This window comes from Variovorax humicola, from assembly GCF_037889915.1.
Lineage (GTDB): Bacteria > Pseudomonadota > Gammaproteobacteria > Burkholderiales > Burkholderiaceae_C > Variovorax > Variovorax humicola.
The window spans coordinates 1-56,572 of record NZ_JBBKZV010000025.1 but is presented as its reverse complement, the minus strand read 5'-3'; the positions used below and the strand labels follow the sequence as shown (position 1 = coordinate 56,572).

50 protein-coding genes and 2 pseudogenes (1 of these 52 cut by a window edge) are annotated in these 56,572 nt (G+C 67.1%); 24 read left to right on the top strand and 28 right to left on the bottom strand.

Annotated features, from left to right (window positions below; all coding sequences use genetic code 11):
• The 3 genes from WKW80_RS27585 to WKW80_RS27575 form a co-directional block, all read left to right on the top strand.
• Positions 1-133: the 3' portion of a DUF5938 domain-containing protein gene (locus tag WKW80_RS27585; RefSeq protein ID WP_340366781.1), read on the top strand. Its footprint begins 1,001 nt before the window's first position; 133 of the gene's 1,134 nt are visible here — the last part of the coding sequence; its start codon lies off the left edge, out of view; the stop codon is at positions 131-133.
• 14 nt (positions 134-147) lie between these two features.
• Positions 148-2,034, top strand: coding sequence for an acyl-CoA synthetase (locus tag WKW80_RS27580; protein ID WP_340366780.1), 1,887 nt, complete (start codon positions 148-150; stop codon positions 2,032-2,034).
• A gap of 75 nt (positions 2,035-2,109) precedes the next feature.
• Positions 2,110-4,881 (top strand): winged helix-turn-helix domain-containing protein, encoded by a 2,772-nt coding sequence (locus tag WKW80_RS27575; protein WP_340366779.1) that lies wholly within the window; start codon positions 2,110-2,112, stop codon positions 4,879-4,881.
• Between the two features lie 12 nt (positions 4,882-4,893).
• On the opposite strand, the gene WKW80_RS27570 is transcribed toward WKW80_RS27575, so the two are convergent.
• From WKW80_RS27570 to WKW80_RS27560, 3 genes are all read right to left on the bottom strand, one after another.
• Positions 4,894-7,176: a xanthine dehydrogenase family protein molybdopterin-binding subunit gene (locus WKW80_RS27570; RefSeq protein WP_340366778.1), complete on the bottom strand. Its 2,283-nt coding sequence runs from the start codon at positions 7,174-7,176 to the stop codon at positions 4,894-4,896.
• Positions 7,177-7,178: 2 nt separating this feature from the next.
• Positions 7,179-7,649 (bottom strand): (2Fe-2S)-binding protein, encoded by a 471-nt coding sequence (locus WKW80_RS27565; protein ID WP_340366777.1) that lies wholly within the window; start codon positions 7,647-7,649, stop codon positions 7,179-7,181.
• A gap of 87 nt (positions 7,650-7,736) precedes the next feature.
• Positions 7,737-8,237, bottom strand: a complete 501-nt coding sequence (locus WKW80_RS27560; protein WP_340366776.1) for a DUF2306 domain-containing protein — start codon at positions 8,235-8,237, stop codon at positions 7,737-7,739.
• A gap of 151 nt (positions 8,238-8,388) precedes the next feature.
• Between WKW80_RS27560 and WKW80_RS27555 the strand changes: the two genes are divergently transcribed.
• Together WKW80_RS27555 and WKW80_RS27550 are read left to right on the top strand one after the other, a co-directional pair.
• Positions 8,389-8,721 (top strand): GrlR family regulatory protein, encoded by a 333-nt coding sequence (locus WKW80_RS27555; RefSeq protein WP_340366775.1) that lies wholly within the window; start codon positions 8,389-8,391, stop codon positions 8,719-8,721.
• Positions 8,722-8,742: 21 nt separating this feature from the next.
• Positions 8,743-9,573, top strand: a complete 831-nt coding sequence (locus WKW80_RS27550) for an urease accessory protein UreD (RefSeq protein WP_340366774.1) — start codon at positions 8,743-8,745, stop codon at positions 9,571-9,573.
• Positions 9,574-9,594: 21 nt separating this feature from the next.
• Here the strand turns inward: WKW80_RS27550 and WKW80_RS27545 are convergent, their stop codons facing one another.
• The 5 genes from WKW80_RS27545 to WKW80_RS27525 form a co-directional block, all read right to left on the bottom strand.
• The gene (locus WKW80_RS27545) at positions 9,595-10,116 is read right to left on the bottom strand and encodes a DUF4124 domain-containing protein (RefSeq protein WP_340366773.1); all 522 of its coding nucleotides are present in this window, start codon (positions 10,114-10,116) and stop codon (positions 9,595-9,597) included.
• A 187-nt stretch (positions 10,117-10,303) separates the two neighbouring features.
• Complete coding sequence (locus WKW80_RS27540) at positions 10,304-11,179, bottom strand: ParB N-terminal domain-containing protein (RefSeq protein WP_340366772.1); 876 nt, start codon at positions 11,177-11,179, stop codon at positions 10,304-10,306.
• A 127-nt stretch (positions 11,180-11,306) separates the two neighbouring features.
• Positions 11,307-12,470 (bottom strand): MFS transporter, encoded by a 1,164-nt coding sequence (locus tag WKW80_RS27535; protein WP_422822977.1) that lies wholly within the window; start codon positions 12,468-12,470, stop codon positions 11,307-11,309.
• A 285-nt stretch (positions 12,471-12,755) separates the two neighbouring features.
• Positions 12,756-13,880 (bottom strand): zinc-binding dehydrogenase, encoded by a 1,125-nt coding sequence (locus WKW80_RS27530; protein WP_340366820.1) that lies wholly within the window; start codon positions 13,878-13,880, stop codon positions 12,756-12,758.
• 42 nt (positions 13,881-13,922) lie between these two features.
• Entirely contained in the window at positions 13,923-14,933 is a 1,011-nt protein-coding gene (locus tag WKW80_RS27525) for an aldo/keto reductase (RefSeq protein WP_340366770.1), read from the bottom strand.
• Between the two features lie 191 nt (positions 14,934-15,124).
• On the opposite strand from WKW80_RS27525, the gene WKW80_RS27520 reads away from it, so the two are divergent.
• A complete protein-coding gene (locus WKW80_RS27520; protein WP_340366769.1) occupies positions 15,125-15,961 on the top strand; it encodes an amidohydrolase family protein in 837 nt (278 codons plus the stop codon).
• A gap of 78 nt (positions 15,962-16,039) precedes the next feature.
• On the opposite strand, the gene WKW80_RS27515 is transcribed toward WKW80_RS27520, so the two are convergent.
• Both WKW80_RS27515 and WKW80_RS27510 read right to left on the bottom strand, forming a co-directional pair.
• Positions 16,040-16,384 carry a hypothetical protein gene (locus tag WKW80_RS27515; RefSeq protein ID WP_340366768.1) on the bottom strand — a complete coding sequence of 115 codons (345 nt, stop codon included), beginning with the start codon at positions 16,382-16,384 and terminating at the stop codon, positions 16,040-16,042.
• 175 nt (positions 16,385-16,559) lie between these two features.
• Positions 16,560-16,766, bottom strand: a complete 207-nt coding sequence (locus WKW80_RS27510) for a hypothetical protein (RefSeq protein ID WP_340366767.1) — start codon at positions 16,764-16,766, stop codon at positions 16,560-16,562.
• Between the two features lie 503 nt (positions 16,767-17,269).
• Between WKW80_RS27510 and WKW80_RS27505 the strand changes: the two genes are divergently transcribed.
• Positions 17,270-17,959 carry a hypothetical protein gene (locus WKW80_RS27505; RefSeq protein ID WP_340366766.1) on the top strand — a complete coding sequence of 230 codons (690 nt, stop codon included), beginning with the start codon at positions 17,270-17,272 and terminating at the stop codon, positions 17,957-17,959.
• 23 nt (positions 17,960-17,982) lie between these two features.
• On the opposite strand, the gene WKW80_RS27500 is transcribed toward WKW80_RS27505, so the two are convergent.
• Together WKW80_RS27500 and WKW80_RS27495 are read right to left on the bottom strand one after the other, a co-directional pair.
• Positions 17,983-18,180 (bottom strand): hypothetical protein, encoded by a 198-nt coding sequence (locus WKW80_RS27500; RefSeq protein ID WP_340366765.1) that lies wholly within the window; start codon positions 18,178-18,180, stop codon positions 17,983-17,985.
• A gap of 31 nt (positions 18,181-18,211) precedes the next feature.
• On the bottom strand, positions 18,212-18,706 hold the full coding sequence (locus tag WKW80_RS27495) for a low molecular weight phosphatase family protein (protein ID WP_340366819.1): 495 nt from the start codon (positions 18,704-18,706) through the stop codon (positions 18,212-18,214).
• A 548-nt stretch (positions 18,707-19,254) separates the two neighbouring features.
• Here WKW80_RS27495 and WKW80_RS27490 point away from each other — a divergent pair.
• The 3 genes from WKW80_RS27490 to WKW80_RS27480 all read left to right on the top strand — a co-directional run bounded on the left by WKW80_RS27490 (position 19,255) and on the right by WKW80_RS27480 (position 23,055).
• The gene (locus WKW80_RS27490) at positions 19,255-21,252 is read left to right on the top strand and encodes a YncE family protein (protein ID WP_340366764.1); all 1,998 of its coding nucleotides are present in this window, start codon (positions 19,255-19,257) and stop codon (positions 21,250-21,252) included.
• A 97-nt stretch (positions 21,253-21,349) separates the two neighbouring features.
• Positions 21,350-22,327 carry an ABC transporter substrate-binding protein gene (locus tag WKW80_RS27485; protein ID WP_340366763.1) on the top strand — a complete coding sequence of 326 codons (978 nt, stop codon included), beginning with the start codon at positions 21,350-21,352 and terminating at the stop codon, positions 22,325-22,327.
• Between the two features lie 212 nt (positions 22,328-22,539).
• Positions 22,540-23,055, top strand: a complete 516-nt coding sequence (locus tag WKW80_RS27480; protein WP_340366762.1) for a hypothetical protein — start codon at positions 22,540-22,542, stop codon at positions 23,053-23,055.
• 54 nt (positions 23,056-23,109) lie between these two features.
• On the opposite strand, the gene WKW80_RS27475 is transcribed toward WKW80_RS27480, so the two are convergent.
• A complete protein-coding gene (locus WKW80_RS27475) occupies positions 23,110-24,081 on the bottom strand; it encodes a LysR family transcriptional regulator (RefSeq protein ID WP_340366761.1) in 972 nt (323 codons plus the stop codon).
• A 74-nt stretch (positions 24,082-24,155) separates the two neighbouring features.
• On the opposite strand from WKW80_RS27475, the gene WKW80_RS27470 reads away from it, so the two are divergent.
• The 7 genes from WKW80_RS27470 to WKW80_RS27440 are packed head-to-tail and all read left to right on the top strand — an operon-like array spanning position 24,156 to position 30,386.
• A complete protein-coding gene (locus tag WKW80_RS27470; RefSeq protein WP_340366760.1) occupies positions 24,156-24,725 on the top strand; it encodes a GAF domain-containing protein in 570 nt (189 codons plus the stop codon).
• Positions 24,726-24,727: 2 nt separating this feature from the next.
• Positions 24,728-26,329 (top strand): FAD-dependent monooxygenase, encoded by a 1,602-nt coding sequence (locus WKW80_RS27465; protein WP_340366759.1) that lies wholly within the window; start codon positions 24,728-24,730, stop codon positions 26,327-26,329.
• A 4-nt stretch (positions 26,330-26,333) separates the two neighbouring features.
• Entirely contained in the window at positions 26,334-26,741 is a 408-nt protein-coding gene (locus tag WKW80_RS27460; protein ID WP_340366758.1) for a VOC family protein, read from the top strand.
• On the top strand, positions 26,738-27,529 hold the full coding sequence (locus WKW80_RS27455; RefSeq protein WP_340366757.1) for an alpha/beta fold hydrolase: 792 nt from the start codon (positions 26,738-26,740) through the stop codon (positions 27,527-27,529). The genes WKW80_RS27460 and WKW80_RS27455 overlap by 4 nt, the downstream gene beginning before the upstream one ends.
• Positions 27,526-28,344, top strand: coding sequence for an ABC transporter ATP-binding protein (locus WKW80_RS27450; protein ID WP_340366756.1), 819 nt, complete (start codon positions 27,526-27,528; stop codon positions 28,342-28,344). Before WKW80_RS27455 ends, WKW80_RS27450 begins: the two co-directional genes overlap by 4 nt.
• 15 nt (positions 28,345-28,359) lie before the next feature.
• Positions 28,360-29,241, top strand: a complete 882-nt coding sequence (locus WKW80_RS27445; RefSeq protein WP_340366755.1) for an ABC transporter permease — start codon at positions 28,360-28,362, stop codon at positions 29,239-29,241.
• Positions 29,242-29,288: 47 nt separating this feature from the next.
• Positions 29,289-30,386, top strand: coding sequence for an ABC transporter substrate-binding protein (locus tag WKW80_RS27440; protein ID WP_340366754.1), 1,098 nt, complete (start codon positions 29,289-29,291; stop codon positions 30,384-30,386).
• A 24-nt stretch (positions 30,387-30,410) separates the two neighbouring features.
• Here the strand turns inward: WKW80_RS27440 and WKW80_RS27435 are convergent, their stop codons facing one another.
• The 3 genes from WKW80_RS27435 to WKW80_RS27425 form a co-directional block, all read right to left on the bottom strand.
• The gene (locus tag WKW80_RS27435) at positions 30,411-32,201 is read right to left on the bottom strand and encodes an amidohydrolase family protein (protein ID WP_340366753.1); all 1,791 of its coding nucleotides are present in this window, start codon (positions 32,199-32,201) and stop codon (positions 30,411-30,413) included.
• A complete protein-coding gene (locus WKW80_RS27430; protein WP_340366752.1) occupies positions 32,198-33,013 on the bottom strand; it encodes a uracil-DNA glycosylase family protein in 816 nt (271 codons plus the stop codon). Before WKW80_RS27430 ends, WKW80_RS27435 begins: the two co-directional genes overlap by 4 nt.
• A gap of 177 nt (positions 33,014-33,190) precedes the next feature.
• Positions 33,191-34,168, bottom strand: coding sequence for an ABC transporter substrate-binding protein (locus tag WKW80_RS27425; RefSeq protein ID WP_340366751.1), 978 nt, complete (start codon positions 34,166-34,168; stop codon positions 33,191-33,193).
• Positions 34,169-34,371: 203 nt separating this feature from the next.
• Here WKW80_RS27425 and WKW80_RS27420 point away from each other — a divergent pair, with 203 nt between their 5' ends.
• On the top strand, positions 34,372-35,793 hold the full coding sequence (locus WKW80_RS27420) for an MFS transporter (RefSeq protein ID WP_340366750.1): 1,422 nt from the start codon (positions 34,372-34,374) through the stop codon (positions 35,791-35,793).
• 4 nt (positions 35,794-35,797) lie between these two features.
• Here the strand turns inward: WKW80_RS27420 and WKW80_RS27415 are convergent, their stop codons facing one another.
• Positions 35,798-38,920 carry an adenylate/guanylate cyclase domain-containing protein gene (locus WKW80_RS27415; protein WP_340366749.1) on the bottom strand — a complete coding sequence of 1,041 codons (3,123 nt, stop codon included), beginning with the start codon at positions 38,918-38,920 and terminating at the stop codon, positions 35,798-35,800.
• Between the two features lie 57 nt (positions 38,921-38,977).
• Positions 38,978-39,103 (bottom strand): annotated as a pseudogene (locus tag WKW80_RS37440) (double zinc ribbon domain-containing protein); the annotation flags it as partial.
• Between the two features lie 132 nt (positions 39,104-39,235).
• On the opposite strand from WKW80_RS37440, the gene WKW80_RS27410 reads away from it, so the two are divergent.
• Positions 39,236-39,595: an SPW repeat protein gene (locus tag WKW80_RS27410; RefSeq protein ID WP_340366748.1), complete on the top strand. Its 360-nt coding sequence runs from the start codon at positions 39,236-39,238 to the stop codon at positions 39,593-39,595.
• Between the two features lie 24 nt (positions 39,596-39,619).
• Here WKW80_RS27410 and WKW80_RS27405 read toward each other — a convergent pair whose 3' ends face one another.
• The 5 genes from WKW80_RS27405 to WKW80_RS27385 form a co-directional block, all read right to left on the bottom strand.
• Positions 39,620-42,529: a TIR domain-containing protein gene (locus WKW80_RS27405; protein WP_340366747.1), complete on the bottom strand. Its 2,910-nt coding sequence runs from the start codon at positions 42,527-42,529 to the stop codon at positions 39,620-39,622.
• A 115-nt stretch (positions 42,530-42,644) separates the two neighbouring features.
• Positions 42,645-43,970, bottom strand: a complete 1,326-nt coding sequence (locus WKW80_RS27400; protein WP_340366746.1) for an adenylate/guanylate cyclase domain-containing protein — start codon at positions 43,968-43,970, stop codon at positions 42,645-42,647.
• A 99-nt stretch (positions 43,971-44,069) separates the two neighbouring features.
• Entirely contained in the window at positions 44,070-44,702 is a 633-nt protein-coding gene (locus tag WKW80_RS27395; protein WP_340366745.1) for a glutathione S-transferase family protein, read from the bottom strand.
• Between the two features lie 29 nt (positions 44,703-44,731).
• Positions 44,732-45,604: a glutathione-dependent disulfide-bond oxidoreductase gene (gene yghU, locus WKW80_RS27390; RefSeq protein WP_340366744.1), complete on the bottom strand. Its 873-nt coding sequence runs from the start codon at positions 45,602-45,604 to the stop codon at positions 44,732-44,734.
• Positions 45,601-45,876, bottom strand: coding sequence for a DUF1272 domain-containing protein (locus tag WKW80_RS27385; protein WP_340366743.1), 276 nt, complete (start codon positions 45,874-45,876; stop codon positions 45,601-45,603). The genes yghU and WKW80_RS27385 overlap by 4 nt, the downstream gene beginning before the upstream one ends.
• A 136-nt stretch (positions 45,877-46,012) precedes the next feature.
• Between WKW80_RS27385 and WKW80_RS27380 the strand changes: the two genes are divergently transcribed.
• The gene (locus WKW80_RS27380) at positions 46,013-47,578 is read left to right on the top strand and encodes a Na+/H+ antiporter (RefSeq protein WP_340366742.1); all 1,566 of its coding nucleotides are present in this window, start codon (positions 46,013-46,015) and stop codon (positions 47,576-47,578) included.
• Positions 47,579-47,631: 53 nt separating this feature from the next.
• Here WKW80_RS27380 and WKW80_RS27375 read toward each other — a convergent pair whose 3' ends face one another.
• The 3 genes from WKW80_RS27375 to WKW80_RS27365 all read right to left on the bottom strand — a co-directional run bounded on the left by WKW80_RS27375 (position 47,632) and on the right by WKW80_RS27365 (position 50,302).
• A complete protein-coding gene (locus tag WKW80_RS27375; protein WP_340366740.1) occupies positions 47,632-48,882 on the bottom strand; it encodes an MFS transporter in 1,251 nt (416 codons plus the stop codon).
• 218 nt (positions 48,883-49,100) lie between these two features.
• A complete protein-coding gene (locus WKW80_RS27370) occupies positions 49,101-49,781 on the bottom strand; it encodes an anti-sigma factor (RefSeq protein ID WP_340366739.1) in 681 nt (226 codons plus the stop codon).
• 2 nt (positions 49,782-49,783) lie between these two features.
• Positions 49,784-50,302, bottom strand: coding sequence for a sigma-70 family RNA polymerase sigma factor (locus WKW80_RS27365; protein WP_422822976.1), 519 nt, complete (start codon positions 50,300-50,302; stop codon positions 49,784-49,786).
• A gap of 179 nt (positions 50,303-50,481) precedes the next feature.
• Here WKW80_RS27365 and WKW80_RS27360 point away from each other — a divergent pair, with 179 nt between their 5' ends.
• Positions 50,482-51,741, top strand: coding sequence for a YVTN family beta-propeller repeat protein (locus WKW80_RS27360; RefSeq protein ID WP_340366737.1), 1,260 nt, complete (start codon positions 50,482-50,484; stop codon positions 51,739-51,741).
• Here the strand turns inward: WKW80_RS27360 and alaC are convergent.
• Together alaC and WKW80_RS27350 are read right to left on the bottom strand one after the other, a co-directional pair.
• Positions 51,726-52,940, bottom strand: a complete 1,215-nt coding sequence (gene alaC / locus WKW80_RS27355) for an alanine transaminase (protein WP_340366736.1) — start codon at positions 52,938-52,940, stop codon at positions 51,726-51,728. The genes WKW80_RS27360 and alaC overlap by 16 nt on opposite strands.
• A gap of 137 nt (positions 52,941-53,077) precedes the next feature.
• The gene (locus tag WKW80_RS27350; RefSeq protein WP_340366735.1) at positions 53,078-53,869 is read right to left on the bottom strand and encodes a FadR/GntR family transcriptional regulator; all 792 of its coding nucleotides are present in this window, start codon (positions 53,867-53,869) and stop codon (positions 53,078-53,080) included.
• Between the two features lie 301 nt (positions 53,870-54,170).
• Between WKW80_RS27350 and WKW80_RS27345 the strand changes: the two genes are divergently transcribed.
• The 3 genes and pseudogenes from WKW80_RS27345 to garD form a co-directional block, all read left to right on the top strand.
• Entirely contained in the window at positions 54,171-55,013 is an 843-nt protein-coding gene (locus WKW80_RS27345) for an NAD-dependent epimerase/dehydratase family protein (RefSeq protein WP_340366734.1), read from the top strand.
• A 36-nt stretch (positions 55,014-55,049) separates the two neighbouring features.
• Positions 55,050-56,342, top strand: a complete 1,293-nt coding sequence (locus tag WKW80_RS27340; protein WP_340366733.1) for an MFS transporter — start codon at positions 55,050-55,052, stop codon at positions 56,340-56,342.
• A gap of 31 nt (positions 56,343-56,373) precedes the next feature.
• Positions 56,374-56,572 (top strand): annotated as a pseudogene (gene garD, locus WKW80_RS27335) (galactarate dehydratase); the annotation flags it as partial.

Below are 56,572 nucleotides of genomic sequence, written 5' to 3'. Positions count from 1 at the left end.
GCTGCTGCAGCAGGCGCCGAAGCGGGCGGGCTTTGCGTCGGGCTGCCAGGCCTTCGGACACCATGAACTGCTCGGCGTGCTGCGCAGCTTCGGGCTGGTGGCCAAGCCTGAACTGACCGTCCACGACAACTGAGCGAGAACGAGCCAATGACGACGAGCGCCCACGCCCCCCTGCGCACGCTGGCAGACATCGAGGCGCTCGAGCAGTTGCCGATCGAAACCCGGCTCGCGCAGCCGGTGTCGAGCTACGCCGCCATCGCGCGGCAAGCCGAGGCCACGCCCGACGCGCCGGCGCTGACTTTCGTGCCGACCGGTGACGCGGCGGACGGCGAAACGCGTTACGACTACGCCACGCTGTTCAGGCGCGTCACGCAGGCGGCCAATGCTTTCATCGGCCTTGGCGTGGGGCGAACGGACGTGGTCTCGTACCTGCTGCCGAACCTGCCCGAGACGCACTTCACGCTCTGGGGCGCCGAGGCGGCGGGCATCGTGAACCCGGTGAATCCGTTCCTCGAAGTCGACCACATGGTCGGCATCCTGAATGCTGCGGGCACGGTGATCATCGTGGCGCTGGGCCGCCAGGAGCAACCGGGCATCTGGGAAAAGGTCGAGGCCCTGCGCGACCGCGTGCCGACGCTGCGCGCCGTCGTGCGCGTGGGCGGCAACGGGCCCTGCCCGCCCTGGGCACTCGACTTCGACGCCCTGCTCTCGCAGCAACCCGGCGATGCGCTGGTCGGCAGCGCGCCGCCGCAGGGCGAGGACGTAGCCTCGTACTTTCACACCGGCGGAACCACCGGCACGCCCAAGCTCGCGCGCCGCACGCATTTCAACGAAGCGGCCAACGCCTGGGCGGTGTCGACGGCCGTGGCCATGGGCCCGGAAGACGCGCTGCTTTGCGGCCTGCCGCTGTTCCATTCCAACGCGATGATGGTCACCGGCCTGGCGCCGTTCAGCGTCGGTGCGCACGTGGTGATGCTGTCGAGCGCGGGCTACCGCGACGCACGCACCGTCGCCGGCTTCTGGCGCTCGGTGGAGCGATACAGGGCTACGCTGTTCAGTTCGGTGCCCACGGTGCTGTCGGCGCTGCTCAACGTGCCGCGCGAGGGCATCGACCTCGGCTCGTTGCGCTTCGCGGTGTGCGGCGCTGCGCCACTGTCGATCGAGTTGTTCAACCGTTTCGAGGCCGCCACCGGCCTCAAGCTGCTCGAAGGCTACGGCATGACCGAGGCAACCTGCGTGAGTTCGCTGAACCCGCGCGACGGGCATCGCGCGATCGGATCGATTGGCCTGCGCCTGCCCTACCAGCAGATGAAGGTGGCGCACCTCGGTGCCGATGGTGACGTGCAGCGGGAGGCCGCCGTCGACGAGATCGGCACCATCCTGTTGCGCGGCCCCTATGTGTTCTCCGGCTACGTCAAGGACAGCGACAACCGGGGCATCTGCCTGGCCGATGGCTGGCTCAACACCGGCGATCTGGGCCGGCAGGATGCGCAGGGCTATTTCTGGCTCACCGGCCGGGCCAAGGACCTGATCATCCGCGGCGGCCACAACATCGACCCCGCCATGATCGAGGAGGGCCTGATGCGGCATCCCGCCGTCGAACTGGCGGCGGCGGTCGGCAAGCCCGACGGCCATGCGGGCGAACTGCCGATGGCCTACGTGACCCTGCGCAAGGGCGCGACCATCGACGCGGCCGAGCTGCTTGCGCATGCGCGTGCCGTCATCACCGAGCGCGCTGCAGTGCCGGTCGACGTGGTGGTGCTCGATGCGCTGCCGCTCACGGCGGTCAACAAGATCTTCAAGCCGAAGTTGCGCGAGCTGGCGATTGAAAAGGCGTTGCGCGACACGCTGCGCAAGGTGTGCGGCGATGTCCAGGTGCAGGTCACCGTGGCGCCACACCTGAAGCACGGACTCGAAGCGCAGATCGTCGCCTCGCAACCCGCCGGCGCCGACAGCGAAGCGCTGATGCGGCAAGCCGAATCCGAACTGGGCCGCCTGCCCGTGCGCTGGACCATCGCGTGGAGCCCGGCATAGCGGCAGGTGCGAAATCGCGTGCCATCAGGCAAACTGGCCCGGCCCGGAACCCGCAACCCCCAAGAGACAACACGCATGGCGCCAACACGTAGTGCAGGCAGTGCACGCAGCGCAGGCGCGGCCGAGGCATCGGCCGCGGTGCTCGTCGAATCCCGGCTGGCACCGCCGCAGCTCTCGCTGCGACTACTCGCGCGCTCGCAGCTGTCGACCTTGCTGCATGCGGGCCTCACCCGGCGGCTGCTGGGCGTCACGGCGCCGGCCGGCTACGGCAAGACGACGGCGCTGGCACAGTTCGTCGCCCAGCTCGACGTCCACGGCATCACCACCGCGTGGCTCAGCCTCGATGCCGAAGACAACGACCCGCTGCGCTTCCTGCGCCACCTGGCCGCCGCGTTGCACCATGCCGACGCGCGCCTCGGCCGCCACGCGCTTGCACAGGTCGACAGCGGCAGCATGGCCTCGCCCGACGCCGTGGTCGCCTCGCTTCTGCACGACGTGGCGGGCCACGAGCGCCGGCTGATGCTGGTGCTCGACGACTTCCACCTCGTGCAGCAGGAGGCGGTGCATCGCAAGCTCGAATGGCTGGTCGCGCACCTGCCCCAGAACGTCTGCATCGTGATCGCCAGCCGCACGCGTCTGCCCCTGCAGGTGAGCCAGCTCCGGCTGCGCGGCGAGCTGCTCGAACTCGATGCCACGCACTTCGGACTCGACCTCGACGAGACGGCGGATTTCGTCGGCCGGGTGAGCGGCGCGCCGCTCGACCGCGCGCAGGTCGAGACGCTTCACGACCTCACCGAAGGCTGGATTGCGGGGCTGCAGCTGGCCTCGCTCGCGCTGCGCGAGAGCGGCGACCGCGGCGCGTTCCTGGCGGACTTCTCGGGCACCGACCGCGACATCACCGACTACCTCGGCGAGCAGGTGCTCGACAGCCTGCGGCCCGACTTGCGCGAGTTCCTGCTCGACACCGCCGGCCTCGAACGCTTCTGCGCCGAGCTCTGCGACGAAGTGCTCGGACGCAATGACAGCCGCGCGATGCTGGTGGAGGTTCAGAGCCGCAACCTGTTCCTCTCGGGCCTGGACCGTTCGCGGACATGGTTTCGCTATCACCACCTCTTCGCCGACTACCTGCGCGGCCGCGGCCGCGAGCGGCCCGGCGATGCGGCGCGAGCCATCAGCCTGCGCGCCAGCGACTGGTTCCAGCGCCACCGGCTGCCGCACGAGGCCGTGCGATATGCCTTCGAAGGGCAGGACCTGGAGCGCGCGGCCGACCTGGTCGCCGACTTCTCGGCCGAGCTGGTGCAGCACCGCGGCGAGCATGCGACGCTGCTGGCCTGGCTCACGCGGCTGCCGCAGGCGCTGGTACATACGCGCCCGAAGATCCGCACCGGCCATGCCTGGTCGCTGGTGCTGACGCGGCGATACGCCGAGGCCGAGCACGAGCTGCGCGCCCTCGAAAGCGCCTGCACCGAAGCGGGGAGCATGGACGACGAAGGCGACCTGCGCTGCGTGGTGGAGATGATCCGCTGCGTCTACTGGGCGCACGCCGGCGAGCCGATGCTGGCCAAGTCGCGCAGCGAGGCCTGGCTCAAGTCATGGCCCGCGGCGAACGCCTTCCGCACCGGTGTCGTTGCGAACGTGCTGGCCAGCGGCTGCTGCGCTTCCGATGCCTTCGAGCAGGGCCAGCAGGCGCTGGCGATCGCGCGCCGCGCGTTCGAGGAATGCGGCGCCGACTACGGCCTGGCCTGGGCCGCCGCACTGGCCATGATGCTGGCGATGCGCCGCGGCGACCATGCCGAAGCCATGGCACAGGCCCGCCACGGCATCGCGACGGTGGAGCGCAGCCTGGGCGTGGCGTCGTACGCGGGGTCCATGCTCACGCTGCTGGCGGCGGAGGTCTGCTACGAGCAAGGCGACCGGGTGCAGGCGCAACGCCATGTCGACCTGGGCCTGCCCTTCATCGACGAGCACGGCCTGGTGGAAATGACCACGGCCGGCTACCTCACGCGCGCACGCCTGCTGCGCCTGCATGGCGACATCGCGGCAGCCGATGCCTGCCTGCTCGAAGGCGAATCGCTGGGCCACCGGCTCAGGCTGCCGCGCCTGTCGCGCATCCTCGCCGCGGAACGCTGCACGCTGCGGCTGCAGGCGGGCGCCGTCGACGAGGCGCACAAGCTTGCCCAGTCCTACGGCCTGATCGGGCCAGCCGCCACCGCGGTGGCCGACGAGGACGACAGCGTCTGCCTCCTGGTCTTGCGCCTTCGGCTGGCGACGCCTCAAGGCACGGGTGCATCGGGCGCGCTCAACGACGCGATCCGGCGGGCCCAGCGCGACGGCCACCAGGCCCAGCTCGCGCGCCTGCTGGCACTGAAGGCGCTGCAGCAGCATCGAGCGCTCGACCGCGCACAGGCGCTGCGCACGCTCGACGAGGCGCTCGCCATCGGCGTACGCTGCGGCCTGCTGCGAAGCTGGCTCGACGGCGACGCGCTGCTCATCGAGCTCGTGGAGGCCATCCACGCCAGCCGCGGGGACCTGCGCACGGCCGGCCGCGACGACCTGGTGCCGAAGTCCTACCTGCAGCAGGTGCTCCAGGCCGCCGGCCGCACCACGCCATCCGCGCCATCACTGCCGCGCCTGCCCACGACACGCAGCGAGGCCGAAGAACTGACCGAGCGCGAACTCAAGATCCTGCGCCTGCTGAAGGCCGGCCTCGGCAACCGCGAACTCGCGCAGAGCCTGTTCCTCTCCGAAGCCACGGTGAAATGGCACCTGCACAACATCTTCGCCAAGCTCGGCGTCAAGAACCGCACCAGTGCGTTGGCGCGGGCGCAGGAGATTTCGCTGCTTTGAGCAGGCCGCGCGTCAGCCCAGCATCGACTTCAACTTGAGGGCCGTGAAAGGCACGCTGCGCATGCGCACGCCCGTTGCATCGAACACCGCATTCGCCAACGCTGCGGGCACGGGGCTCGAAGCGGCCTCCCCCGCACCGAGCGGTGGATCGTCGCGGCGGTCGATCAGCGCGATGTCGAGCCGGGGCACCGAAGGGAAGCGAAGCAATGGATAGCTCACCCAATCCACGCTGAGGACGCGCGAGCGGTCGAATGTCGTTTCCTCGTACAGCGTGCGCGACAGCGTCTGCAGGATGTTGCCCTCGACCTGGGCACGCACGGCATCCGGGTTGATCATCAAGCCGCAGTCATGCGCGCAGCAAACGCGCTTCACGGCAATTTCGCCACTGGCACGGTCCACCTCGACCTCCATCGCCATCGCGACGTGGGTCTCGCTGTTCTTGTAGTGGATGAACGCCATGCCACGTCCCACCGAGGTGGTGCCGCGCATGGACGCATTGGCGGGCGAAGGACGCGGCTTCCAGTCCATCATCTCGCCGACGCGGCGGATCACCTCCGCGCTGCGCGGGTTCGACACGCGCTGCAGCCTGAACGCCAGCGGATCGACCTCGGCCTTCGCCGCCAATTCATCGACAAAGCTCTCGACCGCAAAGCAGTTCGCCACCTTGCCCGGCGCGCGGATGTTGGAAGGCCGCAGCGGCGACGGGCCGAGCCAATGCGCCTTGACGACGACGGCCTTGGGACCATAGGGCGGGTCGCCGTTCTGCGACACCAGTCCGGTCGACTGGCCCACCGGCTGCTTCAAGCCGGCGGCAAGCGGCGAGAGCAGCGGGATCCATTCGAGATTCGCGGTTGCGCGCGGCACCCACATGTCGGTCTGCCATGCGTCGATGCCGCCGTCGGGCGCGAGCGTCGCGGCCATGTCCAGCAGTTGCGGCGGGCCCTTGGGATCCCAGCCGAGTTCGTCCTCGCGGCTCCACTGCACGCGTACCGGCTTGCCCACGGCCCGCGACAACAGCACCGCATCGGCGGCGGCATCGTCGCTGCCGTTCATGCCGTAGCAGCCCGGGCCGTCGACGTAGATCACGCGCAGCTTGTCGCGTGGCACGTCGACCAGCCCGGCGAAGATGTTGAGGAAGCGGTGGCTGGCCTGCGACGCGGTCCAGACCGTGCCGGCGTCGGCGCGTACGTCGGCAACCGCGCAGGACGGACCGATGGAGCCGTGCGACTGGATCGGCCACCCATACGTCGCACGCAACGCATCGGGCGCATCGCGCAGCGCATCGACCCGCGCGGCATCGCCCTTCGCCGTGATGATTTCCTCTGCCACGAACGGACCGCGGCGTGCCCAGTCGACCAGCGCGGTGTGGCCGATCAGTTCCGCGCTGTCGCTCCACTGCACCTTGAGCTCGCGCGCCGCGCGCACCGCGGCCCACTCGTCGGCACTGACGACGCCGACGAAGTCCACGATGCGGACCACGCGAACGCCAGGCAGCTTCGAGATGGACGACTCGTCGACGGAGCGCACTTTCGCACCGACCGAGGGCGGGCGCAGCACGCGGCCGTGCAGCATGCCGGGCACGACCAGGTCGTGCACGTAGACGTGGCGCCCCGTCACCTTGGCCGGAATGTCGGGACGCGGCAGCGACTGGCCGACCAGCTTGTAGTCCGCCGGCTTCTTCAGCGGCGCCTTCGGGTTCATCTTGACATCGAAGGTTCGGCCGCCGACCAGCGATCCGATGCCGACGCTGCGGCCATCGGCCGCCCTCACCTCGCCGCTGGCCAGCGTCAGTTGCTCGGCCGGCGATTGCAGGCGCTGGGCGCCCATGGCCAGCAGCGCCTCGCGTGCGGTGGCCGCAGCCTGGCGCAGTTCGACACCGCCGCGCATGATGCCGGTGCTGCCGGCGGTCGGCCCCTGGTTGGGGGTGAGCGCGGTGTCGCCTTCGATCAGTTCGATGCGCTCGACGCCAATGCCGAGCTCTTCGCCAACCATCTGCCGGATCGCGATGCGGTGGCCGGTGCCGAGGTCGACCTTGCCGGAGTAGACGACCACCGTGCCGTCCGCGCCGACCGCCAGGAAGGAGTCGACGTTGTCGAGCGCCAGGCTGCGTCGTTCACCGGGAGCAACGGCTGCGGTCTGCGCCAGCGCCGCGCCGCCGGGCGCCAGGCAGAAGCCGACGAAAAGCGCGCCAGCCTTGATCGCGGCGCGGCGCGACAGCATGCCTGGCACTGCACGGCGCAATGAGATTTCGTCCACCTGGACAAGCCCTTCGAGGGCGGCAACGAGGGGCGCCATGGTCACGCCCTCCCCGCATCTGCCGCACGCTGCACCGCACGCAGCACGCGATCATGCGAGCCGCACCGGCACAGGTTGCCGGCGAGCGCCTGCTGCGCCTGCTCGCGCGTGGGCTTCGGCGTTCGCGCGAGCAGTGCGACCGAGGACATCACCATGCCGTTGGTGCAGTAGCCGCACTGCGCGGCCTGCTCGGCGATGAAGGCGGCTTGCACTGCGTGCGGCTTCCCGGGCGACCCCAGCCCTTCGGCCGTGACCACCCGCTTGCCGGCGGCCGCGCCGACGCTGGTCACGCACGACCGCGCCGGCGCGTCGTCCAACAGCACCATGCATGCGCCGCATTGCCCCAGCCCGCAGCCGAACTTGGCGGCATGCAGGCCGAGCTCGTTGCGCAACGCATAGAGCAACGGCATGTCGGGGTCCCACGCATCGATGGATCGCGCGGTGCCGTTGACCTGGAGGGTGATGGTCGGCATACAGACCTCTGCTTCTTCATGGGAAGCGCAGCGTGCCACGCTTCTGCGGCACCGGCAATGGCGCTATCGCGAGCAGGGTCGCTGGCACTACACCACTGCCGCCGCACGACCGGCACCGCGAAGTCGCAGCACCTGCAGTACCGCGCCGATCAGGAACAGCACGAACACGATGCCGACCACCGGTTGCAGGCCCGGATCCTCCGCGCTCGAAAACACCGGCGATCCGGCCGGCAGCCGCGTCAGCGATTCGGTGAAGCCCGGGATCATGTGGAAGAAGAAGGTCGTTGTGTAGCTGATCGTCTCGACGTACTTCGACACGCGGCCGAACAACTGCGTGCGCCCCGCCACCGCGGCCACCGCCAGCACGATCAGCGTGAGGATTCCCAGCGCATGCGGCTTGCCGAAGCCGCCATGCTGGAAGCTGCCGAAGCCCGTCAGGCAGGTCAGCACCGTGGTCCAGATGTAGACCTGGCCCAGCCGGGTGCCGGGCACGATCTCCTTGTACCGAAAGAAGGCAATCACGCCAGCCACGACCGCAACCAGGCTGATGGCGGTGTGGACGATGCCGAGGGATGTGAGTCCGAGCATGGGGGTCTCCAGTCGTGGGGAAATCGCGCGTCCGGCGAGCCTGCCGGAGCGAGCCGCAGCATGCAACTTTCGCGCCGTCGGCAAATTCCCCCGACGCGCACAGGGTCGCCGCAGCAGAATGCGGGCATCCATACAGCGAGACGACACGGAAATGAAGAATGGAATCTACGAGGCGCACTTCACGACCGACCGGGGCATGCTGGGCAGCGGCGCGGTTCTGATCAAGGACGGCCACGCGTACGGGGCCGACGACCTGCAGTTCTATCGCGGCGAGATCACCCAGTCCGGCGAAGACCTGGAGGTGATCATGGAAGTCACGCGCCACAACTTCGCGGCCACCTCCGCCTTCGGCAACAAGTCGGTGTTCACGCTGCACTGGCGCGGCAAGTCGCTGGCCCAGACCGCCTTCAAGATGGACTGCCGGCCCGAAGGCGTTGACGTGGTCGTCTACGTGTCGGGGCGGATGCTCAGGGAGCACGAGTAAGCGTCTCCGTACACTGGCGCCATGCCCTGGCACGCTCGTCTCCAACTCGACTATCGACACGAATCCGGCCGCAGCGTCGCCCGCTTCCGGCACGAAGGCCCGCTGCGCATCCTGCAGAGCCTCTATCCCGAGGGCGGCGCGATCTGCCACAACGTGCTGGTGCACCCGCCGGGTGGCCTGGTTGGCGGCGACACGCTGAGCATCGACATCCATGGCGCGGCCGGCAGCCACGGCCTGTTGACGACGCCGGGCGCCACGCGCTTCTATCGATCCGAAGGCGAGGTGGCGCTGCAGGACACGCGCATCCGGCTCGACGCCGATGCGCGACTCGAATGGCTGCCGCTCGAAGCGCTCTGCTACAGCGGCTGCAAGGCCGAGAACCGCCTGCGCATCGAGGCCGCGCCGGGGGCGCAGCTGATCGGCTGGGACGTCACGGCGCTGGGCCTGCCGAACGCCAACCTGCCCTTCGAACGCGGCTCGCTGACGCAACACATCGAGATGCCGGGCGTGTGGCTGGAACGCGGCCGCATCGATGCGAGCGACCGGCGCCTTCTGGCCAGCCCGATCGGCCTGGCCGGGCATCGCTGCATCGCGTCGCTGTTCGTCGTCTCGGGCACGCCGCTCGGCAAGGCGCGGCGCGAAACCTTGCTCGACATCGCGCGCCAGATTGCGGATGCCGACTCGCTGCGCGACAGCGCCGGCGCGACGAGCCCGCATGCGGAAATCGTCGTGTTGCGCGTGCTGGCGCCGGTGGTCGAGCCGGCGATGAAATTGCTGCGCCACACATGGCAGGCCTGGCGCGCTGAACTGTGGAAGCTGCCGGCTTCGAGCCCGCGAATCTGGGCGATGTAGCTTCGATTGCCCGTCGCTTGCTCAGCGGCAGACGACGGTGGTGCCCATCGGCGTGCAAGTCTTGCCGTCGAGGCTCTTGTAGCGATTCAACTGACCCGTGCGGTCGTAGTGATTGCCTTGCGTGTCGCTGCAGCCGGCCGCATCGCAGTTGCGCAGGCGCGGGCCCATGTTGCGCGGCGGAACGGGCCGGTACACGCCGCCGTACGGATAGCCGTAGTCCGTCACCACCGGATCGCCGCTGCCAATACCGGAATCGCCAATGACGGGGGCCGGGTACACCTGCGGCACTGGCACGGCGGCTTGCGGCAGCGGGCGGGGGGGTGGCGGGATCGCAGGGCCGGGGTCGGTGCGTGGCGCCGAATCGGATTCGCCACGCGTCACCACCATCGGTTCCGGCAGCGCCAGGTGCGTGACCTTGGCGCTTGCGGGGCACTTGCCATCCGTGTAGCTCACATGTCCGGCAGCATCGGTGCAGCGATTTACCTCGGCACTGCACAGCGGGCCGAGCAGAGTGAGGGCAGCGAGGACCAGAAACCGGCGCATCGTGCAGCGATTGTGCGCCCGGATTGCGCACCGCGTTTGGCCCTGCCGCCAACGCAGGAGTTCGGTCGGGCATCTCACAAGGGATGATTCAGCGGATGCGGCGGCACCACTCGATGCCGCGCGGCCGATGGCCAGTGCAGCATCGCGCCGCGCGATTCAGGAATCCGCTGGACCCAGGAACCTGGGGCTAGAACGGTGCTGACGTGTCCGCCGTTTCCTGCGCAGTCTCACCCGGACGCGCCATCAGTTGATCCAGCAGGTTCGCGACCTGCTTGCGCAACGCGGTGTTCTCGCTGGTCAATGCGGCCACGCGCCGACGCAACGATTCGATGGTTTCTTCGGAGGCGTTGGCCCCCTCCTCCGACGAAGCCGCGGGCGAGGCTGCCGATTCGTCGCGCGGCTTGCGCCTGGCTTCTCGCACGCGCTTGGCGGCCTGCTTGAGCTCGTCCTTTCCGGCGGTTGCCGCGGCGACCTGCTCCTCGGCCGGCAGGCTCGCAACGGCCGCCGCGGCATTGATCGAAATGGTGCCGGACTTGACGGCGGCCACCACTTCAGGCGTCGCCTGCTTGTGGATCTTCTCGATCATCACGACCTGGCTGTTGCTGAGGCGCGCAGCCCTGGCCAGGGCCTCACGGGAGTCGAGGGGCTCGGGCGGCGGCGTATTGCCGGTGCTTGCATCCGCAGGCCCGTCGGCCGGCGCCTGTGGCGCGTGCCCGCCCGAGGCCGCGTTGCCGGCCCGCCGCGCGGCGACGATCTCGCGCTTGCGCAGCGCCAGCACGCCGCGCTGGAAATCGGAAATGCTGCGCCGGCCCAGGTGCTGGTCGATCATCCACAGGTGCACGTCCTCCATCGACTGGAAGCGCGTGTTCTGCACCGTCTGGAACGGCAGGTCGTGCTTGCGGCAAATGCCATACCGGTTGTGGCCATCCACCAATACGTCGCCCCACAGCACCAGCGCATCGCGGCAGCCTTCGGCGAGGATGCTGCGCTCCAGCGATTCGTATTCCTCCGGGGTCAACGGGTCGATATAGGCCTTGAGTTCTTCGTTGACGACGATGTCCATGGGTGCGCGTTCCGGGCAGTAGCAAAGGGGGCGCATTGTAGAGAGCGCCGGCGGCACGATCGAAAAGGCCACTTTCGACTTGAATTCCCAAGCGGCCCGAGGAGCCCTGGCGCCGTGTGCGAAGCGATCAGGTCGCCGGCAGCGGCGAGGCGCGCCGCATGAACTCCGTCGCAAACAGGGCCAGCGCCACCACCACGAAGCCGCCGCCGAGCAGGCTCACGCCCATCCATCCATGGAAGGCATAGACCGCCGCCGCCAGCGCCGAGGCGACGGCGGCGCACAGGAAGATGAAGGTCATGAACAGGCCATTGAGCCGGCCGCGCAATTCGGGCGCGAGCACATACAGGCTGCGCAGGCTAAGCACCTGGCAAAGCTGCACGGCGCCATCGAGCAGCACACCCGCCAGCACCAGTCCCGCGATCGAATGGAAGCGCACCGACAACGCGCCGATCACGAACGACAGCAACCCCGCCGCCATCGCCCACCCGGTGGCGGGACGCGTGAGACCGCGATCGGCCAGGCGGCCGGCCCACGGCGCGGCCAACGCACCTGCTGCACCGGCCAGCGCAAAGGCCGCGATGCCGCCCTGGCCCAATCCGAACTCATGCGCCAGCAGCAGCGGCACGGTGGTCCAGAAAGCCTGGAACGACGAGAACATCATCCCCTGGTACAGCCCGCGCCGGCGCAACACGGGCACGCGCCAGACCATGCCCGGCAGCGACGCCATCGTGCGCGCATAGCCGACGGAAGCGTGCGGATGACGCTGCGGCAATGCGCGCCACAGCACGACGATCAGGAGCGCCATCAACACCGCTGAAATCGCAAACACGGCCCGCCAGCCGAGCGCAGCGGCGACGATGCTCGAGAACGGGCGCGCCAGCATGATGCCCGCCAGCAGCCCGGCCATGATGTTGCCCACCACCTTGCCGCGCGTGGCCTCGGGCGCGAGGTGCGACGCAAACGGCACCAGCACCTGCGCCGCCACCGCGCCCGCACCCACCAGGAACGATGCGGCCAGGAAGGTCGCGGCCGAATCCGACAGTGTGATGCCCGCCAGCCCCACCACTGCGCCGACGAGCGCGCAGGCAATCAGCCGCCGGTTCTCGACCACGTCCGCCAGCGGCACCAGCAACAACAGCCCGAGACCATAGCCTAGCTGCGTCAGGGTCATGATCAGGCCCGCGAGCCCGGCGTGCAGATCGAGCGTCTCGGCAATCGGGCCGAGCAGCGGCTGCGCATAGTAGATGTTGGCCACGCTCAGCCCGCAGGCCGCGCCGAACAGCAAGGTCATTGCCGGCGAAAGGCCGTGCACGGGCACCGAGGAAGAAGTCGGGGAATGGGCCAAGGGAGTCTCGCAAAGGGCCGGGGCTTCCCCAGGGCGCGGTGAAATTAACATGCACGGAATGACGGCGCAGGGCAATCCGACGTGACCCGTGGTGTTCGCCTTGCCTATTCAACGGCACCCTCACCATACAAGCCGGTTCCGCGGGTGCCCACGAACAGACTTCGATGGTTGCGATAGTCAATTCGGGTCTCTGCATCTCCTTGCTTGACCGTAGGGCGAACGCAAATGCAATTACAACCCCTTGCCCGGATTGATCAGGTACTTGGTCCCCGTCGCGCGCTGGTTGTAGACCGCGATCGTCCCCGGGTCCAGCACCTCGGCCAACGAGATTTCATTCGAGTAGTGGCTCGCAAACGTGGTCTTCAGTTCCGACGCCACACGCTGCTTGAGCACTTCCGCCGCGGCCGGCCCGATCTTCACCAGGAACGGAAACAGCAACCACCCGCCCATGCCCCAGGCCATGCCGAAATTGCGCACGAACTCGGTCGGCTTCGTGTCGAGGCCGCCGTACAGATACACCTGCTTGTGGATGTTCGAACCGTAGCGGCTGTACTCCTTCGCATTGCGGTTGATCGCCGCTTCCATGCAGCCGAGGATCTGGCCACCGAGCTTGCCGCCGCCGGTCGCGTCGAAGGCGATGGTGGCGCCCGTCGCGGCCAGCGCGTCAGTCAGGTCTTGCAGGAATGTGGGCGTGCTCGAATCGCAAACGTATTTCGCGCCGATGCCCTTGAGCAGTTCCGCCTGCTCCGGCTTGCGCACGATGTTGACCAGCGCAATGCCGTCCTTCATGCAGATGCGGTTGAGCATCTGGCCCAGGTTCGATGCGGCGGCCGTGTGCACGAGCGCGGTGTGGCCTTCGCGCCGCATCGTCTCGATCATGCCGAGGGCAGTGAGCGGGTTGACGAATGACGACGCGCCATCGACCGCGGTGGCACCTTGCGGCAGCAGCAGCGTCTGCGCAACCGGTACGGCGCGGTACTGCGCATACATCGCGCCGCCGATGGCCGCAACCGTCTTGCCGAGCAATGCCTGCGCAGCCGGCGACGACCCGGCCTCGACGACCAGCCCCGCGCCTTCGTTGCCGACGGGCATCGAATCGTCGAGGCGCGCGGCCATGGCGCGCATGCCGCCTTCAGGAACGCTCGCAGTGACGACGGGCCGATCGGCAGTGCCCGACGCCTTGGCCGTGCCCATGTCGGCCGCACCGAACAGCAGGCCGAGGTCGGATGGATTCAAGGGCGAGGCCTCGATGCGGATCAACACCTCGTCGGGTCCGGGCGCGGGCACCGGCACGCTGGCCAACGACAGTTCGAGCTCGCCGCTCTTCCTGATCAGCGAGCGAAGTTGCAGGGCCATGCGGTCTTCTGGAATGTTCATGACAGTTCATCCTCGAATTAGTCAGCGCGGTGCGTCGCCCTTGCGGTACTCGGCTGTGAGTTCATCTAGCTTCGTCTTGAGGTCGGCGGCCAGCTTGTACTCGGCCGCGGCCAGCGTGGCGTCGAGCTGCTCCGGCTTGCTGGCGCCGAGCAGCGGCGCCGTGATCAGCGGGTTGGCCATCACCCACGCCACGGCGAGCGTGGCGAGCGGCACGCCGGCCTCCTCGGCCAGCTTTTGCAGTTGCGTCACGGTATTGAAGCTGCGCTCGTTCCAGTAGCGATCCTGGTACATGGAGCCGGCGGTGCCAAGCGTGAAGCGGGTGTTGTCCTCAGGCTTGGCGCCGGGCGCGTACTTGCCGGTGAGCAGGCCGCCTGCGAGCGGGTTGTAGGGGATCACGCCCAGGCCTTCTTCGCCGGCCAGCGGCAGCAGTTCGCGCTCGATTTCGCGGAACAGCAGGCTGTAGCGCGGCTGCACCGACACGAACTGCGCGAGCCGGTTCAACGCCGCCCGGCCAATGGCTCGCGCCAGCCGATACGACAGGAAGTTGGACACGCCGATATAGCGCGCCCGGCCCGACCGCACGATCACGTCCAGCGCTTCCAGGGTTTCGTCGAGAGGGGTTTCGCGATCGTCGTGATGCAGCTGGTACAGGTCGACATGGTCCACCTGCAGCCGCTTCAGCGACAGATCGATGGCGTCGAGCAAGTGCTTGCGCGAGTTGCCCTGGTCCCAGGGATTCGGCCCGACCTTGTTGGCCGCCTTCGTCGCGATGATGAACTCGCCACGGCGGCTGCCCCCCTTGCCGCGCAGCCAGCGCCCGATGATTTCCTCGGTGCGGCCGGTCGTCTCGACGGTGCCGCCGAGCGGGTACACGTCGGCCGTGTCGAGGAAGTTGATGCCGCCATCGGTGGCCTTGTCGAGGATGCGGAACGACGTCGCTTCGTCTGTCTGCAGGCCGAACGTCATGGTGCCGAGCGCAAGCCGCGACACGGTGAGGCCGGTACGGCCCAAGCGGGTGGAAGGGAGACTCATGGCATCGCTCGCAGAGTTGGGGCGGGCCATCATAGTCAGCGCGGCAATTCTTCGCTGGCGGCGCCTGAAATCACGCGCGACCCGACCATGCGGCAGGTGACACGGCCGCATTGTTCATGTGGAATGCGCCGAGGCCTGCCGCAACTTCGCCCGGACCCAGACTGATCGCGGCGCCAAGGAGGCGCAATCAAATGAGCATCTTCAACGAGCCCAAGATCGACTGCCACAACCATATCTTCGATCCCGTCCGATTTCCGTACCGGCCCGATACGCACTACCGCCCTTCCGGCCAGGAGTGCGGGTCGGCGCGGCTGTTCATGCAGGTGCTCGATGCGTACGGGGTCCGGCATGCACTGGTGGTCGGGCCCAATTCAGGCTACGACACCGACAACCGGTGCCTGCTCGATGCCATCGCGCAAAGCGGCGGTCGCTTCAAGGGCATTGCCGTGGTCGAGAACTACTGCAGCCTGGAGACCGTGTCGGCGCTGCAGACGCAGGGCATCGTCGGCGTGGCATTCAATCCGGCGTTCCTGGGCGTTGCGTATTACACGGGCACGGCGCTCCTGCTGAAGATGCTGTCGCAGCTTGGCATGCTGCTTCAGGTTCAGGTCGAGAAGGACCAGTTGCCCAACCTGATGCCGCTGCTGGACGGTTCCGACGTGCGATTGCTGATCGATCACTGCGGCCGGCCGGAACCGCGCGACGGATTGTCGAACCGCGCATTCCAGGCCTTGCTGGCGCTGGGCCGCAGCGGGCGCGCGTGGGTCAAGCTGTCAGGGCTGTCCAAGTTCTCGCATGAGGCGCATCCGCATGCGGACACGTGGCCGTTCATCGAGGCGCTGGTGCAGGCCTTCACGCTCGATCGCTGCGTGTGGGGTTCGGACTGGCCCTACCTGCGCGCGCCGGAACGCGTTGAATACGGCCCGCAACTCAAGCTGATCGAGCGGCTGTTTCCGAACGCCGTGGATCGCAACAAGCTGCTGTGGGAGACGCCGCGGCAACTGCTGGGCTGGGCCTCCGACACTTGAGAACGGCGAACGGCGAACGGAGAACGGAGAACGGTGAACGGTGAACGGCGAACGGCGAACGGCGAACGGCGCGCAGCTTCAGTTGCCGCCGCTGGCCAATCGAAGCCAAGCCGGGAACTGGCGGTCGAAGTCTTGCGGCATGACCGCACCGAGGCGTTCGCAGGCACTGTTCGGCAGTGCCACCCTGACCTCGCGGTGCCAGAGGACGAGACCCAGCAGGCGGCTTACCAGGATCCGCTCCTCTCGCGGGACCGGGTATTCCGATACGTGGCGAGGCAGCCGCTCCATGAGGACGCGGCGCCGGATCTCGATCGCGACCCAACCTTGCCGCTTCCTGCAAATGCATGCTGCCCGGTTCAGCCAGCGCTCCAGGAAGATCTCTCGCAGGGCGAGGCAAGCCAGAACCAGAATCGCAATCAACATGCAGAGCCCGTCCTAAGTCATTCGTGCAGAAAGAACGATTGCCAATCGGATGTTCGACAGGGTAGGCCTCGCAACTTTGCGCTGCAATACATCGCGGGCTCGGGAGCGTCCAACTTTTGCACGAAAACGACGAGCGGCTGCACGGCGTGTCCAGGATCCGCCGCGGGAGTGGGTCTCAGGCAGCCACATTCGATTGCCAGTCTGTCGACCCGCTTTGCGGCAAGCCGAGCGATCGTCCACGCGACCGCGAGGTGAGTTGTCCGGCCTCGGGATCGCCCTCCGCACGGCTTCCGCCGCCGGACGATTGCGCATGCGTCGCGCTGGCGAGCAGCCATGCAACAGCCGTGGTGGTGAGTATCTTGATGATGGGAAAGGCGTTCATTCGAAGCTCGCAGTTCGGAGCGCTGCAATTGGCACCCGGGTGAGACTCGGCACGAGGCTAGCGACTGAACATGGCTGGGCTGTGACGGTGCGAAAGACCCACTGAATCTCCGGGGTAACCGGGCGACCACCCGGGAAATTCATGCGCTCGTCAGGTTTGCGTATCAAGATCGGGTCTGGCAGCTTGCTGGCGCTGGTAGAGGAGACTCAGGCGGCAGTTACCGGCTGGTCCTCGATGCCGCAGGCTGTCACTTCAGATGGTTGGATCTGCGTCGGTCGCGTCGGTCGCGTCGGTCGCGTCGGTCGCGTCGGTCGCATCGCCCGCATCGCCCGCATCGCCCGCATCGCGCGGCCTACCGCAAAGGCTGCGGCTTCAGGTTCCAGATCTCGTTCGCGTATTGCGTGATGGTCCGGTCGCTTCGGAAGTGCAAATGCGTGTGCGTCCCCGAATCTGGCCTGGTGAAAATAAGGTATAAATGATTTATACCAATATATGAGGCCTTGATGACGGAACTTGCCATTGCATCCAATAACGAAGTTGCCGAGTCCCCCTTGGGCGTTGTCCCGGTGCTGGATGAATCCTTGCGACCCGCCGCGCAAGTGACGGGCACCACGGCTCCAGCCACGTCCTCACCCGAAGGCGAAGTGGTGCGGCCGACTCGTGGGGCATCTGCGAAGAAGAGAGCTTCTGCGAAGAAGAAGGCGTCCGTGAAGAAGGCGTCTGTGACGAAGGCGTCTGTGAAACATTCGTCGACGAAGAAGTCCGCGAAGGCGCCACCCGCACGGAAGGACAGGGCCAGGACGACCCAGAAGGTCGAGAAAGTCGCGCTGAACAAGAAGGCCACTCCGGAGAAGGCTTCCCCCAAGAAGTCCTCTGCCAGGAAGGCCTCCGCCAAGAAGACCGAACCCAAAAAGGCCCAGTCGGCGAAACCCGTCTCCGCCTGGAAGGAAGTGCCGGAGGCCCGCGCAAAGCTCGTCCGAGACAGCTTCACGATGCCGCAGGCCGACTTTGCCTTGATCCATTTGCTCAAGGAGCGCGCGCTGGACTTGCGCAGGCCCACGAAGAAGGGGGAACTGTTGCGCGCAGGTCTGCACTCACTCCAGAAACTCAGCGACGCTCAATTTCGCATCGTCCTCGACCTGCTTCCGAAGTTGAAAGCGGGCCGCCCCAGGAAGAAGGCGAAGGACGACTGAGAGGGGAGCGCGGCGCCGCAGTACTAACCGGGCGGTGCAGCGGAGCTCCGCGCGCGCGCCGCGCCGGCTTGCGGAGCCGGGCGCAGTTGCCTCCGTTCGCGCTCCAGCGCCTCGATGGCTGCGACCTCCAGGCGCATCTGCTGCACCGCAGTATCGTCATCACCGTAACGATCGCTCAATTCCTCGACGAGCGACTTTATCTTCATCAGATGGCGGGACATGGGCACTTGAGCACTCCTTGGCAAGGGCAACCTAGATCATGTGTCCGAGTTCCCTGACGTCCGACCGAATGGCCGCGCGATCCGTGCCACGCATCGTCAGGGCGATCAGCAATTCCAGGCGACGCCGCAGTGAGTGCAGGACCTGGATCGCCGCGCGCGCCGCGGTTTCCGGATCGCTTTCCGCTGCAACATCGGGAAAAGGCCACGTCGCGAAATCAGGCTGTCCGGGCCATGGCGGAAGCAGCGTTTCGATGCTTTCATCCAGAAGGATGACGAAATTGATTCGCGAGGGCGGACCTCGCAGGATCGTCGCCCAACTGCACGGCTCCTTGGCAGGAACCGGAATGTGGGCGGTGCCCAGCGCATCGATGGCCGCAGGATGCACCGCGGGGGCAACATGGCCCGGCGCTCCACAGGAAATCGCAACGAAGCGCGCGCCGTCCAGATGCGCCAGGCACGCCGCCGCCAAGATGCTTCGCAACGAATTCCGCCGGGAGACAAAGACGACTCGAAATCGCTCTTGCATGTCGATCAACTTCTTCGCACTTCAGTTTCCAATCACGCCATCTCGTCACCGCGACGCATGAAACCGGCGCCGTCAAATACCAGGGACACCGCGAAACCGGCTTCGCCGGCCGCTGGTATCGCCCCTTGAATGCGAAGCGCCGCAGGCGCTCCGGGGGTGTTTCATCCAAGTTGGATTCTGCGCTGAGGCGGTGACGGGCGCCACTCTCCTCGCCACTTTCCTCGTTAGGGAGACCCCTCGCTTTCGGGTCTGGCAGAAGTCATGCCAGCATGGCAACGCCGGCCAGATCGGCGACGGATTCGCACGCATGCCGTGCCATTGGCCCGGGACCGCAAAGGGTCTATGCGCTTCTGTCGAACGCCATGACCCCCGCATAGTCCAACCATCGGCAAATCCGGATTTCAAGGCCCTTCGCACCGGTCGCAAGAGGGCCTTGGGGTATGCCTTCAAGTAGATGGCCGCCGCCACCCTGCAGGCTTACAACAACCCTCCGCGAATTGCGCCCGGCACTCCGCCCACGACGACGCGGTCCATCAGGAGGATCCGACATGACTACACAAATCCCTCTCGTGTCCGGGCTGGGCGGCGCCATCGGCAGCAGCTTTCGCAGCCCGCAGAACCAGCTTGTCTTCGTGGAGTTCGCAGGCAAGCTCTCGCGCCTGAACCTGCTGCCCTCCGCCACCATCGTGTCCAAGGGCACGACGGTGTTGAAGGGCACTTTCACCTTCGACCTCGACACCGGCGTGCAAGGCGGGACCGGCGCGGGCTACGACATCTGGTGGGAGCAAATGACCGCCACGGCGCGGCAGATGGCGGCGCGCAACAGCGCACGCATCGTCAACCTGGGCGTGGTCAGCTTCACCGCCCTCGGCGCCAGCAACCTGCAGACGCTTACCTATGGCACCACGCCGATCCCGGGCAACGACGACGCGACCAACAAGCTGGTCAACGGCGACGTGTTCGCCGTACGGACCAGCCTCGGCAACTTCGCCAAGGTCAAGGTCGTCGCCTATGGCTACGACATGAAGATCCAGTGGGTGACCTACAAGCTGGATCCGGCCTATGCCGTGATCGGCACGGGATACACCCAGCCGGAGGACGTCAAGGTCGGCATCGACAACCTGCATGCCTATGTCACAGAGCGCACCGGCACCCTGGTGCGCCTCGCATTGAGCAGCGCCAACCGCTCGGCGGCGACAGTGGTCACGACCGGCATGAGCGCACCGCAACAGCTCTTCCTCGACGAAGCGCACAACGCGGCCTATGTCATCGAGTACGCATCGCCCGGCCACCTGTGGCGCGTCGACCTGTCGAACGGCGCGAAGACAGCGGTGGTATCGAACCTGGAGAACGGCGTCGGCGTGGTGCTGAGTTCCGACCTGCAGTTCGCCTATGTCAGCGAGCAGACGGCAGGCCCCGACGCGGGCCGCGTGAGCCGCATCCAGATCAGCAACGGCGCCGCGACCAAGCTGGCCACCGGACTCGTCGCCCCCTTCCATCTCACCTGGTCCGACGCCTCGCAGACCACGCTGCTGGTGGCCGAGCGCGATCCCGCCAATCGAATCACCAGCATCGGCCTCGGCGGCGGCACCGCGCTGGTGGCGGGCGGTGTTCCGGCGCGGCCTTCATCGGTGGCGATGATCTCCTCGGGCCAGATGCTGGTGTGCAGCGACCAGGTCATCGAGAAGGTCGATTTCACGCCGTTCCAGGCGACCGGCCCTCTGCTGATGGGCATCGGCTTCATCCCGTTCGACAAGGTGCTGGCGAGCGGCCTGGCGACCACAGACCCGGCCTATTTCTACCCTGTGACCAACGTGCCTTTCGGCGGCACGCTGCCCCTGATGATCAACTTCCAGCGCGCGGCCAACGACGGTGCCAAGTTCTACCGCGTCAAGATCGACGGCGTGCTGCGCAACGACGCCTGGACCGACTACAAGTGGAACGGCCTGACCTACGTGCTGCAGACCATCGGGCCGGTCAACGTGGGCGGCAACCCGACCTTCTACCCCGTCCACCCGATTGCCGAGTTGTTCCTCTGGATGAATCCATCGCTGGGCATGCTGACCAATTCGACCAACCTGTCGAATGGCCTGCACACGATCACCGTGGAGTTCACCACCAGCGCGGGCGCGGTGATCGAAACCAGCACGCCGCTGACGATCATGGTCAATAACCAGTCCTGTTCCGCTGCACTTTCCGCACCCACCATCAACAGCGTCGGCGCCGACACGGTCTGCGGGCTGCTGCACTACGGCGTGAAGACAAATCCGAACCCCGTGACGATGGCGCTGTCGGCCACGCATCCCGCCAACTACGCGACATACTCGTTCTCGCTGATCAAGGGTGTCAACCAGCTGCTGAGCGTCGGCGGCCCCGTGCCCGCGCCCGCCGCGCCCGTGACGATCGCGGTCGCGACCGCGCTCGGCACCTGCGACGTGGCCGGCTTCGCCGAGTACCTGTACGTGGCAACGACGATCAACAACGGCTGGGGCCGGCAGAGCCAATACGACGCGTCTGCCGCATTCGCGTTCGTGCTTGCGGCTTGATTGAAAGCGATCGCGCCGTCCCGGTCATTGTTTGACGCGGCCGGCGCCGGTTGCTACCGTGGTGCGCGACGTCGCATGTCACCCAGAAGGGGTCAGCATGAACAGGAGAGGCATCTCCACGGCGCTGCTGGCAATGGCGGCGCTGCCGCACGTGGCCGAGGCACAGAAGCCGGGCAGGGTCTACCGGATCGGCTGGCTGGGCGCCGAAGCACCGGGGGGATCCGTTGTTCCTTTTCGTCCCGAATGGCGGCAGCTCATGGCCAAACGCGGCTGGGTTCTCGACAAGAACGTGGTCGTCATCTACAGGTACACGGATCGCATGGAGCAACTGCCAGAACTGGCGGACGAGCTTGTTCGCCTGAACGTGGATGTGATCGTGGCCTTTGCCGCGCCGCAGACGGAGGCGGCGAGGCAAGCCACGAAGACCATCCCGATCGTGTTCTTCGTCCATGGAGACCCGGTGGGACGGGGTCATATCGCGAGCCTGGCAAGACCTGGCGGAAACATCACCGGCTACTGCCAGATGCTGCCTGAACTGTGTGTGAAGCGCATGCAATTGCTCAGGGAGTTGCTGCCAGGTGCCTCGCGCGTTGCAGTGCTCTGGAACGTCGCCAATCCCACGAAGATGGCCGATTGGAAGGCCTCGCAGGACGCTGCCCGCGACCTCGCGCTCAAGCTCGACTCGTGCGAGTTCACGGGCCCGGATGACTTCCAGGCTGCGCTGGAAGTTGCTCGAAAGGCCAGGCCGGATGCGTTGATGCCGCTCGAAGACTCGCTCACCTATCGCTTTCGAAACTCCATCATCGAATTCGCGGCACGCGAGCGGTTGCCGGCGGTTTACGGGGGGCCGCTCGCGGAGTTCGGTGGACTGCTGTGCTACCACCTGGACGTCGACGAGGTCTATCGGCTGAATGCCTACTACCTCGACAAGATTCTCAAGGGAGCGAAGCCAGCCGATCTGCCGGTTGCCCAACCGACGAGCTTCACGTTGTCAGTGAATCTGAAGACCGCGAGGGCGCTCGACCTGACGATACCCCGGAGCATCCTGACGCGCGCCGAAATCGTCGTCGACTGAAGTCCTGGCGGTCCGCGCGACGCGACCGAATTCGCAAGCCGCGTCGCCGAACACGCGGTCCAATCGAGGGCACATAATGCAAATTCCTTACTGTCCATGGCTCGGGAACACGCGATGTCCGTACCGATCGGTCGCTGGGTGAACACGTTGCGGCGGGAGCGGCCGGCGGTGGTGACTTCGCGTGCAACAGCGGCATCGCCGGAACGCTCGGAATGACCAAGTTCTGCGAATCGTGTCACACCGCCAACAAGGATTCCGCGAAGTACTGCAGCGGGTGCAAGGGCAGGTTTTCAGGTGTCCGCTTTTCTGCAAGCACCGTTGGCGCCGAATTCGCCGATTCGCGCGACGCGTCTTCGGCGATGTACCTGCCGCCGTGGAAGCCGGAGCCCAGCACCGGCATGTTCAAGCTCAAGAGCCTGCTGGTGCTGATCCTTGTGTTGTCGGCCGGAGCGTTCGCGTATTGGTATTCGACCCGCCCCGAAGGCGCCAGGCTGCCCTTCTTGAATTCGTCCTCCGTCCTGGGGAAAGGCGCCGCAACGCCATCTGACGACGAGCACCCCGTCGTGGTCTTCGAGCGCCGGCAAACACTGCGGCGGCGCGCGGAGGGCGCCGAGCCCCCGGACGCCTCGACGGCCGCACCCCCCGCCCCAGGGAATGACGCGGCGCCCGCAAAGGCGAAGGTATGCACCGAGACGCACGTGGCGCTGGGCCTCTGCGCGAAGAAATGAGCGGCGCGCGCCCGACGCGACCCAGCGCTCGCGGCATCCGAAATGTCCAGGGGTTCATCCGGCCGTGCGCTGCATCCCTTGCGCCACCTCCACCACCGCGTCCCTCAGCGACTTCACCATCCGGTGCGCCTCCAGTTCCTTCAGCGTGAAGAAGCTCACCGGCGGCAAATTCCAGTTCAGGCGATACGGCAATGCCGCCCAATGCCCTGCCCGCTCCATGTCGGCCACCACATCGCGGGCCAGGATGGAGATCGCGTTCGGCTGCGTTCGCAGCACCATCTCCATGCTGCGGATCGACGTCGTCTCCAGCATCGGCACCGGGGGCTGGACGCCGGCGCCTACGAAGATCGCGTTGTAGGTCCTGCGCATGGGCGTGTTCGGCGGCGGCAGGATCCAGTCGAGCTGCGCCAGGCGTGCCCAGTCCAGCGGGCCGCGTGACAGCCGCTTGACGCTCTTGGCAGCCACCACCAGGCAGGGTTCCTGCTGGTAGATCGCCTCCTGCACCAGGCCCGTTGCATCCCCGTCGTACGAGCGGCCGATGGCGCAATCGAGTTCTCGCGCGACGAGGCCAGCGACGAGTTCGTCCGTCGTGCCTTCGCGCGTCATCACCGCCATGCGCGGCGTGCGATCGAGCAGATGAACGAGCGCGGCGGACAGCAGTTGTTGCGGCACTTGCTGCGTCAGGCCCAGGCGCAGGCGTCCGCCGCGGCCCGCCTCCAATGACGTGAGCACGCGCGTGGTGGCCTCCAGCTCCGCGAGCCAGCGGCCCGCGTAGTGCAGCACCGCCTCGCCCGACGGCGTGGGCACCAGGCCCCGGCTGGTGCGCTCGAACAGCTTGCTTGCGAAGATGTCTTCCACCTCGCGCAACGCCTTGGTGATGGCCGGCTGGCTCAGTCGCATCTCCGCGGCCACGCGGCCGAGCGTGCGATGGCGGTCGATGGCCTGCAGCAGCGAGAGCTGCCGCAGCTTCAGGCGGGAAAGCAGCGCGTGAAGCAGGTCGGCGGCAGGGTCGCGGGTGGTCGGCATTGGCATAACTGTTTGGTTATCGGGCGATCAGAATTTAGTGCATTTTGGTGAATTCAGGCGCCTAGACTTTCTTCATGCCCACCGCCAATGCATCGACGCTCACGTCGCTCATCGCCAACCTCCTCGACACGCTCGCCGACACGCGAAGCGCCGAGGATGCATTGCTCGAAGTGGACCTCCGCCGACGCCAGATCGCCGGCGAGAGCGTCTTCAGCATCCAGCAGAACGTGACGACCGGGCGCGATCCTGCCGACGAGATACGGCTTCGCCGCCTCTATTCGTCCGTAGCGGACGACTACCCCGTGAACGGCGCCAAGCGCAAGACGCTCACACCGTGGACCGAGTGCCTGTTCCTGCAGGGCCGCGTATTCGTCGCCGAAGGATCGGGAGCACTGGCACGCCATTTCGACGACTTCGACCAGATGCGTCCCTACGGCCTGCAAAGCGTGATCAACGTGCCGCTGCTGCAGGGCAACCTCTGCTACGCCACGTTCAACGTCTTCGGCACCCGCCCCCGGTGGCGGCAGCACGAAGTCCTGGGCATCCGCCTGCTCGCCCTGGCCGCGGCGCGCTGGGTGCCGGCCGCGCCCGGCCTGGCGTACCGCTTCACGGGCGTGCCCCTCACCCATTCAATGGAGGCTTGACCATGCAAGACAGAGTCCCTGTCGTGATCGTTGGCGGCGGCCCGGTGGGCCTCTCGATGGCGATCCTGCTGCAGCGCTTCGGCATCGAGTTCGTGCTGCTCGAACGCAGCCCGACGACAACGGAGCACCCCAAGGCGCGCGGCACCTACACGCGCACCATGGAGATCTTCCGCCAATGGGGCATCGACAGCCTGATGAAGCGCCATGCGTTGCCCGACGGCTCCGACTTCTTCGCTTTCTGCGAGTCGATGACCGGCCACGAATGGGGCCGCACCAACCCCGAGCCGAACGTGGGCCACTCGCCGTGCTGGAAGATCATCCAGTCGCAGGACACGGTGGAAATCGAACTGCTGGACCATGCACGCAAAAGCCAGGTCGGTTGCTTCCTGTTCGGCCACGAGTTCCTGCATTACGAGGAAAGCGCCGATGGCATCGCGGTGACCGGCCGCAAGCTGGACACCGGCGAGACCTTCACCTGGCAGGCCCAGTACCTGATCGCCGCGGACGGCGCCGCCAGTGCGGTGCGCCGGCAGGCCGACATCGAGATGCGAGGACCGGCCGCGCTGGCGGTGATGGCCAACGAGTTCTGGCAAGCCGACCTCTCGCATGTGCGCGATGCCGCCATCTGCGCCGACTGGCGCGTCTACGCGAAGGATTCGCCGTACCCGATCACGACCGTGCTCAACACCAACGGCAAGGACCGCTGGCTGAGCCTGCTGCCGGTGGGACGCGAAGTCGACGAGCGCGTCGGCGAGCGCACCGACGACGAAGTGGTGAACCTCGCGCGCACCGTTGCCGGCGTGCCCAACCTGGACGTGAAGGTGATCAATCGCTCGGTGTGGCGCATGAGCCGCCAGGTGGCCGCGAGTTTTCGCAAGGGCCGCGTGCTGCTGGTGGGCGATTCGGCGCACCGGTTTCCGCCCAACGGCGGCTATGGCATGAACTCCGGCATCCAGGATGCGCACAACCTGGCGTGGAAGCTGGCCTTCGTGATCACCGGCCGCGCCAGCGCGCGCCTGCTCGACAGCTACGAGCGCGAGCGGCGCCCTGTCGCCGAGTCGAACGCCGACTTCAGCCTGCACAACGCGACGCGCTTCATCCAGTGCGACGAGGCACTGCGTTCCGGCAACCCGGACCGAATCGACTTCTGGATCCGCGACAGCGAGAACCACATCCACAGCATCGGGCAGTCGCTGGGTTTTTGCTACGAGGACGGCGCGGTCATCCCCGACGGCACCGGCAAGCACGTGATGCAGGCACGCTGGTATGAGCCCGGCGACAAGCCGGGCGTGCGCTTCCCGCATATCTGGCTGGACCTGGCGCGGCGCCACACGACGCTCGACTGGTTCGACAAGGAGTTCGTGCTGGTGGCCGGGCCGAAAGCGGACGGATGGATGGAAGCGGCGCGTGCCGTCTCCGGAAAGAATGGGCGCGTGGTGCAGGCCCATCAGCTGGAAGACACGCACGCGAAAGACGGACTGCTGCTCGGTTTGCGCGGCGCGGTGCTCGTGCGACCCGATGGCCACGTGGCTTTCCGCATGCCGTGGACGCCATCGGACCCCGCCGCCGAATTGTCGGCCGTGCTCGCCCGGCTGCTGGATTGATGCCATGCCTGTCACCGCACTTCACCACTTCACGATCCGTTGCACACCGGACGAACTGCCCTCGCTGGCCGACTTCTACACGCGCGTGATGCGACTGCAGGTCGGTGCGCGTCCGGAGATCCCTGCACCGGGTGCATGGCTCTATGCGGAGGGCCAGCCGATCGTGCATCTGTTCGCGCATCTGCCGAAGCCGGATGCGGCCATGCAGCCGGTCACCGGCCACGTCGACCACATCTCGTTCCGCTCGCGCGGACTGAACGAGATGCGCGAGCACCTCGGCATGCTGGGTGTGCCCTTCGCCGAGGCGCCGATTCCCGGGTGGGCCATCCATCAGCTGTTCCTCCATGACCCACGCGGACTCAAGATCGAAATGACCTTCTGGCTGGACCACGAAGAAGGGAGCGCGCCATGACCGACTTCATGCAGGCCGGGGAAGTGCGCGTTGCCTTCGAGCGCCAGGGCCAGGGTCCGGCGCTGGTGCTGATGCATGGCGCGGAGGCTTCGCGCCAGATGTTCGCCACGCTGGTGCCGCACCTGGCGCAGCACTTCACCGTGATCTCGTACGACCAGCGCGATTGCGGCGATACGCAGGCGCCCGAGCGTGCTGCCACGCTGGCGGACCTGGCGAACGACGCACACCTGTTCATCAAGGCGCTGGGGTTCAAGCGGGCGCACGTGTTCGGCTCGTCGTTCGGAGGACGTGTGGCGCAGGCGCTGGCGCTGTTGTATCCGCTGTCGATCGATCGCCTTGTGCTGGCCAGCACCTGGCCGCTGCCGCGCCCGTACGAGGAGCTGTGCCCGGACGCGCGTCGCCTGGCCGAACTGCGGCGCGGCCTGCCCGGCACGGCGGAGGAACTGGCGACATGGTTCTTTCCTGAAGCGTTTCTCGTGCAGCGGCCGGAGTTGCGGCGCGTATTCGCGAACGCCCGACCCGAATCGCCGCGCGCCACGCGTCGCGCCGCAACCGTGGCGACGACGCTGGAAAACGGCGTGGCCGACATCGTCGCACCGACCCTGGTGCTGGCCGGCGAACTCGATCGCGTGGTGCCGCCGACGGTGACGCTGGCCATGGCGGGGCGCATCCGCGGCGCGGACGCCGTGCTGCTGCCAGCCATCGGCCATGTGACCGCCATGCAGGCACCGGAAGTTCTCGCGCATCACATGGTCCGGTTTTTGAATCCCGCAGGAGTCAAGGCATGAACACAACCCTTCTACAGCCCGCGCCCGCAAGAAGCCTGGGCGGACGGCCCGACTACATCCGCATCGAAGGGTTGTCCAAGACCTTCGGTGGCCGCCGGGACGGCGTGCTCGCGATCAAGCAGATCGACTGCCTCATCGCGCAGGGCAGCTTCGTCACCATCGTCGGACCCAGTGGCTGCGGCAAGAGCACGCTGTTGCGCATTCTGGCCGGCTTGCTCGATTACGAAGTCGGCAGCGTGATGCTCGACGGCCAGCCGATCCATGGCACGCGCCGCGATGTGGGCGTCGTGTTCCAGAGTTCCATCCTGCTGCCGTGGCGCACCATCCTCGAGAACGTGATGCTGCCGGCCGAAGTGCTCGGGCTGGACAGGAAACAGGCGCGCGAACGCGCCATGCATCTGCTGCAGATGGTTCGCCTCGACGGCTTCGAGCACAAGCTGCCGCGCCAGTTGAGCGGCGGCATGCAGCAGCGCGCGTCCATCGCACGGGCGCTGTTGCACGACCCCAAGATTCTGCTGATGGACGAGCCCTTCGGCGCGCTCGACGCGATGACGCGCGAGCGCATGAACCTCGAGCTGCAGCGCATCTGGATGGAAAGCGGCAAGACCGTGGTGCTGATCACGCACTCCATCCCCGAGGCGGTGTTCCTCGGCGACAAGGTGTTCGTGATGTCGCCGCGCCCGGGCACGCTGGAGCGCGTGCTGCCGGTCGACCTGCCGCGGCCGCGAACCATGGAAGCGATGTCGCACCCGGCGTTTGCGGCCGCCGCCGCGTCGATCCGCGAGCGCTTCTCGCATGCCGCTTCGTTCGACTGAAAAAAGGATGCTGCCATGACGACTGCCATGTTGACCTCCGATTCCGGCCCGCGCCCTGACGACGCCGTCGCCCGGACCACGAAGGCGCGGCCCCGCGCCGGCCTGCTCGCATCCACCCGCGTGCAATCCATCCTGCTGCTGGCCACGCTGCTCGGCGCGTGGGAAGGGGCCGTGCGGCTGTTCAAGGTGCCCGTGCACCTGGTCCCGCCGGTCAGCGACATCGCGGTCGCGCTATGGCGCGGCCTCGCCACCGGGCCCATGGCAAAGGACGGCTTCTGGTATCACGGCGGTGTCACCCTCGCGGAGATCGCGCTGGGCTTCCTGATCGGCAGCGGCGTCGGCCTGGCGATCGGCATCGTGGTGTCGCAGATGCCCCGGGTGGAGGCGCTGCTGGAGCCCTACGTGGCCGCGCTGCAGAGCGTGCCCAAGGTGGCGGTGGCGCCGATCATCGTGGTCTGGCTCGGCTTCGGCATCAGCTCCAAGGTGGTGATCATCTGCCTGCTCACCTTCTTCCCGGTGCTGGTGACCAGCATCGCTGGCTTCAAGGCCGTGGACCCCGACCGCATCGACCTGTTGCGCTCGTTGTCCGCCACGCCATGGCAGATCTTCCGCAAGGCCAAGTTCCCCAGCGCGCTGCCCTTTGTCTTCGCCGGCTTGAACATGGCCGCTGCCTTCAGCGTGGTGGGCGCGGTGGTGGGGGAGTTCGTCGGCGCGCAGGCGGGCCTCGGCGTGCTGATCCTGCAGATGGAGGCGCAAGCCGACACCGGCGGCAGCTTTGCGGTGTGCGTCGTGCTCTCGGTGATCGGCATCGTGCTGACCGGCCTGCTGCGGCGCCTGCAGCGGCGAGTACTGCACTGGATGCCCGCAGACACCTCGCAGCGCACCGTGAATGCCTAGCTAGCTTTTTTCAACAAGGCCGGCGCAGTGCCGGCAAGGAGTGGACCATGTTGACGCGACGCGATTTCGGCCTGGGCCTTGGTGCCCTCGGATTGACCCACGGAATGCCGGCCATGGCGCAGGAACTGCGCATCATGAAGGTGGCGAACACCGCGGCGGTCAACGACCCGCAGCAATGCTTCGTCACGGCGGGCCAGCACCCGAAGCTGAACTTCTACAGGCCAAGCGGCGTGGACGTGGAGTACGTCAACATGTCGAGCATGACGCAGGCGCTGCAAAGCCTGCGCGCCGGCCACGTGGACTTCGGTCCGGCCGTGCCCGGCATCATGCTGCCGGCGATGGCCAAGGACCCGGCGCTGGACCTGGTCAGCGTCTACAAATGGCTGCCGCGCAATGCCAACGTGATCGTGGTGAAGCCGGGCAGCCCGATCAAGACGGCGGCGGACCTCGCGGGCAAGCGCATCGGCGTGCGCAGCCAGGGCGACACCGGGATCGTGGTCACCAGGACCATGCTGGCCGAACTCGGGCTGAAGGACGACAAGTGCGAGTACATCGCCATCGGCGACGGTGCACCGGCAGGCGCGGCAATCGACAACGACCGGGTCGATGCGATGGTGGCCTTCGACACCGCCGCGGCGCGCATCGAACTGGTGGGCACCAGGTTGCGCTACGTGCCGATCACGCCGAAGTTCGCCCAGGTGGGCTCCGGCTGGATCTGCGTGCCGCGCAAGCTGCTGAAGGAGGAGCGCAAGTCCCTGGTGGCGCTGTTGCGCGGCATCGCCAAGTCCACCATCTTCTCGAACAGCAACCTCGACGCCGGCATCGACCTGCACTGGGCCGTGTACCCCGAGAGCCGCCCCAAGGGCCGCAGCGAAGATGAAGCGCGCAAGGAACTGGCATTCATCATGAAGGACCGCAAGGAAAGCTGGATGCGCCGCCCGGACGACCCGGACCAGCGCATGGGTGCATCGTCGCTGGCCGAGTGGAAGGCCAACATCGAGATGGCCGCCGAGAGCACGAGGAACCCCAAGCTGGCCGAGGAACTGGGCGATCCGAATCGACTGTTCAGCAACGAGTTGATCGACGAGGTCAACGCCTTCGACAGGAAGGCGGTCGTGGAGATGGCGAAGTCGTTCAGGTTGTAGGGCCCGATCTGGCGGCAGACCTCGTCAGTACAACGCGGCAAGACCGTTGCGAATGGCCTCTGGCACGTTGGGCTCGGCCGCGATGCGTGCCAGGAAATTTCGGTCATCGGCAACCGTGAGCGGATCCAGCTCGATGGGCACGAGGATGCTGGACAGCTTCGGCGCCGCGAGACTCACCGGCTGCATGGCCGGACCTGTGAAGTCTTGTGGGCCGTTGAACGGCAGGCGCGGGCGTTGATCCATGCCCGTGTTGCTGATCTCGTCGAGCGCCAAGGTCCACACGAGCGGCTTCGGCGCGTCGATGGCCGACTGTGCTGCGCGCGCCGGCATCGCCGGGGGCTTCTCGATCTCGCGTGCGAGTTCGGGCAGCTTCATGAAGGCGTTCTGCAACGCAGCCTTGGCGGCACCGAGCGAAACCCTTGCCACGTCGGGGTCGCCGGTCGCTTGCTCCAGGAAGATTGCGCGGGCCCTCCCGCCCACCTTGAGCGCCTCGCCCTTGACGCCCAGCGCCTTCAGGGTCGCCGGCAGGCCGTAGCGCGGGATGCCGTTGATCATCACCAGGTTGATCGACGTTTCCCTGGCCTTGATGAGCGCCTCGTAGGGCTCGCCGGCGGTTCCGTTGACGACCACGAGGTCTGCGCGCTTGCCGGCCTCCAATCTTCCCAACGCGCCCTGCCATTTGAGGATGGCCGCCGCATCGCGCGTGGCCATGGCCACGAGATCCCTGGCGCTGAACGACCCATTGAGCAGGTGTTGTGAATACAGCCATGCAACCTTGAGTTCACCGAGCAGATTCTTGCTTCCGGAAGGCGACCAGTCGCTGCCGATGCCGATGCGGACCTGCCCTGCGCGCGCGGCGTCCACTTGCGCCGTTGCGCCATAGAGCAGCATGTTGCTGAGTGGCGACCAGATCATCGAGCCGCCGAATTTCCCGAGCACCTTGAAATCATCTGCGGTCAGCCCCGCGGAATGGATGGCTGCAAGACGGTCGTTGATTGCCCACGCGTCCGGCGCCACCTCCAGCGCAAGAAAATGCTTGCGCGCCTCGGAGGTCGTGGCGCCCGGGGGCGTGACCCCTTCGCTCATATGCAGGAGGAAGCAACTGTCCTCCTTGTTGAGGCGCGCCATGAAGGCACGGGCGTCCTTCGCGTCCACATCGGCGATCCGCGCCTGCGCTTCGGACAGTGCGGGGTCGTCGGTCTTCTCCACGTTGCGCAGGATGCCCCGGTAGTAGCGCTGCACGCCTGCGTTGCTGTTGAGCATGATGCCCTGGCTGGTCGTGACGCCGCCGAGAAGGCACTTGCATTCGACGTAGCGCACCAGGGGCGCAAGAAGCGCCGCCTGTCCCTGCGCATCGCGGTACTGTCCGATGACGGTCATGGGTCCGCTGATGAGCTTTCGGTAGTCTGGGTGCTGGGGCCACTGCCCGCGGTTGTTGAAGAGTTTCGGTACCGGACTCCACAACGGCAACGCGTTGTAGCTGAGATGGTTGTGCAGCTCGATCAGGCCCGGATAGATCGTTCCCCGTGTCGCCACGACGGCAACGTCCTCGAAGCCGCTCGGAGGCTTGTCGCCCTTGCCGAGGATGGCAACGATGGTTCCATTGCCGATGTAGACAACGCCATCCTTCCTGACGCTGAATGCGTCGTCCATGGTCACCACCCGGCCGGCGATGGCGAGTCGGGGGCTCGCGAGCGGGTCGATCGGCGCCGGTGCCCTGGCAGCGGCCTGAGGGGCCGTGCGTGCGGCAGGCGTCTTGCCGCCCTTGACCGCGCCCTCGGCGAGCGGATACCAGGTTCGCTTTCTTGCCGTCATGCAACCACCCCCTTGGTCACCGTGAGCGTGATGTTGCGGCGCTTGGCCAATTCATCCGCGCCCTTGCGCGCGGCCCATCCATCGTTGTCGCGCATCCACGCGGGAAGGCCGGCGGGATAGTCCATTTCAGGAATCGGCAGGCGATCACCTTCTGCCCACGCATCGCCATAGAGTGCGAGCGGCGTTGGCGCATCCGGGTGCGCCACGCTCGAATGCACTGCCTGCAGCGCAGCGTTCCAGTTGCGCAGCATCTTCGTGGTCGCCAGCGCGAGCTTTGCCTTGTCGCCGCCGGATGAACTCTCCGGCTGCGTCGGATGCGTTATCGCGGCATACGCCGGGCTCGAAGCCTGACCTTGGGGTGTTGCCTTCCATGCGGTCCAGGCGCCATCGGCTGCCTGCCCCAGCGCGATGACGACCTCGATCTTCTGCTCGCCCAACAGGGCCTGCAGCCAGCGGTTTCGGTAGTCGACCAGCGCGGGGTTCCGGCGCGTTGCGGCCTTGACGCTGCCATACACGCTGTACAGGTAAGTGTTGATGAATGCGTAGCTCGTGGTGAAGCCGAGCTTTGCCAGCAGACCTTGTACCCTGCGCCCGGCCTCGCCGACGAGTATTCGGCGGACGATGGTCTCGTGTTGGGCAGGATCCTGCCCCACCACGAGAACGCGCGCCGATCCGTCCAGCCGGCCGCGGTGAAATATCGGTCCCCACTCGACCCTGAATTCACTGGCCGGATAGACAGCGGCATCAGGGTAGTCCGAGCAAAGCGTCAGGAACGGCTCGGCAACGTATCCGGGATCAAACGGGTGCAGCATGGGCGTCCCTCCTGCCGACCGCAGCGAGATGCACGCCATGCAAAGCGCGCGGCCGGGCGTAAGGGTAGCCCTCGGGTCGGAAGCCGGCAACCTCACTTTCTGGGAGGAAAAGCAAGTCTCTGCCGGGGTCGCTGTGTGCGAGGCCTCCTGCCTGTGGCTGGCAAGGCAGCCAATTGGTCAGGTGATGACGACTTCGGCGCGCGTCAGGATGGTCCTTGGTATCGTCAAATCGAGCGCCTTCGCGGTCTTCAGATTCACTGCCAACGTGAATACTGTCGGCTGGGCAATCGGCAGATCGGCAGGCTTCGCACCCCGGAGGATCTTGTCCAGGTAATACACATTCAGCCGATGGAGTTCGTTGCTGTTGACGTAGTAGCACATCAATCCCCCGATCTGCGCGTACTCCTCGTTTGCGTAGATCGCAGGCAATCGCTCGCTTGCCGCGAAGTCGACGATGTTGCTTCGGAACAGCCAGGTGAGTGGATCTTCCAGCGTCATCAATGCATCTGCCCTGGCCTTTCGAGCCATTTCAAAGGCGTCCTGCAAGTCATCCGGGCCCGTGAAATTGCACGGTTCGAGTTTGAACGCAAGGTCCCGGGCGGCTTGCCGGGTTGCCTCCCAATCCCTCAGCTTTACGGGATTGGCGACGTTCCAAAGCACCGCGATACGCAAGGCACCCGGGAGCAATTCCCGCAGCAACTGCACGCGCTTCACACACAGTTCAGGCAGCATCAGGCTGCCGCCGGTGATGTTCCCTCCGGGTCTTGCCAAGCTCGCGATGAGTCCCCGCCCCAAGGGATCGCCATGGACCATGAACACGATCGGGATGGTGTCCGTGGCCTGTTTCGCCGCCTCCGTCTGTGGCGCGGCGAAAGCCACGATGACATCCACTTTCAGGCGAACAAGCTCGGCCGCAAGTTCAGGCAGACGCTCCGTTCGATCCGTGTACCTGTAGATGACGATCAGGTTCTTGTCGAGGACCCATCCGAGCCTGGCCATGCCCTGGGCCCATGCAGGCGTATAAGGAGGAGTCGTCTCCGGTGGGTCAACGCCCAGCCAGCCGATCCGGTAGATCCTGCCCGGCTCCTGTGCACGCGTCACCTGCGGCAGCCCGGCAAGTGCACACAGCCCCACGGAAATGTCTCGCCTGTTCATGATGTCGCCTTTCCGGGTGACACGCGACGTTGCACCGCACAGTATCAACGGGCGCCGGCCCGAGTCAACGGGCGGCAGCCAGACTCAAGTGCTGAATCGACTGAAGCCCTGCGGCCCGGTTCCTGTCGCGGGCGAGGCGTACATTCGGGCAGTCGGCCGCCGATCGGGCACACCATGTACTCCACGAAACGGAAAACGTTCCATTGACGGCATCGAGCACCGATATCCCCGCCCGCCTCGACCGGCTGCCCTGGTCGCGCTGGCACTGGCGCGTCGTGATTGCACTGGGCGTGGCCTGGGTGCTCGACGGGCTGGAGGTGACTCTGGTCGGCTCGGTCGGCAGCGTGCTGGAGCGGCCCGACACGCTCGGCCTCACCGCCGCGCAGATCGGCGGGGCGGGCTCGCTCTACATCGGCGGCGCGGTCATCGGCGCGCTGCTGTTCGGCCGTCTTGCGGACCGGCTCGGGCGCAAGAAGCTTTTCCTGGCCACGCTGGCCATCTACACACTGGCGACGCTGGCGACCGCCTTTTCAACCGATTTCGCCTTCTTTGCGCTGTGCCGCTTCCTGACGGGCCTGGGCATCGGCGGCGAATACGCAGCCATCAACTCCGCCATCGACGAACTGATCCCGGCGCGCGTGCGCGGGCGCGTGAACCTTGCGATCAACGGCAGCTTCTGGATCGGCGCCGCGCTGGGTGCGGGCGTGAGCCTGGTGTTGCTCGATGTCCGCGTGCTCGGCCCGGTGTGGGGCTGGCGCGCGGGCTTCGCACTGGGTGCATTGCTGGCCATCGCGATCCTGCTGGTGCGGCGCGACGTGCCGGAAAGCCCGCGCTGGCTGATCTCGCACGGGCGCGCCGACGAGGCCAACGCGATCATCGCCCGCATCGAGGCCGAGGTGTCGGCGCAGCATGGCCCGCTGCCTGCCGTGACCACGCGATTGAGCTTCGTCCAGCAGGCCGCGCCGACGATCCGGCAGATGGCCGACGTGCTCTTTCACCAATACCGCCGCCGCAGCGTGGTCGCACTGTCGTTGATGATTTCGCAGGCGTTTTTCTACAACGCGATCTTCTTCACCTATGCGCTGGTGCTGACGCGCTTCCACGGCGTGCCGGAGGGTCGCGTCGCGCTCTACATCTTTCCGTTTGCGTTGGGCAATGTGCTGGGGCCGTTGCTGCTCGGACCGCTGTTCGACCGTGTCGGGCGGCGCCGGATGATCGGCGTGACCTATGTGCTCTCCGGCGTCGGCCTTGCGCTGACCGGTGTGGCGTTCATGGCCGGCTGGCTCGATGCGCTGGGCCAGGCGCTGTGCTGGTCAGCGGTGTTCTTCCTGGCCTCGGCGGCGGCGAGTTCGGCGTACCTCACGGTGAGCGAGGTGTTTCCACTGGAGATGCGAGCGTTGGCCATTTCGGTTTTCTATGCGGTGGGCACGGGGGCCGGCGGGTTCGCGGCGCCATGGCTGTTCGGCATGCTGATCGAGACCGGCAGCCGTGGCGCGGTGGCGGTGGGCTATGCGATCGGCGCGGTGCTGGTCATTGCGGCCGGTCTGGTCGCATGGCGCTACGCGGTGGATGCCGAGCGGCGAGCGCTGGAGGACATTGCGCCGCCGATGGGGTCTGTCGGGTGACGCGCTACATCAGCGCCTGATCGATACCCTCCAGCGCCCAGCCGTTGCCGGCCGCGACAGCCGTCGCCCTCAGCTCCCGCAGCCGGGTCATGGCGGCCTCGTCGTTGTCCTTCTGCGCCGCCGCGGCGATGGCGCGCGCCCGCTCGACCATCAACACGACCCAGGGCAAGGTCTCGCCCCGGAACGTCCGCTCCAGCGCGTCCGCATGGTGCAACGCGCGCGACCAATCGCGGGCGGCGAGGCAGGCCTCCATGACATCGCGGTAGAACCAGAGGTGGTTGTGCGCGATGCCGGTGTCCTTCAGCAAGGATTCCCCTTCGGCCAGATGCGCCATCCGCGCTTCAGCGGAATCGGCCACCCGTGCCAATCGTCCTTCGAGCGCGGCGCCGATGAATCCGAGCCCGGTCTGGCGTGCGAGCGCGAGTGCCTGCTCCAGGTCGTTGCGTGCCTGGGCGCGATCGCCCCGCCGCAGGTGGTGCTCGGCGAAGAAGTACAGCACGGTCGCCTCGTAGCGGCGTGAACCGGCCAGCCGCGCCAGCACGAGCGCCTTCTCGGCTGACGCACTTGCCTCTTCGAAGCGACCCGCCTCGGTGAGCACCTGGGTCAGCGTGGCCTGTGCGAAGACCTGCACGGGCACGACGCCGAAGCGCTGCGCGTCCTCGCAGACCGATCGGGCTTCGGCAATGGCAGCTTCCAATTGGTTGGCGTACCACAGGCAGTGACCGATCATGCAGCGGTTGGGCCCGGCGATGCGGATCTGCGCCCCGCACAGCGCAACGCAGCGCCGGAAGTAGTCGAGCGCACTGGCCATGCGGCCCTCGGCATAGCGCGCATCACCGAGGCCGCTCAGTGCCCGCGCCTGGCTCTCCGGGTCGCCGCATTGCTCGGCAAGCTGCAGCGCCAGCACATGCTGCGCGTCGCACTCCACGATCCGGCCCTGGGCGAAAAAGAGGTTGCCCTGCGTGTGATGGATGCGCGAGCGTTCGATGGTCAGATCGAGCCGTTCGGCGATCGGCCGGGCTTCGCCGAGCGCCTGCATGGCCGCCGCGAATTCGCCGGTCACGCGATGGCCGGCGGCAATGCCCATCCAGGCCTGGCAGCGAAGCAGGTCGTCGCCGGCCAGTTCGAGCGCGCGCTGGAAAGCAGCGATCGATTCGCTGGAGCGTCCGATCTCGCGCAACATCTCGCCGCACAGCAACGCGAGTTCGCAGCCGACCGCGGCATCGCCTCGCGCGGGGTCGGCCGCCAGCGTGCCGCCGCGCTCGGCCAGCCGCAGCGCGCTTTCGAAGCGCAGCCGCCCGGCCTCCTGCGTCGCAGCGCGCAGGTAGGCCGCCGCGGCGCCCGCGTCCTCGGCCCGGTCGAGATGCTCAGCCTGCAGCACCGGATCGTCGTTGCCGAACCAGCGCGCGGCAGCCTGATGCAACTCGCGCCGCCGGCTCTTGAGCGTCGACGCATAGACGGCCTCCTGGATCAGCGCGTGCGCGAAGAGGAAATCCGCGCCGTCGGGCCGCACGATGTCGGCCGCCACCAGGACGTTGCAATTCGCATCCGGCGCGTCGGCGACACCGCGCAGGTTGGCAAGAGAGAAGCGCTTGCCGATCACCGCGGCGGCCTGCAAGGCGGCGCGATCGGGCGCGGTGAGGCGATCCATGCGCTCCAACACCAGGCTCTGGATGGTCGGCGGCACGGCGGGCACGAGCCCGGGCGTCTCGCTGGCGCGCGCGGTTCGCAGCAACTGTTCGAGGAACAGCGGGTTGCCCTCCGCGCGTTCGATGCACATCAGCGCAAAACGGCTCGACGCTTCCACCAGCCCGCCGGCCAGCAAGCGCGACTCCTGCGGCCGCAGTGGCGCCAGATCGATGGTCATGAAGGCACTGCCATGGATCGATGCCCGCCAGGCCTTGTCGATCGGATCGCCCTCGATGCGCGAGGTGAGCAGCAGGATCATCGGCGCCCGCGCGGCCGCACGCGTGATCGCTGCCACCTGCCGCAGCAGCTCCGGGGAGGCCCAGTGGATGTCCTCGATCAGCACCAGTTGCGGACGCGCGGCAGCCGCCCGCTGCAACAGCGAACACAGCGCTTCGCTCGCGCGCCGCAGCCGGGTGGCGTTGTCCATCGCTTCGAATATCGCCTCCAGCGGTTTCGGCTGCGGCAGGTCGAGCCACTCGTTGACGAACAGCGCTTCGTCGTCCGTCACCAGGCCGCGTGCGGCTGCCGCCTGCAGTGCCGCGCGGCGTTGGTTTTCGTCGTCGAGCGAACTCACCTGCAGCAGCGCCTTCAGCAAGGTCGGGATGGCGTCCTGCCCCTTACCCACGCCGAAGTCCAGCACCTGGCCCGAGGGCGTGTCGAACCCCAGATCGCGAGCGCGCGCCCGGAACTCTTCCACCAGACGGGACTTGCCGATGCCAGCATCGCCGCGCACCAGCACGGTGGCACCGGCGCCGGTCTCGCGCACGGCATCGAGCGCACCGACCAGTTGCCCCAACTCGGCTTGCCGGCCGACGAAGGGCAGGCGTTCGCCGCGAGCCTGGCGCAGGCCGAGCACGCGCCAGAGTTCCATCGGCGCCGCGAAGCCCTTGACCACCTGGTGGCCCGCCGCCTGCACCTCGACGCTGCCGGCGACTTCGCGGTACAGCGCATCGGAAATCAGCGTCTCGCCCGCCTGGGCCAGCGCATCGAGCCGCGCGGCGAGATTGACCGCATCACCAGTGACCGAGTACTTGGCCTTGCCGCCGCCGCTGATCACCGCGGCCACCACCTCGCCCTTGGCGATGCCGATGTGCAGCCGCAGCGGCGTGCCGTGGCAGTCCGGAACGCCAGCGGCCGCGCTGTGCATGGCGAACGCGGCATGCAGCGCCCGCTGCGCGTCGTTGCCATGGGCCACCGGGGCGCCGAAGACCGCCATGACGGCGTCGCCGGCCCGGTCGAGAACTCGGCCGCCGTGGGATTCGACCACCCCGTCCATGGCATCGAAGAAACGCCCGAGCATCTCCTGGATCTGCTCCGGGTCGCTGCTGGCGCACAGCGCGGTGTAGCCGGTGATGTCGGCGAACAGCACGGCCGCCTGACGACGATCCGCGGTCGCCGCGCCGGGCGCCGCCCAGACATCGCGCGAAGGCTCGTGCATCGGTTGCGCCGGGGGAGGCGCGGGCACGGCCCCCGGCGCCGACCGCCCGCATTCGCTGCAGAACTTCGCCTGCGCGGCAAGCTCGTGGCCACAGTTCGCGCACTGGCGTGGCAACGCGGTGCCGCATTCCTCGCAGAACTTGGCCCCCTGCGAATTGGGATGGCGACACCGTGGGCACTGCATTGGTGGAGTTTCTTCGCTGGCGCGCGCGGTGTCGAGGGTCGCGGGTTTGCCCGCTGAACTTGGCGTTTTCCTGTCGGTCAAAGCCTTGTCGCCGCGAAAATCGCTTTCATGCGGCGGCAGGAGGTAAACACCATGAAGCACGTGAAGCACTGGCAGGATCCGCTGAACGCGGCGCTCGGCGTTTGGTTGATTCTTTCGCCCTGGTTGGTGGGCTTTCAGGACCAGGCGACCCCGGCAATGAATGCGGTGGCCGTCGGGATTTTGCTGGGCGCAGCTGCTCTGGGCGCTACCTTCGTACCCCGGGCTTGGGAAGAATGGACCGAAGGCGCGTTGGGCTTGTGGATGGTCATCTCTCCGTGGGCGCTCGGCTTTGAAATGTCGCGCGAACCGATGTTGAATGCCGTGGTCACGGGCGTGGCCGTGATGGTGCTGGCCGTGTGGGTGCTGGCCACCGACAAGGACTATGTCCACTGGCGCAAGCCGGCGCATTGATCTCTTGCCGACGGCCGTCCGAAGTCAGGGTTTGCATGCCGCGGGCGGCAGCGCCGGGCATGTCGCACGGTAGCGCTCGTCCTGCAACCAGGTGCGCCATTCGCCGCAGTCCAGGTTCCGGCCGAGGTGGAGGCACGCCTGGGCGATGACGTCGCCGGTACGCCAGGCGACGACGCGCAGGCGGCGTCCATCCGAGAACGCCAGGCGGCGCCCATCGGGGAGGAAAACCAGCGGCCCGTCGTCTCCGGGCCGGGGGTAGCGTGCGACCTCCTCTCCATCGGCAAGGCGCCAGATCACGACCCGGTTCTTGGCCCTCGATACCGGATCGGTCAGGCCGGCGGCGAGGTATTGCCCGTCCGGCGAAAGCGCCAGGTGCGGGACCCATCCCTCGTGCCCGATGCCGCGCAACTTGCGGCCGGCCAGGTCGAGGACATCCACCGAGCCACCCGCGGTAATGGCGACAAGCAAACGGTCGGGCGCGAACACGATGTCGTTGGCCTTCTCCTCCGGCAGGATCGACTCGCTCGCGCCCTGGGTGTCCCACAGGCGCAGGGAGTTCTCGCGATTCGAGGTGGCGTTGAAGGCAAGCCGCTTGCCATCGGCGCTGAAGAAGGGCCTTGCGTCTGAAAACGGGTCGAGCGGCAGATCGCGGGTGTCGCAGGGTTTCTCGCCGCCGTTGCCGGACACGGTGCAGCGGTCGAGCCGGAAGTAGCCGCGCACCGACTTGCCGGTCGTGGCGACGAGCACCTGCCCGTCGGGCGTGAATGCACCCGCCACGATGGCTGAATAAGGGAAGTCGCTCAGGCGGCGACGAAACACCGCCTCGCCGCCAGCAACCGGCAACACCTCGAACTGGCGCCCTTGAGGCACCGCAAGCAACTTGCTGTCGGGGCTGAAGGCCAGCCCGGCGACCCGCTGGTCAGGATGGGCCAATTCGCGTGTCTGCCCGTCCGACATCCGAATGGCCACCACCTGCGCCTGGGGTTCCACACCCGCGGCGGCGAGCCATTGCCCGTCCGGACTCGCGGCCAGAGCCCAGATCGGACCTGGAATCTCGGCCAGCAGATCAGCCTCCTGTTCCAACGGCCAGAGGTAGATGCCACCCATGCCGGCCGCCAGGATGCTTCGCTCGTCGGGCGCGAAGGTGGCCTGGGTCATGTAGCCGGAGTGGGCGGCTCGCCACACTTCGCGCCGATCTGCAATGCGCCAGATGCGCACGGTGTTGTCGTAGCTCGCGGTCAGCAGGCGCGCGCCGTCACGGCTGAAGCGCAGGCTGTTCACCGGGCGGTCGTGCGGGAGGTCGGCGAGGAGGCTGCCGGTGCGGGCGTCGTGCAGGCGCGCGACATTGCCGCAGGCGGCGGCAAGCACTTTGGCGTCCGGGGAGAACGCGACGTCCGCATAGGGCCCGTCGCAAGCCAGCTCGAACAGGCGCTGGCCGCTACCGGTGTCGAAGATCTCCAGAGCCTGGTAACCCATCGCAACCAACAGAGAACCGTCCGGGCTGAAGCGCGGCATTGCTTCACGCGCGAGCTCCAGGCGCTTCGGCGGCCCCGCACCGGCCGGAGCCGACAGCACGAGACTGCGGTCGCGGTGCTGCACCAGAAGCCGGCCGGACGCGTCGAAGGTGACAAGCGCTGCCGTGTCCAATGCCGGGTCGGGCCTCGCGGCGCCGGTCGCGGTTTCCACGAGCCGCGGTCCGACAGCGAGCACGCGGCCTTCCGGGCTGAATTCGAGACGATGCAATCGCTCCGCCTGCAGGGATTCGAGCAGCGGCAGGTACGCCGGTGCCGGCTGCATCTCGGTGCCCTCGGCAAGGCGTAGTGCGTGCCAGTGCTTGCCCGCGTCGAAGAACAGCACACAGCAGCCGTCCGGGGTAAGCAGGGGTTTGCTCTCGTGGTACTTGGCGGCCTCCCAGAGCCGACGTCCGTCAGGTACGCTGAACGCGCTCAGCCGATTGCCCTGGTCCGCCAACGCCACCCGGCCGTCGCGGCTGTAGTTGGCTGCCGCGTTGGAGAAACCTTCCGCCAGGCGCAGCGGTCGTGGCGGCAGGAGCCGCATGGCCGCCTGCAGCGCCTGCTGCGTCTCCAGCGTGTCCAGCCGGCGCACGGACTCGATCGCGAGCAGGCTCGCGAGTTCGATGGCAGCGGGTTGCTCGACCCGGATGCGCGCGGACTGGGCTGCCAGCTGCCGTGCGAGCGCGATCTGCTGGCGCGTGTCGGCGAGGTCGCGCTGGCGTTCGGCCTCCAGCCGCTGTGCATTCGAATACCACACGCCCGCGCTGAGCAGGACGATCAATGCAGATGCCGCAGCCCCCCAGAGCCGGTTGCGGCGCCTGCGCTGCTGCTCGTCGCGGCGTCGCAGGACATCGAGTTCGACGCCCAGGAGGCCGGCGAGCAACTTGAGCAGGGCACCATTGCGGCCATCTCCGGCAGGACGCGCATCGGCCGCCAGCGGCTCCGCCGCTTCGCGGGTGAGTTCACCGTCCGGTCCCACCCTGAAGCGGATGGCCTGCGGAAAGCACTCCCGCGCCGCGCCTCCCTCGGCATCGCCCGCATGGGGCTCGCCGTCTACGATGATGCAGTAGACCCGCTGTTCTCCATGCGTCGCCTTGAAGCTGCGAATCTCCTCCGCCACCCAGCGCGAGCGAGCCGCCTGCGGCGAACAGATCACCACCAGCGCGCGTGAATCGGCCAGCGCCTCGCGGATGCGCGCCGGGAGATCGGCGGCGCTGGCGAGTTCCTCCCGATCGCGAAACACAGGGAACAGGCGCTGCGGAAGCGCACCATGCTTGCCCGTGAGGCCCGCCAATTGCCGGGGCAGTCGATAGCCTTCCAGCGCGCGATGCAGCCAGGAGGCCCAGCGCTCGTCCGCATGGCTGTAGCTGAGGAAGGCCCAATAGCGGGATTGCCCGGACGGGGCGACGTGTTCCGACACAGCTTGGCCCCCTTGTATCGAGTCGGTCGGGCTCGCGGAAATGATGGTGCTGCCTGAACCTTGCTGCCTGAACCTTGCGGCCTGTACCTTGCTGCCTGAACTCGCCGACTGAATCCTATTGCTCGACGGCAAACAACCGCCACTCGTCGGGGATGCCCTTCAGGTGCTGCATCCCCCGATCCTGGAACGACAACCCCGACCCCGCGACCAGATCCTTGACGGTGCTCGAAACAAGCACCTCGCCCGACTGCGCATGCGACGCCACGCGCGCGCCCGTGTGCACGGCAATGCCCGCAACCTTGCCATCTATCACTTCACATTCGCCGGTGTGCAGCCCCGCGCGGATCTCGAGTCCGAGCGCGCGAACTTCGCGGGAGGTGGCGCAGGCGCAGCGCACCGCGCGCGCCGGCCCGTCGAAGGTGACAAGGAAGCCGTCACCCGCGGTATCGATCTCACGACCCCGAAAACGCTCCAGCTCCCGGCGAACCGTTGCGTGATGGCTCTCCAGCAAATCGTGCCAGCCGCGATCGCCGAGGCCAGCGGCGCGCTCGGTCGCCTTGACGATGTCGGTAAACATCACGGTGACCAGCAGCCGCTCGGGCTCGACGCCAGGCCTCGCCCCGGTCAGGAACTCTTCAATCTCGTCGAGGATCAGGTCGCTGTCGCAGCCCCACGGGATGTGATCGATCCCGTGCAGTTCGACCAGCTTCGCTCCGGCGATGTGCTCGGACATGTATTGGCTGGCGCCGAAATCGATGACCCGGTCGTTTCGACTGTGCAACAGCAGCGTGGGGACGTGCACCGCGGGCAGCACATGGCGGATGTCGATCTCCAGGTTCATGCGCAACACCGCCGCCGCCGCCGCCGGACTCGCACTGGAGCGCAGCCAGCGTGCCCACCATTGGCGGCACCGCTCGTCCCCGATCTGGCTCGGCCACCGTGTCTCCATGCCGACCGGTCCGCCCCAGGCGCGCTCCACCTCTTCGGCGAAGGCAAGTGCCTGGTCCTTCGTCGGCCCCCAGGGGTAATCGGGCGCCGCCGTCTTCCTCGCGAAGGCACCGCACATGATGACCGCCGAGGCGCGAGACGGGTAGGTGGCAGCGAACAGCGCGCACATCGCGCCGCCTTCGGAATAGCCGAACAGCGCCGCGCGCTCCGAGCCGACCGCGTCCATCACCGCGCGGACGTCGTCCATGCGAACTTCAAGGCTGGGCATGTCGCTGACACGATCCGACAGGCCCGTCCCCCGCTTGTCGAACAAGATGAGCCGGGAGAACGAGGAGAGCCGCGTCAGCATCCGTGCCAGCACGGGCTCCTCCCAGAAGACATCCAGGTTCGAAACAAACCCCGGGACCAGCACGAGGTCGCGTGGACCGCTGCCAACCGTCTGATAGGCAATGTTGACGCCGCCGCTCTTTGCGTATTGGGTCGTGGGAAGCATGGATGCTGGCCGAAGGCGCCCGCTATCGTGGCGCCGTCGCTTTGAAGCTTGCCACAAATCGATTGCGCCGTGGCCCCCGAGGGCGGTGGTGCGCCTTGTCTACAGCGAGGTCGACGGCCGTTGCGCCATCGCCAGCCGCCAGCGTTGCAGGTGCGGGTGCTGTTCTCCGGGCTTGACCTTCACCACGCGCGCGAAGTCGACGGCCACCACCGCGGTGATGTCGGCAATGCTGAATCGATCGGCGGCGATGAAGTCGCGGCCGGCCAGGCGGTCATTCAGCGCGGCGAAGAACTGCTGCACCCTGGCAAGGCCGCGCTGCGCCAGCTCGGGAATCTGCGGATAGTCCACCGGCCCGGGCAATGCCCGGTTGGCCATGGCCGGCACGCTGTTGCGCAGCGCCTCGGCGATCGCGGCCAGGCCCTCGAACTCGACGCGCCAGTTCCAGCTGGCAATCTCGGCCTTTTCCTGCGGCGTGCTCCCCAGCAGCGGCGGCTCCGGGAAGCGTGCCTCCAGCCAGGCGGTGATCGATGCGTTGTCGGTCAACAGCAGCCCGTCGTCGGTGCGCAGCACGGGCACCGTGCACTGCGGGTTCACCGCGCGGAAGGCTTCGCCCAGTTGCTCGCCGCTCCTCAGGTCCACCTGGACCGTTTCATGCGCCACGGCTTTTTCGGCAAGCAGGATGCGGGCGCGACGAGGGCTTGGCGCCGTGAGGCAGTCGTAGAGGGTGATCATCTCGTGGGTGTCTCTGCTTGAGTGGATAGTCAGCTCGACGCAGCCAGCTTGTCCTGGGTCTGCGTGTCGAAATCGGTGGCGTCATGCCGCTCATGCAACTGGCTGGACGGCTGGCCCCAGGTGCGGTTGACCATGCGGCCGCGCTGCACGGCCGGCCGCTTCGCGATCTGGTCCGTCCAGCGCAGGACGTGCTTGTATTCCTGGACCTGGAGGAATTCGCCCGAGTCGTAGAGCTGGCCCTTGGCGAGGGTGCCGTACCAGGGCCATACCGCCATGTCGGCGATCGAGTAGTCGTCGCCTGCGAGGTATGGGCTTTCGGCGAGGCGGCGATCCAGCACGTCGAGTTGGCGCTTGGCCTCCATCGCATAGCGGTCGATGGCGTATTCGATCTTGTCCGGCGCGTAGGCATAGAAGTGGCCGAACCCGCCGCCGAGGAACGGCGCGCTGCCCATCTGCCAGAACAGCCACGACAGGCATTCGGCGCGCTCGGCGGCGCCGGTCGGCATGAAGGCGCCGCCAAACTTCTCGGCCAGGTACAGCAGGATCGCGCCCGATTCGAAAACGCGCACCGGCGTCGGCCCGCTGCGGTCCATCAGGGCCGGGATCTTGGAGTTGGGATTGGCCGCGACGAAGCCGCTGCCGAACTGCTCGCCCGCGTTGATGCGGATCAGCCAGGCGTCGTACTCCGCGCCCCGATGGCCCAGCGCCAGCAGTTCTTCCAGCAGCACTGTGACCTTGACGCCGTTGGGCGTGGCCAGCGAATACAACTGCAGCGGATGGCGACCCACCGGCAGATCCTTGTCGTGCGTCGGGCCCGCGATCGGCCGGTTGATGTTGGCGAAGCGGCCGCCGTTCTCCTTGTTCCATGACCAGACCGTCGGCGGGATGTAGGGAGCATTCATGCAGCGTTCCCCGGGCGAGTGTTCACGGACGCCTCCGCGCAGCCTTCCGGCTTGAAAACGCGCGTGGTCGAAGCCGGGTACCTGGCCAGCGCGGCGGCCGGTCGCCTCGGGCGAGGAAGCAACTCGCCACCGCAGTTCGGACAGGTTCCGGCCAGGCGCGCTTCGGCGCAATGGCTGCAGAAGGTGCACTCGAACGAGCAGATTCGGGCGGCGTCGGAGTCGGGCGGCAGATCCCGATCGCAGCACTCGCAGCCTGGACGCATTTGAAGCATGGCAAGGACCTCGGTCAGTGGGTTCGCCGCATTCTGCCTTCCGCTCAGGCACGGCGCGCAACGCCATGGCCTATCGCCTCCATCGGGGCGCGCCCGAGGCTTGGCAAAGCCAGGCATGGCTGCTACACAACACCTCATGGCCACCTTCGAATGGATCATCGTGCTGCTGCTCGGCGCCGCGATGCTTGCCGCGCTGGCACGCAAGCTCGGCGCGCCCTACCCGACCTTTCTCGCGCTCGGCGGCATGCTGCTTGCGTTCGTGCCCTCGAGTCCCAACTGGACGCTCGACCCGCACCTCGCACTGACGCTGTTCGTCGCGCCGGTGCTGGTCGATGCCGCCTACGACACCTCGTTGCGCGACCTGCGGCAGAACTGGCGGCCGGTGACCGGCCTTGTCATCGCGGCGGTCGGGACGACGGTGCTGGCGGTCGCCTTCGCGGCGCGCTGGCTCGTGCCCGGCATGCCGTGGCCGGTGGCGATTGCGCTGGGTGCGATCGTCGCGCCGCCCGATGCCGCCGCCGCCACCGCGGTGATGCGGCAGGTGAAGTTGCCGCACAAGCTGCTGAAGATCCTCGAGGGCGAAAGCCTCCTGAACGACGCGAGCGCGCTGCTCGTGTACCGGCTTGCGATCATGACCATGATGGCCGGCCACCTCGGCTTCGGCAGCTTTGCGCCGGTGTTCCTGCTGACGTTGTTCGGAAGCCTTGCGGCGGGCGTGGGAGGCGCCGTCGCGCTGCGGCCCATGCTGAGCGCCATTCACGAAGTGCCGATCGCGTTGATCGTGCAATTCGCGCTCGTGTTCGGCGTGTGGATCGCGGCCGAAGCGATCGGGCTCTCCGGCATCCTGACGCTGGTGGCGTATGCGATGACGGTCGCGAGGCGCAGCGGTCCGCAAATGCCGGCGCGCATGCGCGTGCCGATCTTCGCGGTGTGGGAGTCGGTCGTGTTCGTGCTGAACGCGTTCGCGTTCGTGCTGATCGGCATGCAGTTGCGGCCGATCTGGTCGCGGCTCGAAGCCAGCGGCGGGCAGGCGCACGCGGTAGTCACCGCAGCGGTGGTTCTGGGCGTGACCATCGCGGCGCGCTTCGCGTGGGTGATGGTCTATTACGCATTCAAGCGCCGGCTCGCCGACGCCGCTGCCGATCCGCTGCGCCCGCGGCCCAGCGCGGGCAGCGGCATCGTGCTTTCATGGGCTGGCATGCGCGGCATCGTCACGCTGGCCGCCGCGTTCGCGATCCCCGAGACGCTGCCCGACGGCCAGCCCTTCCCGTTCCGTGACCTGATCCTGCTGTGCGCCTTTGGCGTCGTGCTCGGCACGCTCGTGCTGCAGGGCCTGACGATGGCGCCGCTGATCCGCGCCCTGGGCCTCACCGACGACGACCCGGTCGGCCGCGAGATACGGCTCGGCCGTACGCAGGCATACGGCACGCTGCTCGACGCGATCAAGGACGACGAGACGCTGTCGGCCAAGCTGCTGCGCAAGGAATACGGGGCGGTGGTCGAGTTGAATTCGAGCGAGGCGCAGGACGCGCGCGTCGACGACGTGCCTGGCGGGCCGCTGCGACGCCGCGCGATTTCGGCGGCGCGGCAACGCGCATTCGAACTGCGGCGCGACGACGTGATCGGCGACGACGCCTACCGGGTGCTGGTGCAGGAACTGGATTGGGCGGAATTGAGCGCGGGCGGCGGCCGGCAGGATTGATCCGCGGCCGACGTTGCCACGGCCCTCTCGCCGCGGCGCAACGGCGAACGGCGTCAGCCCACGGGAGCTTCGCGGGTCGCCGCATTCAACGGCCGCGCCGCAGCCCGCGCGCTCGCGATCGACCAGCCGAAGATGCCCATGCCCACGACGGCCAGCAACGCGCCGACCCAGCCGGTCGACGTCCAGCCCAGGCCAGCGCTGATCGCCAGCCCGCCCAGCCACGCGCCCAGCGCATTGGCCATGTTGAATGCCGAATGATTGAGCGCAGCGGCCAGCGTCTGCGCATCGCCCGCCACGTCCATCAGCCGGATCTGCAAGGCCGGCCCGATCGCCACGGTGGTGCCGATCAGGAACACGTTGATGCCGGCCGTGACGACGTGGTGCGCCGCGAAAGTGAACATCGTGAGCACCACGGCCGCATATGCCAGCAGGCCGCCAATGGTGCGCATCAACGACTTGTCGGCGAGCCGGGCGCCGACCAGGTTGCCCGTGACCATGCCCAGCCCGAACAGCGCCAGCACGAAGGGCACGCCGGCCACCGACATGCCCGCCACTTCGGTCAGCGTCGGCTTGATGTAGCTGAACACCGAGAACATGCCGCCAAAGCCGATCGCGCCGATGCCGAGCGTGAACCAGACCTGCTTGCGCTTCAACGCGCCGAGTTCGCGCCACGGGCTCGCGCCCGCGGCCGCCGCGAGGTCGGGGATGTCGCGGCGCAGCAGCACCACCGCGATCAGCGCGATGATGCCGACGAACACGAAGGCGGCGCGCCAGCCGAACACCTGGCCGAGCCATGCGGCGATCGGCACGCCGACCAGCGTCGCGCCGGTGAGCCCCAGCATCACCAACCCCACCGCGCGTGCGCGTCTGCCGGGTGGTGCCAGCGCGGCAGCCACCAGCGCGGCTACGCCGAAGTAGGTGCCGTGCGGCAGCCCGGAAGCAAAGCGCAGGACGTTGAGCGAGAAATACCCCGGTGCCACCGCGCTCGCGAAATTGCCGAGTGCGAAGAACGTCATCAGTGCAATCAGCAACATGCGGCGATGCCAGCTCGCGGCCGCCACCGCGAGCACCGGCGCGCCGATGACGACACCGAGCGCGTAGGCGCTGATCACATGGCCGGCCTGCGGAATGCTCACGCCGATGTCGCGCGCCACTTCGGGCAGCAGGCCCATGATGACGAACTCGCCGGTGCCGATGGCGAAGCCGCCGACGCCCAGCGCCAGGATGGCACGAACGAAATTGACAGGGGGCGAGGATGCGGGCGTGGAATCGACGCTGTCGAGCGTCGGGGAGGAAACGTTCAAGACCGGGCTCCTTCGAGGGCAGGTGCGCGCCCGGCGAGGAAGGCGGGCGACGCCCGAGTTTAGGGAAAACCCTTAACCCTGGCTTGGCGCCGGAAATGCCGAGGCCCGTGCGGCCTCATGGCGATTCGGGATGCATGGGGAGGTGATCGCCCACGGCACAAGCCGGCCAGGTCAGTCGTACGCCGAACATCCATGCATCGGGCGCCGCCGAGCCGCCCTCACTGCGGCGACCCGGCGGCGCCCATGCGCGTGCGCACCAGTTCGGCAAAGGCCTGCAACTCGGTCGCATCGACATCCGAGATGGCCCAGGCGTTCATGCCGGCCGCGGTCCAGTGGGCCAGGTTGTAGCCCTGCCGCGTGCTCAGACGCGGCGGTTGCGCGCCGCCCTGCCCTGCATCGGCCGGCCAGACGAAAAGATTGATCACATGCGAGCCATGGCCGTAGACCAGTGCGGCCACCGTGCGCCCCTCGAGGTAGTCGAGCCGGCCGCCGGACATCGGAAAGCCTTCGTCGGCCAGGTCGATGACGGGCGGCGAGAAATCGACCTTGCCGGCAAACCACGGCTTGACGGTGTGGTGGTTGGTCGCATGGATGTCCGACAGGTGGTCCGCCAGCAGCGACCGCACGTGGCTGGCTGTCACTTCTTCCTGGATCTTGCTGTCGGGCGCAGGCGTCACCAGCAACATGCTCGCTGCGACCCAGGCCGTGGCCACGCCTGCGCCGTACAGCGCCAACGATTCGAGGGCGCGGCGCCAGCGCGCGAACGGCCCGGCGGAAGGAACCGGCGCCGTGTTCGGCAAGGCGGCACGGATGCGTTCGGCCAGCGCGTCCGGCGGCGCGTGGCGGGTCGCGTGCTGGCGAATCAGTGCGGACAAGGTGGCGTCTTCCGGGGTTTCCATCGTCAGGCTTTCCTTTCGCGCAGCGCCGCTGGCCGGTCGTCGTGCAGCGACCGCCGCAACAGCGCACGCGCACGCGACAGCCGCGACATGACCGTGCCCACCGGCACGCCGGCCACGCGCGCGATGTCGTCATAGCTCATCTCTTCCAGCTCACGCAGCACGATTACCTCGCGGAACGCCGGGGCCAACGCGGCAATGGCCTCGTTGACGCGGCCGGCCAGGTCGCGGTGATCGAGCAGGACGAACGGGTCCGCGTACGCCGTGTCCGCCGCCGACGCGGCCATATCGCTGTCGCGCACCTCGTCGAATTCGACCTGGTCGTCGAGGTGCCGGTTCTGCCGCAGCCAGTCGTGGCAGGCATTGCGCACGATACCGAGCAGCCACGGCCGCACGTCATCGCCCCGCACGTCCTTGAAGAAACGGAACGCGCGAAGGTACGCCTCCTGCACCGCGTCCTCGGCGCTTCGGTCGTCGCGCAACAGCCAGCGCGCAAGGTTGTACGCCGCATGCAGGTGCGGCATGACGGCGGTGTCGAACGTTCTGGCGGATGGGGTCAAACGGCGGCTCTTGTTCAGTGGACGGAGCGCAGGCCCGTTTTATTCCAATCCCGATCGAAACGCACGGGCTTTGCGTGGCACGGGAATGCGGTGCGACGCGGGTGCGTCTTGCATGGACCCAACCACCATCGCGAGGTTCACCCATGCGCTTCCAGCTTCCTTCCCTTCTCCTGCGCGGCGCCGTCATCGCAGGCATTGCAGGCATCGCCGCGCTGGCCGTCGCGGCCTCGGCCGCCGGGCCCCGGGTCTACGTGGGCAACTTCAAGGACAACACCGTCAGCGTGGTGGAGGTCGACGAAGGCAAGGTCGTCGCGACCGTGCCCGTGGCGGCCGGCCCGGACGGCATCGTGGTCAGCGCCGACGGCAAGAGCGTGTTCGTGAGCGGCTCCAGTGCCTCGTCGGTGAGCGTGATCGATGCCGCCAGGGACAGCGTGAGCAAGACGATCGAGGTCGGCATGGGACCGCAGGGCCTGGCCCTCGGACCTGGCGGCAAGCAGGTGCTCGTGGCCGTGAACGGAGCCGACCGGGTCGCGTTCGTCGACGCGGCATCGGGCGCGATTGCGGACACGGCGGCCGTGCCCAAGCCGCACACGATCGCCATCAAGCCCGACGGCAGCCAGGCGTATGTGTCGTCACAGCAGCCGGGCAACTTCTCCGTCGCGATCGTCGACATGGCCACGCACAAGGTCACCGGCACCATCGCGCTGGACAAGGCGCCGCGCGACCTGGAATTCGGACCCGGCGGCAAGCTGCTCTACCTGACACTCGCCGGCGCACCGGCAGTGCAGGTGGTCGATGCCGTGGCGAACAAGATCGTGGCGCAGATCCCCACCGGCGTGTCGCCGCACATCGCGCAGCACTTTGGCGGGATGTCGCAGGGCGTGGTGGTGGTTCAGGGTCCGGGTGAACTCCAGTTCTTCGACCCGGCGACGAATGCGGTCGCGCGCAGCATCACAGTCGGCAAGCAGCCGCATTGGGTCGACATCACGCCGGATGGCAAGCGGCTGGTGGTGAGCAACGAAGGCGGCAACACCATCGACATCGTCGACCCCGCGAGCGGCAAGACTCAGACCGTCGACGTCGGCAATGCGCCGCGCAAGGTCGCGATGCAGCATGTCTCGTCAGTTGCCGGCAACAGCGGCACAAAGGTTTCGATCGCCAACTTCGCCTTCGTGCCCGGACCGACGACCATCACCGCCGGCCAGAGCGTGAACTGGCGCAACGATGACGGCGCGCCGCATGGCCTCGCCTTCAAGGACAACGCGCCCGGCGCACCGCTGCTGCTGCCGGGCGAGCAATTCACGCGCCGCTTCGACAAGCCCGGCAGCTACGAGTACGTGTGCTCGGTGCACGCCTACATGACGGGCGTGGTGGTGGTCAAGCCCGGTCAGGCCGGAGGTTGAGCATCCGCCTTGAACATGTGCTTGATGCCGCGCACGGCCTGGCGGATGCGCGCCTCGTTCTCGATGAGCGCAAAGCGCACGTGGCCGTCGCCATGGTCGCCGAAGCCGATGCCGGGCGAGACGCAGACCTTGGCATCCTCCAGCAGCTTGCGCGCGAAGGCGAGCGAGCCCATGTCGCGGTAGGCCGGCGGAATCCGTGCCCAGATGTACATCGAGGCTTTCGGGCAATCGACTTCCCATCCCGCTTCGGTCAGGCCCTTGTAGAGTACGTCGCGTCGACGCTGGTATTGCGCGGCGATGTCCTTCACGCATTGCTGGTCGCCTTCGAGCGCGGCGATGGCCGCGACTTGCAATGGCGTGAAGGTGCCGTAGTCGTGGTAGCTCTTGATGCGCGCGAGCGCGGCCACCAGGTCCGGATTGCCGACCATGAAGCCGATGCGCCAGCCCGCCATGTTGTAGCTCTTGGACAGCGTGAAGAACTCCACCGCCACGTCCTTCGCGCCCGGCACCTGCATGATCGAAGGCGCCTTCCAGCCGTCGAACACGATGTCGGCATAGGCCAGGTCGTGCACCACGAAGATGTCGTGCTTCTTCGCCAGCGCGACGACACGCTCGAAGAAGTCGAGCTCGACGCATTGCGCGGTCGGGTTCGACGGAAAGCCCAGCACGATCATCTTGGGCTTCGGGTAGCTGCCGCGAATCGTCTTCTCGAGTTCGGCCAAGAAGTCGACATCGGGCGCCACGGGCACCGAGCGGATGTCGGCGCCGGCGATGACCGCGCCGTAGATGTGGATCGGGTAGCTCGGGTCCGGCACGAGCACCGTGTCGCCGCGGTCGAGCGTGGCGAGCATCAGGTGCGCAAGACCTTCCTTCGAGCCGATGGTGACGATGGCTTCGCTGTCGGGATCGATGTCGACGCCGTAGCGGTCCTTGTACCAACGCGTGATCGCGCGGCGCAGCCGGGGGATGCCCTTGCTGGCCGAGTAGCCATGCGTGTCCGGCCGCCTGGCGACCTCGGTGAGCTTGGCCACGATGTGCGCGGGTGTCGCGCCATCGGGATTGCCCATGCTCATGTCGATGATGTCTTCGCCGCGTTGCCGCGCCGCGAGCTTGAGCTCGGCCGTGATGTTGAAGACGTAGGGAGGAAGGCGATCGATGCGCGCAAAGCGGCGCCTGCCTGACGAAGCAGTTGCAGTCATGTGGTTCAACTCTCACGTAAGCGCCCGGAACCGTCCGAGCGACGTGACCCGCCGTGAGGGCGAGTCCATGGCGATATTAGCGTGACATGCAGGCGCGGGCACTCCTCCTGTCGGTCACCCTCCATCGCATCGAGAAATCACTCCGCTGCATGCGCGGGATCGGCGTGCGCCCTGCGCTGTCGCTCTCGGCTGTTGACCAGGTGAATCCGCATGGCGGCGCGCGCGGCCTCGGGATCGCGGCGCTCGATCGCCGCGTAGATGTCCTGGTGTTCCTGGTTGACCTTGTGCAGGTGTTGCGCGCGTTGCTCCACATTCAGCCAGGAAGAGGAGACCCGCGTGCGCGGTATGACCTCCAGGCCCAGGTGGCTCATCAGCTCGCTGAAGTAGTGGTTGCCCGTCGCCTGGGCGATGGCCAGGTGAAAGCGGAAATCAGGCGCGACGGTTTCGCCGACGGCCGCCAGGTGCTGTTCGAAATCGTGGAGCGCGCTTCGCATCTCCCGAAGATGCTCGTCGGTGCGACGCAGGGCTGCGAGGCCGGCAGCCTCCGATTCGACACTGGTTCGCAACTCGAGCATTTCCAGCATCTCCGAGATGTCGCCCGACGACGAATGGTCGAACTGGAATCGTTCTTGCGCAGCGGGTTCCAGCGCGAAGGTGCCCACCCCATGGTGCGTCTGCACGAGGCCCGCAGCCTGCAGGCGGGAGAGGGCCTCGCGCACGACGCCTCGACTGACGCCAAACGTTTGCATGATGACCGACTCGGTCGGCAACTTGTCGCCGGGCTTGATCGACCGGCTTCGCAGCTGCAGGCCCAGGGCTTCGACCAGCTCGTGCGTGAGCCCCTTTCCTTGCCGCCGATTAACCGGCGATCCGGGGCTCGCGTCTGCGTCCGTCCGGGCTTCCGGGAGGGTCAACGAAGGGTCATTCATGTGCGAATGATAGGACCGCGTGGGTGATGGCGGATTCGGGCTTTGATTGAAAGGGGGCTTTCGCGCTGAGGCCGTATTGGATCCGATGGAAATGCGCGTTGCCACGTTTAGTTGTCCTACATCCTATGAATAGCGGGCCTAAACTCGCATCAATTCGCTACATTTCTTGGGATAAACCCTAGGTAAATGGCGCATTTTCATCAACGACACTTCAGACAAGTCATAGGACATCAGACAACTATGACCTTTTTCTGCAAGTAGTTCGACCCCACGCGCTCATCCAGCGCAGCAAAGGATCCCCATGAAGAAGATTGCCCTCAGCGGAGCCGCCGGACAGCTCGGTTCGGTCGTGCGCGCTGCGTTGATTGCGCGCGGTGTCCCGTTGCGCTCGGCCGCAGGCAGCAAGCCGCTGGTGCCCCTGGTGGCCGGCGAAGAAGTGATGCACGGCGACTTGCGCGACAGCGCCGTGGTCGATCGCCTGCTGGAGGACGTGGACGTGCTGATCCATTTCGCCGGCACGAGCGTGGAGCGCCCCCTGCCCGAGATCATCGAGAACAACCTGCGCGCCCTGGTCGAGGTCTACGAAGGCGCACGGCGCAACGGCGTGCGACGCGTAGTTTTCGCGAGCTCGAACCACGCGATCGGCATGTACCCGGTCGCCGACCGGCTCGGCCTGACGTGCGAGCCGCGTCCCGACGGCTTCTACGGCCTGAGCAAGGTCTGGGGCGAAGCCCTGGCGCGCATGTACTGGGACAAGCACGGCGTCGAAACGATCTGCGTGCGCATCGGCAGCTGCGTCGAGCGACCCACGGAGCCGAGGCACCTGAGCACCTGGTTCGGCCACGCCGACCTGATGCACTTCCTGGACCGCTGCATCGAGGCCGAGGACGTGGGTTTCCTGGTCGTGTGGGGCGTGTCGGCCAACAAGCGCAGCTGGTGGGACAACCGCGGCGCGGAACGCCTGGGCTTCCGCCCGACGCAAGACGCTGAAGTGTACGCAGCGCAAGTGCTGTCCCGCCCAAATCCCCTCGACGCGCTGGGCCAGCGTTTCCAGGGCGGCAGCTTCGTCGGCATCAATTACTCGCGCGACGACGTCGCGGCGCGACAGCCGGCCGCGAGCGCCGATGCCCATTCCTTTTCTTGAACTGAACAGACGCAACGAACGACAGGAGACAACGCAATGAAGATCAAGGGCTTACGCTGGTGGATGGTCGGTCTGGTTTCGGCCGGCCTGATCGTCAACTACCTCGCACGCAACACGCTGTCGGTGGCGGCGCCGACGTTGATGAAGGACCTCCACATCACCGTCGAGCAGTACTCGCACATCGTGGTCGCATGGCAGCTCTGCTACGCGTTCATGCAGCCGGTTGCGGGCTACCTGCTCGACGCGATCGGCACGAAGATCGGCTTTGGCGTCTTTGCGCTGCTCTGGTCGCTGGCCTGCGCGGCGGCGGCATGGTCCACCGGCTGGCAAAGCCTTGCCTTCTTCCGCGGACTGCTGGGTCTCACCGAAGCAGCCGGCATTCCCGCTGGCGTCAAGTCGACGACGGAGTGGTTCCCGGCCAAGGAGCGCTCGGTGGCGATCGGCTGGTTCAACATCGGCTCGTCGGTCGGTGCGCTGCTGGCGCCCCCGCTGGTGGTCTGGGCCCTGATGCATGGGCAATGGCAGTGGGCCTTCCTGATCGTCGGCGCGCTGGGCGTCATCTGGAGCGCGTTGTGGATGCTGTTCTATCGGCACCCGCGTGACCACAAGGGCCTCTCCGAATCCGAACGGGACTACATCCTCTCCGGCCAGGAAGCCAAGTACAACAACGCCGGCTCAGCCAAGCGCAAGTGGACCGAGATGGTCCGCAGCCGCGACTTCTGGGCGATCGGCATCCCGCGCATCCTGTCCGAGCCGGCATGGCAGACCTTCAACGCCTGGATCCCGCTGTACATGATGACCGAGCGGCACATGAACCTGAAGGAAGTGGCGATGTTCGCGTGGATGCCCTTCCTGGCGGCTGACATCGGCTGCGTGCTCGGCGGCTACTTGAGCCCGCTCTTCCACAAGTACGCCAAGGTTTCGCTGTTCACCTCGCGCAAGATGGTCTTCGTCTTCGGCGCGCTGTGCATGGTCGGTCCGGCCTGTGTCGGCTTCGTCGCCAGTCCGTATGTGGCCATCGCGCTGCTGTGCATTGGCGGCTTCGCGCACCAGACTCTGTCAGGCGCGCTGTATTCCATCACCTCCGACATGTTCGGCAAGAACGAGGTCGCCACGGCCACCGGCATGGGTGGCATGGCGGGCTACCTCGGGGCCGCGGCATTCACCGCGCTGTTTGGTGTGCTCGTCACGCAAGTTGGATACAGCCCGCTGTTCGTGCTGCTGGCGGTCTTCGACATCGCCGCAGCCGTCGTCGTGTGCTTGCTGGCCCGCAGCGGCGAGCGCGTTCCGCAACCACGCTGGATGCCGGCGAGCGCGGCTGCCAAGTGATTGAACACGGCGAATCATCGGAGGCCACATGATGCGTGAAACGCCTGCACAGGCACCCCTCTTCATCACGATGCACGAGCGCGACAACGTCGCGATCGTCGCCAACGACGGCGGCCTGTCCGCGGGCACCACCTTCCCCTCGGGCCTGACGCTGGTGGACAAGGTGCCGCAGGCGCACAAGGTGGCGCTGGTGGACATTCCCGAAGGGGGCGAGGTGCGTCGCTACAACG

Bases quoted from the DNA above. Each gene is read 5' to 3' on its own strand.
- WKW80_RS27580 (WP_340366780.1), top strand. From the start codon at position 148: ATGACGACGAGCGCCCACGCCCCCCTGCGCACGCTGGCAGACATCGAG.
- WKW80_RS27575 (WP_340366779.1), top strand. From the start codon at position 2,110: ATGGCGCCAACACGTAGTGCAGGCAGTGCACGCAGCGCAGGCGCGGCC.
- WKW80_RS27570 (WP_340366778.1), bottom strand. From the start codon at position 7,176: ATGGCGCCCCTCGTTGCCGCCCTCGAAGGGCTTGTCCAGGTGGACGAA.
- WKW80_RS27565 (WP_340366777.1), bottom strand. From the start codon at position 7,649: ATGCCGACCATCACCCTCCAGGTCAACGGCACCGCGCGATCCATCGAT.
- WKW80_RS27560 (WP_340366776.1), bottom strand. From the start codon at position 8,237: ATGCTCGGACTCACATCCCTCGGCATCGTCCACACCGCCATCAGCCTG.
- WKW80_RS27555 (WP_340366775.1), top strand. From the start codon at position 8,389: ATGAAGAATGGAATCTACGAGGCGCACTTCACGACCGACCGGGGCATG.
- WKW80_RS27550 (WP_340366774.1), top strand. From the start codon at position 8,743: ATGCCCTGGCACGCTCGTCTCCAACTCGACTATCGACACGAATCCGGC.
- WKW80_RS27545 (WP_340366773.1), bottom strand. From the start codon at position 10,116: ATGCGCCGGTTTCTGGTCCTCGCTGCCCTCACTCTGCTCGGCCCGCTG.
- WKW80_RS27540 (WP_340366772.1), bottom strand. From the start codon at position 11,179: ATGGACATCGTCGTCAACGAAGAACTCAAGGCCTATATCGACCCGTTG.
- WKW80_RS27535 (WP_422822977.1), bottom strand. From the start codon at position 12,470: ATGACCTTGCTGTTCGGCGCGGCCTGCGGGCTGAGCGTGGCCAACATC.
- WKW80_RS27530 (WP_340366820.1), bottom strand. From the start codon at position 13,880: ATGGCCCTGCAACTTCGCTCGCTGATCAGGAAGAGCGGCGAGCTCGAA.
- WKW80_RS27525 (WP_340366770.1), bottom strand. From the start codon at position 14,933: ATGAGTCTCCCTTCCACCCGCTTGGGCCGTACCGGCCTCACCGTGTCG.
- WKW80_RS27520 (WP_340366769.1), top strand. From the start codon at position 15,125: ATGAGCATCTTCAACGAGCCCAAGATCGACTGCCACAACCATATCTTC.
- WKW80_RS27515 (WP_340366768.1), bottom strand. From the start codon at position 16,384: ATGTTGATTGCGATTCTGGTTCTGGCTTGCCTCGCCCTGCGAGAGATC.
- WKW80_RS27510 (WP_340366767.1), bottom strand. From the start codon at position 16,766: ATGAACGCCTTTCCCATCATCAAGATACTCACCACCACGGCTGTTGCA.
- WKW80_RS27505 (WP_340366766.1), top strand. From the start codon at position 17,270: ATGACGGAACTTGCCATTGCATCCAATAACGAAGTTGCCGAGTCCCCC.
- WKW80_RS27500 (WP_340366765.1), bottom strand. From the start codon at position 18,180: ATGTCCCGCCATCTGATGAAGATAAAGTCGCTCGTCGAGGAATTGAGC.
- WKW80_RS27495 (WP_340366819.1), bottom strand. From the start codon at position 18,706: ATGCAAGAGCGATTTCGAGTCGTCTTTGTCTCCCGGCGGAATTCGTTG.
- WKW80_RS27490 (WP_340366764.1), top strand. From the start codon at position 19,255: ATGACTACACAAATCCCTCTCGTGTCCGGGCTGGGCGGCGCCATCGGC.
- WKW80_RS27485 (WP_340366763.1), top strand. From the start codon at position 21,350: ATGAACAGGAGAGGCATCTCCACGGCGCTGCTGGCAATGGCGGCGCTG.
- WKW80_RS27480 (WP_340366762.1), top strand. From the start codon at position 22,540: ATGACCAAGTTCTGCGAATCGTGTCACACCGCCAACAAGGATTCCGCG.
- WKW80_RS27475 (WP_340366761.1), bottom strand. From the start codon at position 24,081: ATGCCGACCACCCGCGACCCTGCCGCCGACCTGCTTCACGCGCTGCTT.
- WKW80_RS27470 (WP_340366760.1), top strand. From the start codon at position 24,156: ATGCCCACCGCCAATGCATCGACGCTCACGTCGCTCATCGCCAACCTC.
- WKW80_RS27465 (WP_340366759.1), top strand. From the start codon at position 24,728: ATGCAAGACAGAGTCCCTGTCGTGATCGTTGGCGGCGGCCCGGTGGGC.
- WKW80_RS27460 (WP_340366758.1), top strand. From the start codon at position 26,334: ATGCCTGTCACCGCACTTCACCACTTCACGATCCGTTGCACACCGGAC.
- WKW80_RS27455 (WP_340366757.1), top strand. From the start codon at position 26,738: ATGACCGACTTCATGCAGGCCGGGGAAGTGCGCGTTGCCTTCGAGCGC.
- WKW80_RS27450 (WP_340366756.1), top strand. From the start codon at position 27,526: ATGAACACAACCCTTCTACAGCCCGCGCCCGCAAGAAGCCTGGGCGGA.
- WKW80_RS27445 (WP_340366755.1), top strand. From the start codon at position 28,360: ATGACGACTGCCATGTTGACCTCCGATTCCGGCCCGCGCCCTGACGAC.
- WKW80_RS27440 (WP_340366754.1), top strand. From the start codon at position 29,289: ATGTTGACGCGACGCGATTTCGGCCTGGGCCTTGGTGCCCTCGGATTG.
- WKW80_RS27435 (WP_340366753.1), bottom strand. From the start codon at position 32,201: ATGACGGCAAGAAAGCGAACCTGGTATCCGCTCGCCGAGGGCGCGGTC.
- WKW80_RS27430 (WP_340366752.1), bottom strand. From the start codon at position 33,013: ATGCTGCACCCGTTTGATCCCGGATACGTTGCCGAGCCGTTCCTGACG.
- WKW80_RS27425 (WP_340366751.1), bottom strand. From the start codon at position 34,168: ATGAACAGGCGAGACATTTCCGTGGGGCTGTGTGCACTTGCCGGGCTG.
- WKW80_RS27415 (WP_340366749.1), bottom strand. From the start codon at position 38,920: ATGCACGAGCCTTCGCGCGATGTCTGGGCGGCGCCCGGCGCGGCGACC.
- WKW80_RS27410 (WP_340366748.1), top strand. From the start codon at position 39,236: ATGAAGCACGTGAAGCACTGGCAGGATCCGCTGAACGCGGCGCTCGGC.
- WKW80_RS27400 (WP_340366746.1), bottom strand. From the start codon at position 43,970: ATGCTTCCCACGACCCAATACGCAAAGAGCGGCGGCGTCAACATTGCC.
- WKW80_RS27395 (WP_340366745.1), bottom strand. From the start codon at position 44,702: ATGATCACCCTCTACGACTGCCTCACGGCGCCAAGCCCTCGTCGCGCC.
- yghU (WP_340366744.1), bottom strand. From the start codon at position 45,604: ATGAATGCTCCCTACATCCCGCCGACGGTCTGGTCATGGAACAAGGAG.
- WKW80_RS27385 (WP_340366743.1), bottom strand. From the start codon at position 45,876: ATGCTTCAAATGCGTCCAGGCTGCGAGTGCTGCGATCGGGATCTGCCG.
- WKW80_RS27380 (WP_340366742.1), top strand. From the start codon at position 46,013: ATGGCCACCTTCGAATGGATCATCGTGCTGCTGCTCGGCGCCGCGATG.
- WKW80_RS27370 (WP_340366739.1), bottom strand. From the start codon at position 49,781: ATGGAAACCCCGGAAGACGCCACCTTGTCCGCACTGATTCGCCAGCAC.
- WKW80_RS27365 (WP_422822976.1), bottom strand. From the start codon at position 50,302: ATGCCGCACCTGCATGCGGCGTACAACCTTGCGCGCTGGCTGTTGCGC.
- WKW80_RS27360 (WP_340366737.1), top strand. From the start codon at position 50,482: ATGCGCTTCCAGCTTCCTTCCCTTCTCCTGCGCGGCGCCGTCATCGCA.
- alaC (WP_340366736.1), bottom strand. From the start codon at position 52,940: ATGACTGCAACTGCTTCGTCAGGCAGGCGCCGCTTTGCGCGCATCGAT.
- WKW80_RS27350 (WP_340366735.1), bottom strand. From the start codon at position 53,869: ATGAATGACCCTTCGTTGACCCTCCCGGAAGCCCGGACGGACGCAGAC.
- WKW80_RS27345 (WP_340366734.1), top strand. From the start codon at position 54,171: ATGAAGAAGATTGCCCTCAGCGGAGCCGCCGGACAGCTCGGTTCGGTC.
- WKW80_RS27340 (WP_340366733.1), top strand. From the start codon at position 55,050: ATGAAGATCAAGGGCTTACGCTGGTGGATGGTCGGTCTGGTTTCGGCC.